The sequence below is a fragment of the Pseudooceanicola sp. NS-SX8 genome (assembly GCF_057380755.1).
Genome location: NZ_CM170819.1, coordinates 1,954,042 through 2,010,626 on the forward strand (window position 1 = coordinate 1,954,042; position 56,585 = coordinate 2,010,626).

The 56,585-nt window shown below is 66.9% G+C and carries 48 protein-coding genes (2 of these 48 only partly in view); 17 read left to right on the plus strand and 31 right to left on the minus strand.

Going from position 1 to position 56,585, the window contains the following annotated elements; all coding sequences use genetic code 11:
* Positions 1–1,123, plus strand: partial view of a tripartite tricarboxylate transporter permease gene (locus tag AC2IR1_RS08875; protein WP_486475920.1) — the 3' portion only. 392 nt of this gene lie to the left of the window's left edge; the window shows 1,123 of its 1,515 coding nt (coding positions 393–1,515); its start codon lies off the left edge, out of view; it ends in the stop codon at positions 1,121–1,123.
* A 41-nt stretch (positions 1,124–1,164) separates the two neighbouring features.
* Here AC2IR1_RS08875 and AC2IR1_RS08880 read toward each other — a convergent pair whose 3' ends face one another.
* The 4 genes from AC2IR1_RS08880 to AC2IR1_RS08895 form a co-directional block, all read right to left on the minus strand.
* A complete protein-coding gene (locus AC2IR1_RS08880; RefSeq protein ID WP_486475921.1) occupies positions 1,165–2,121 on the minus strand; it encodes a FecCD family ABC transporter permease in 957 nt (318 codons plus the stop codon).
* An 80-nt stretch (positions 2,122–2,201) separates the two neighbouring features.
* Complete coding sequence (locus tag AC2IR1_RS08885) at positions 2,202–3,230, minus strand: FecCD family ABC transporter permease (RefSeq protein ID WP_486475922.1); 1,029 nt, start codon at positions 3,228–3,230, stop codon at positions 2,202–2,204.
* A complete protein-coding gene (gene fepB / locus AC2IR1_RS08890; protein ID WP_486475923.1) occupies positions 3,227–4,168 on the minus strand; it encodes a Fe2+-enterobactin ABC transporter substrate-binding protein in 942 nt (313 codons plus the stop codon). Before fepB ends, AC2IR1_RS08885 begins: the two co-directional genes overlap by 4 nt.
* A 14-nt stretch (positions 4,169–4,182) precedes the next feature.
* Complete coding sequence (locus AC2IR1_RS08895) at positions 4,183–5,046, minus strand: siderophore-interacting protein (RefSeq protein ID WP_486475924.1); 864 nt, start codon at positions 5,044–5,046, stop codon at positions 4,183–4,185.
* A 187-nt stretch (positions 5,047–5,233) separates the two neighbouring features.
* On the opposite strand from AC2IR1_RS08895, the gene AC2IR1_RS08900 reads away from it, so the two are divergent.
* Positions 5,234–6,022, plus strand: a complete 789-nt coding sequence (locus AC2IR1_RS08900) for an ABC transporter ATP-binding protein (protein ID WP_486475925.1) — start codon at positions 5,234–5,236, stop codon at positions 6,020–6,022.
* On the opposite strand, the gene AC2IR1_RS08905 is transcribed toward AC2IR1_RS08900, so the two are convergent.
* Positions 6,007–6,828, minus strand: a complete 822-nt coding sequence (locus tag AC2IR1_RS08905; protein ID WP_486475926.1) for an IclR family transcriptional regulator — start codon at positions 6,826–6,828, stop codon at positions 6,007–6,009. The two genes, AC2IR1_RS08900 and AC2IR1_RS08905, sit on opposite strands and share 16 nt — an antisense overlap.
* A gap of 178 nt (positions 6,829–7,006) precedes the next feature.
* Here AC2IR1_RS08905 and AC2IR1_RS08910 point away from each other — a divergent pair, with 178 nt between their 5' ends.
* Positions 7,007–9,082 carry a TonB-dependent receptor gene (locus AC2IR1_RS08910; RefSeq protein ID WP_486475927.1) on the plus strand — a complete coding sequence of 692 codons (2,076 nt, stop codon included), beginning with the start codon at positions 7,007–7,009 and terminating at the stop codon, positions 9,080–9,082.
* Between the two features lie 75 nt (positions 9,083–9,157).
* The gene (locus tag AC2IR1_RS08915; RefSeq protein ID WP_486475928.1) at positions 9,158–10,459 is read left to right on the plus strand and encodes an NtaA/DmoA family FMN-dependent monooxygenase; all 1,302 of its coding nucleotides are present in this window, start codon (positions 9,158–9,160) and stop codon (positions 10,457–10,459) included.
* Between the two features lie 94 nt (positions 10,460–10,553).
* On the opposite strand, the gene AC2IR1_RS08920 is transcribed toward AC2IR1_RS08915, so the two are convergent.
* The 13 genes from AC2IR1_RS08920 to AC2IR1_RS08980 form a co-directional block, all read right to left on the minus strand.
* Positions 10,554–11,450, minus strand: a complete 897-nt coding sequence (locus AC2IR1_RS08920; RefSeq protein ID WP_486475929.1) for a metal ABC transporter solute-binding protein, Zn/Mn family — start codon at positions 11,448–11,450, stop codon at positions 10,554–10,556.
* 17 nt (positions 11,451–11,467) lie between these two features.
* A complete protein-coding gene (locus AC2IR1_RS08925) occupies positions 11,468–12,340 on the minus strand; it encodes a metal ABC transporter permease (protein ID WP_486475930.1) in 873 nt (290 codons plus the stop codon).
* Positions 12,337–13,092 (minus strand): metal ABC transporter ATP-binding protein, encoded by a 756-nt coding sequence (locus AC2IR1_RS08930; protein WP_486475931.1) that lies wholly within the window; start codon positions 13,090–13,092, stop codon positions 12,337–12,339. Before AC2IR1_RS08930 ends, AC2IR1_RS08925 begins: the two co-directional genes overlap by 4 nt.
* A gap of 242 nt (positions 13,093–13,334) precedes the next feature.
* Positions 13,335–15,656, minus strand: a complete 2,322-nt coding sequence (locus AC2IR1_RS08935; RefSeq protein ID WP_486475932.1) for an acetamidase/formamidase family protein — start codon at positions 15,654–15,656, stop codon at positions 13,335–13,337.
* Positions 15,657–15,723: 67 nt separating this feature from the next.
* On the minus strand, positions 15,724–16,989 hold the full coding sequence (locus AC2IR1_RS08940) for an acetamidase/formamidase family protein (protein WP_486475933.1): 1,266 nt from the start codon (positions 16,987–16,989) through the stop codon (positions 15,724–15,726).
* 71 nt (positions 16,990–17,060) lie between these two features.
* Positions 17,061–18,653, minus strand: a complete 1,593-nt coding sequence (locus tag AC2IR1_RS08945; RefSeq protein WP_486475934.1) for an amino acid ABC transporter permease/ATP-binding protein — start codon at positions 18,651–18,653, stop codon at positions 17,061–17,063.
* 66 nt (positions 18,654–18,719) lie between these two features.
* Positions 18,720–19,646 carry an ABC transporter substrate-binding protein gene (locus tag AC2IR1_RS08950; RefSeq protein WP_486475935.1) on the minus strand — a complete coding sequence of 309 codons (927 nt, stop codon included), beginning with the start codon at positions 19,644–19,646 and terminating at the stop codon, positions 18,720–18,722.
* A gap of 521 nt (positions 19,647–20,167) precedes the next feature.
* Positions 20,168–20,677: a hypothetical protein gene (locus tag AC2IR1_RS08955; protein ID WP_486475936.1), complete on the minus strand. Its 510-nt coding sequence runs from the start codon at positions 20,675–20,677 to the stop codon at positions 20,168–20,170.
* Entirely contained in the window at positions 20,670–21,275 is a 606-nt protein-coding gene (locus AC2IR1_RS08960; protein ID WP_486475937.1) for a hypothetical protein, read from the minus strand. The genes AC2IR1_RS08955 and AC2IR1_RS08960 overlap by 8 nt, the downstream gene beginning before the upstream one ends.
* On the minus strand, positions 21,266–21,868 hold the full coding sequence (locus tag AC2IR1_RS08965) for a hypothetical protein (protein ID WP_486475938.1): 603 nt from the start codon (positions 21,866–21,868) through the stop codon (positions 21,266–21,268). The genes AC2IR1_RS08960 and AC2IR1_RS08965 overlap by 10 nt, the downstream gene beginning before the upstream one ends.
* On the minus strand, positions 21,865–22,626 hold the full coding sequence (locus AC2IR1_RS08970; protein ID WP_486475939.1) for an ABC transporter ATP-binding protein: 762 nt from the start codon (positions 22,624–22,626) through the stop codon (positions 21,865–21,867). The genes AC2IR1_RS08965 and AC2IR1_RS08970 overlap by 4 nt, the downstream gene beginning before the upstream one ends.
* Positions 22,623–23,684 carry a FecCD family ABC transporter permease gene (locus tag AC2IR1_RS08975; protein ID WP_486475940.1) on the minus strand — a complete coding sequence of 354 codons (1,062 nt, stop codon included), beginning with the start codon at positions 23,682–23,684 and terminating at the stop codon, positions 22,623–22,625. Before AC2IR1_RS08975 ends, AC2IR1_RS08970 begins: the two co-directional genes overlap by 4 nt.
* Positions 23,681–24,751 carry an ABC transporter substrate-binding protein gene (locus AC2IR1_RS08980; protein WP_486475941.1) on the minus strand — a complete coding sequence of 357 codons (1,071 nt, stop codon included), beginning with the start codon at positions 24,749–24,751 and terminating at the stop codon, positions 23,681–23,683. The genes AC2IR1_RS08975 and AC2IR1_RS08980 overlap by 4 nt, the downstream gene beginning before the upstream one ends.
* 231 nt (positions 24,752–24,982) lie before the next feature.
* On the opposite strand from AC2IR1_RS08980, the gene AC2IR1_RS08985 reads away from it, so the two are divergent.
* On the plus strand, positions 24,983–26,431 hold the full coding sequence (locus AC2IR1_RS08985; protein ID WP_486475942.1) for a trehalase family glycosidase: 1,449 nt from the start codon (positions 24,983–24,985) through the stop codon (positions 26,429–26,431).
* A 319-nt stretch (positions 26,432–26,750) separates the two neighbouring features.
* Here AC2IR1_RS08985 and AC2IR1_RS08990 read toward each other — a convergent pair whose 3' ends face one another.
* A complete protein-coding gene (locus AC2IR1_RS08990) occupies positions 26,751–27,917 on the minus strand; it encodes a benzoate/H(+) symporter BenE family transporter (protein ID WP_486475943.1) in 1,167 nt (388 codons plus the stop codon).
* 200 nt (positions 27,918–28,117) lie between these two features.
* On the opposite strand from AC2IR1_RS08990, the gene AC2IR1_RS08995 reads away from it, so the two are divergent.
* Positions 28,118–28,654: a helix-turn-helix domain-containing protein gene (locus AC2IR1_RS08995; RefSeq protein ID WP_486475944.1), complete on the plus strand. Its 537-nt coding sequence runs from the start codon at positions 28,118–28,120 to the stop codon at positions 28,652–28,654.
* Positions 28,655–28,791: 137 nt separating this feature from the next.
* Here the strand turns inward: AC2IR1_RS08995 and AC2IR1_RS09000 are convergent, their stop codons facing one another.
* Both AC2IR1_RS09000 and AC2IR1_RS09005 read right to left on the minus strand, forming a co-directional pair.
* The gene (locus tag AC2IR1_RS09000; protein ID WP_486475945.1) at positions 28,792–30,810 is read right to left on the minus strand and encodes a DEAD/DEAH box helicase; all 2,019 of its coding nucleotides are present in this window, start codon (positions 30,808–30,810) and stop codon (positions 28,792–28,794) included.
* Between the two features lie 156 nt (positions 30,811–30,966).
* Positions 30,967–32,298: a citrate synthase gene (locus AC2IR1_RS09005; protein WP_486475946.1), complete on the minus strand. Its 1,332-nt coding sequence runs from the start codon at positions 32,296–32,298 to the stop codon at positions 30,967–30,969.
* 82 nt (positions 32,299–32,380) lie between these two features.
* Here AC2IR1_RS09005 and AC2IR1_RS09010 point away from each other — a divergent pair, with 82 nt between their 5' ends.
* Both AC2IR1_RS09010 and sthA read left to right on the plus strand, forming a co-directional pair.
* The gene (locus tag AC2IR1_RS09010) at positions 32,381–33,721 is read left to right on the plus strand and encodes a CoA transferase (RefSeq protein WP_486475947.1); all 1,341 of its coding nucleotides are present in this window, start codon (positions 32,381–32,383) and stop codon (positions 33,719–33,721) included.
* 185 nt (positions 33,722–33,906) lie between these two features.
* Complete coding sequence (gene sthA / locus AC2IR1_RS09015; protein WP_486475948.1) at positions 33,907–35,298, plus strand: Si-specific NAD(P)(+) transhydrogenase; 1,392 nt, start codon at positions 33,907–33,909, stop codon at positions 35,296–35,298.
* 328 nt (positions 35,299–35,626) lie between these two features.
* On the opposite strand, the gene AC2IR1_RS09020 is transcribed toward sthA, so the two are convergent.
* Complete coding sequence (locus AC2IR1_RS09020; RefSeq protein WP_486475949.1) at positions 35,627–35,959, minus strand: DUF6476 family protein; 333 nt, start codon at positions 35,957–35,959, stop codon at positions 35,627–35,629.
* On the opposite strand from AC2IR1_RS09020, the gene AC2IR1_RS09025 reads away from it, so the two are divergent.
* The 3 genes from AC2IR1_RS09025 to AC2IR1_RS09035 all read left to right on the plus strand — a co-directional run bounded on the left by AC2IR1_RS09025 (position 35,958) and on the right by AC2IR1_RS09035 (position 39,337).
* On the plus strand, positions 35,958–36,998 hold the full coding sequence (locus AC2IR1_RS09025) for an RluA family pseudouridine synthase (RefSeq protein ID WP_486475950.1): 1,041 nt from the start codon (positions 35,958–35,960) through the stop codon (positions 36,996–36,998). The genes AC2IR1_RS09020 and AC2IR1_RS09025 overlap by 2 nt on opposite strands.
* Positions 36,999–37,286: 288 nt before the next feature.
* Positions 37,287–38,183: an RNA polymerase sigma factor RpoH gene (gene rpoH, locus AC2IR1_RS09030; RefSeq protein ID WP_486475951.1), complete on the plus strand. Its 897-nt coding sequence runs from the start codon at positions 37,287–37,289 to the stop codon at positions 38,181–38,183.
* Positions 38,184–38,335: 152 nt separating this feature from the next.
* Positions 38,336–39,337 (plus strand): Gfo/Idh/MocA family protein, encoded by a 1,002-nt coding sequence (locus AC2IR1_RS09035; RefSeq protein WP_486475952.1) that lies wholly within the window; start codon positions 38,336–38,338, stop codon positions 39,335–39,337.
* Positions 39,338–39,433: 96 nt separating this feature from the next.
* Here AC2IR1_RS09035 and AC2IR1_RS09040 read toward each other — a convergent pair whose 3' ends face one another.
* The 5 genes from AC2IR1_RS09040 to AC2IR1_RS09060 form a co-directional block, all read right to left on the minus strand.
* Complete coding sequence (locus AC2IR1_RS09040) at positions 39,434–39,658, minus strand: hypothetical protein (RefSeq protein ID WP_486475953.1); 225 nt, start codon at positions 39,656–39,658, stop codon at positions 39,434–39,436.
* A complete protein-coding gene (locus tag AC2IR1_RS09045) occupies positions 39,636–40,031 on the minus strand; it encodes a hypothetical protein (RefSeq protein ID WP_486475954.1) in 396 nt (131 codons plus the stop codon). The genes AC2IR1_RS09040 and AC2IR1_RS09045 overlap by 23 nt, the downstream gene beginning before the upstream one ends.
* On the minus strand, positions 40,028–41,878 hold the full coding sequence (locus AC2IR1_RS09050; RefSeq protein WP_486475955.1) for a M3 family oligoendopeptidase: 1,851 nt from the start codon (positions 41,876–41,878) through the stop codon (positions 40,028–40,030). Before AC2IR1_RS09050 ends, AC2IR1_RS09045 begins: the two co-directional genes overlap by 4 nt.
* A 181-nt stretch (positions 41,879–42,059) precedes the next feature.
* Complete coding sequence (locus AC2IR1_RS09055) at positions 42,060–43,040, minus strand: alpha/beta fold hydrolase (RefSeq protein ID WP_486475956.1); 981 nt, start codon at positions 43,038–43,040, stop codon at positions 42,060–42,062.
* Positions 43,041–43,087: 47 nt separating this feature from the next.
* Complete coding sequence (locus AC2IR1_RS09060; RefSeq protein ID WP_486475957.1) at positions 43,088–43,384, minus strand: SCP2 sterol-binding domain-containing protein; 297 nt, start codon at positions 43,382–43,384, stop codon at positions 43,088–43,090.
* 204 nt (positions 43,385–43,588) lie between these two features.
* Here AC2IR1_RS09060 and AC2IR1_RS09065 point away from each other — a divergent pair, with 204 nt between their 5' ends.
* The 5 genes from AC2IR1_RS09065 (at position 43,589) to AC2IR1_RS09085 (ending at position 48,575) form a co-directional block, all read left to right on the plus strand.
* Positions 43,589–44,104, plus strand: a complete 516-nt coding sequence (locus AC2IR1_RS09065; RefSeq protein WP_486475958.1) for a tetratricopeptide repeat protein — start codon at positions 43,589–43,591, stop codon at positions 44,102–44,104.
* A gap of 30 nt (positions 44,105–44,134) precedes the next feature.
* Positions 44,135–47,044 (plus strand): helicase-related protein, encoded by a 2,910-nt coding sequence (locus AC2IR1_RS09070; RefSeq protein WP_486475959.1) that lies wholly within the window; start codon positions 44,135–44,137, stop codon positions 47,042–47,044.
* 24 nt (positions 47,045–47,068) lie between these two features.
* Complete coding sequence (locus AC2IR1_RS09075) at positions 47,069–47,434, plus strand: RNA-binding S4 domain-containing protein (RefSeq protein ID WP_486476389.1); 366 nt, start codon at positions 47,069–47,071, stop codon at positions 47,432–47,434.
* A 50-nt stretch (positions 47,435–47,484) separates the two neighbouring features.
* Positions 47,485–47,823 (plus strand): ferredoxin FdxA, encoded by a 339-nt coding sequence (gene fdxA, locus AC2IR1_RS09080; protein ID WP_486475960.1) that lies wholly within the window; start codon positions 47,485–47,487, stop codon positions 47,821–47,823.
* Between the two features lie 242 nt (positions 47,824–48,065).
* Positions 48,066–48,575: a CarD family transcriptional regulator gene (locus AC2IR1_RS09085; protein ID WP_486475961.1), complete on the plus strand. Its 510-nt coding sequence runs from the start codon at positions 48,066–48,068 to the stop codon at positions 48,573–48,575.
* A gap of 87 nt (positions 48,576–48,662) precedes the next feature.
* On the opposite strand, the gene cobS is transcribed toward AC2IR1_RS09085, so the two are convergent.
* Positions 48,663–49,400 (minus strand): adenosylcobinamide-GDP ribazoletransferase, encoded by a 738-nt coding sequence (gene cobS, locus AC2IR1_RS09090; RefSeq protein WP_486475962.1) that lies wholly within the window; start codon positions 49,398–49,400, stop codon positions 48,663–48,665.
* 67 nt (positions 49,401–49,467) lie between these two features.
* On the opposite strand from cobS, the gene cobT reads away from it, so the two are divergent.
* The gene (cobT, locus tag AC2IR1_RS09095) at positions 49,468–50,478 is read left to right on the plus strand and encodes a nicotinate-nucleotide--dimethylbenzimidazole phosphoribosyltransferase (RefSeq protein WP_486475963.1); all 1,011 of its coding nucleotides are present in this window, start codon (positions 49,468–49,470) and stop codon (positions 50,476–50,478) included.
* A gap of 60 nt (positions 50,479–50,538) precedes the next feature.
* Here cobT and AC2IR1_RS09100 read toward each other — a convergent pair whose 3' ends face one another.
* From AC2IR1_RS09100 to AC2IR1_RS09110, 3 genes are all read right to left on the minus strand, one after another.
* Positions 50,539–52,407 (minus strand): monovalent cation:proton antiporter-2 (CPA2) family protein, encoded by a 1,869-nt coding sequence (locus AC2IR1_RS09100; RefSeq protein WP_486475964.1) that lies wholly within the window; start codon positions 52,405–52,407, stop codon positions 50,539–50,541.
* Positions 52,408–52,643: 236 nt separating this feature from the next.
* Positions 52,644–55,649: a hypothetical protein gene (locus AC2IR1_RS09105; RefSeq protein WP_486475965.1), complete on the minus strand. Its 3,006-nt coding sequence runs from the start codon at positions 55,647–55,649 to the stop codon at positions 52,644–52,646.
* A 244-nt stretch (positions 55,650–55,893) separates the two neighbouring features.
* Positions 55,894–56,585, minus strand: the 3' portion of a protein-coding gene (locus tag AC2IR1_RS09110) for a hypothetical protein (RefSeq protein ID WP_486475966.1). 301 nt of this gene lie beyond the right edge of the window; 692 of the gene's 993 nt are visible here — the last part of the coding sequence; its start codon lies beyond the right edge, outside the window; the stop codon is at positions 55,894–55,896.

Here is a 56,585-nt window from a genome sequence, read left to right on the forward strand (position 1 = left end):
TGTCTCCGACTTCGCGCTGACCTTCCAGCCGCGGGATTACATGCTGCTGGCCGTCCTGGGGATCTTGCTGGTGGGGTCGCTGTCTTCCGGCTCCCTCGTGAAGGGGATCTTCGCCGGTTCTCTTGGTCTGGCCATCGGAGCGGTCGGACTTGATCCGCTGACCTTTTCCGATCGCCTGACCTTCGGCATTCCGCTGCTGCAGTCGGGGATCAACTTCATCGCGGTCATGATCGGCATGTTCGGCATCTCCGAAGCGCTGCTGCAGCTGCACCACGTCGATGCTCCGGTGATCAAGCAGAAGATCTCCCGCATCATTCCGAGCCTTGCGACGGTCAAGAAGCACCTGCCGCTGAGCCTTCAGACCTCGACGATCGGCGTGTTGATCGGGGCGTTGCCCGGCACCGGCGGCGATATCGCGGCGCTGATGGCCTATGATCATGCGAAACGGGTGACAAAGTCGCCGTCGCGCAAGTTCGGTGACGGGGCGATGGAAGGCCTGGTGGCCCCTGAAAGCGCCAACAATGCTGCGGTCGGCGGGGCCTTCATCCCGATGATGACGCTGGGTATCCCGGGTGATGCCGTCACGGCCATCATGATCGGCGCCCTTTTCATTCATGGCCTGAACCCGGGGCCCATGCTCATGGTCAACCAACCCGACATGTTCTGGTTCATCGTCGGCGCACTGGTCATGGCCAATGTCTTCATCCTGATCTTCGGGCTGACGGGCATTCGCATCTTCACCAAGATCGTCGAAATCCCGCGCGCCTACCTGATCCCGCTGATCATGCTTCTGTCGATCGTCGGGGCCTACGCGGTGAACAACTCCATCACCGATGTCTACTGGATGCTCGGGTTCGGTGTGCTGGGCTACTTCATGCGCCACTACGGCTACCCGCTGGGTCCCGTGATCCTGGGTGTCATCCTGTCGAGGCTTCTGGATGACAACTGGCGGCGCGCGATCATCTCGGAACGGGAAGACCTGGGCGCCTTCTTCATGGGGATATTCTCCAGCCCTCTTTCCCTGACCTTGCTGCTTGTCGTGATCGGGATCTTTTTGTCACAGACGCCGCTCTACAGGTTCGCGAAAACGCGCATCGCGCGGCAGCTTGCCGGTCAGACCTGACCGCAGGGCAGGGTGGGGCGGAGCGGGGAGAGAGGCCCTGATCAGCGCTTCCGGGCGGGCTGCATGAGAACGACGAGCAGGTAGCCCCCGCCCAGGCACCCGGTGACCAGGCCGATGGGCATGACAAGGCCGAATGTTGCCCTCTGACTGATCAGATCCGCGAGGAGCATCAGGGTCATGCCGGTCAGTGCGCTGGTGGTGATGGGCAGATCCGGCGTACGCGACAGCCGTCGGGCAATCTGAGGGGTGGCGAGCGCGATAAAGGCTATCGGGCCCGCTGCGGCGGTGGCGAGCGATGTCAGGCCGACGGCCGCCAGGACCGCTGCGTAGCGGGTCCTGCCGACGGGCAACCCCAGTTGCCGGGCCATCTCCTCACCCATCTCCAGCAATGCCAATCGACGGGCAAGCGCGATGAGGATGGGGGCAAACAGGATCAGCCCCGCGAGGGAAATCCAGACATGGGTCCAGTTGCGCGCGTTGAGCGATCCGGCCAGCCAAAGCTGGGCCGACATGACCTGATCCAGCGCGCCCTTTGCCATGAGCAGGGTGTTGAAGCCGGTGAGGATCGCACCGACGCCGATCCCGACCAGGACCAGGCGATAGCCGCCGCCCGCGCCGGACCGGCGCGCCAGCAACAGCACCGCGACTGCGGTCAGCATGCCAGAGGTCATCGCGGCGATGGCCGTGCCGAAGGCGGTACTGCTCCCCATGACCAGAAGCGTGATCGCGCCGGTGGCAGCGCCCGTAGTGAAACCGATGACATCGGGGGAGCCGAGCGGATTGCGTGAAATCGACTGGAAAGTTGCACCGGCCATCCCGAGAGCGGCCCCCACGGCCGCCGCTGTCAAGACACGGGGCAGCCGCACGTAGTGCAGGATGCGGGTCGCGACCGGATCATCGGACTGACCGAGCAGGGCTTGCCCCACCTGAAGTGGTGACAGTTGCATCGTGCCGGTACCCAGCAGAACCAGAGCCAGGAGCGATGCGACGGCAAGCATTGCCGCGCCGATCCAAACCGGGCGTGGCTGCCACAGCACGCTGACCCCGCCGGCACGGTAGAGCCTGCGTCTCCCCGGCCTCACAGATGCACCAGACGGTAGCGACGGACGACGTGGATGAAGAACGGCCCGCCGAGGAGAGCAGCGACGATGCCTGCTGCGATCTCTCCCGGAATGGCGATGATCCGTCCCAGGATATCTGCCGCCAGCAGCATGACCGCCCCCAACAGGGCCGAGAGCGGAAGGACGCTGCGGTTTCCGGGACCGGCGAGAGCGCGGGCGGCATGGGGGGCGATCAGTCCAACAAAGGCAATCGGGCCGGCTGTCGCCGTGGCCGCCCCGGCCAGCAACATGACGGAGAGGCAGGCCAGCGCCCAGATCCGCCGGGGTTCCAGGCCAAGCGTGCGACCAAGGTCCTGCCCCAGTGCCAGTGCATCAAGGGCGGGTGCCACGATCAGGCTGACAAGGCCACCGGCGAGAAGCGCGATGGTCATGACCAGGGTTGCCTCCATGCCGCGGCCTTCCAGCGTGCCGGTGTTCCAGTTGCGCAGCACGTCCAGGACGTCCAGGCCGGAATTCAGTATCAGCAGCGATGCGATGGTGCTCAGCACGATGGACAGCCCTGCGCCGGAAAGCACAAGGCGCACGGGGTCCGTTCCGCTTTCATGGGCCCGGCCCAGCAGGAAGACGGCAACGCCTGCAAGCCCCGCTCCCAGGAAGCCGAACCAGACATAGCCGGCAACCGAGGTGAGCCCGAACGCCATCGTGCCCAGAACGACGGCGAGCGCGGCGCCGGCATTTACCCCCAGAAGCCCAGGTTCCGCCAGGGGGTTGCGTGTCAGTGCCTGCATCATCGCCCCGGCAAGGCCAAGCGCCCCGCCCGCTGTCAGCGCGAGCAGCCCGCGGGGAACCCGCAGGGCGCGGACGATGACATGCAGATCGCTTGTCGGGTCATAGGCGGAAAAGGCCCGCAGGACTTCGGCAGGGGGAATGGGCCGGGATCCAACCCCCAGGCTGAGAACGGACAGCAGGACCAGGGCCGCCAGACCTCCGCAGAAGCCAAGGCGCCGTCTCGCGGCCTCGCGCGACCGTCGGCCCTGTCGGGTCATTCGGCGAATTCAGCGGCGACCGTATCGACGATGGCCAGGCCCGAGTAGTAATCGACACGGAACGAAGTCGGCCCAAGGGGGAAGACGCGACCAGCCTTCACCGCGGGCAGGTTTGCCAGAACCGGGTCGTCCAGGACGGCCTGCACGTCTTCCTGGTCGGCGGCGAGCAGGAAGATCGTCTCTCCCGTGATCGCGGCAGAGAGGTTTTCATGCGACACGAAATCGAATTCGCGGGAGGCCTGAACCAAACCGCGCATCTCTTCGGGGATACCGGTCACGTTGAACCCCATTTCGGTCAGAACGCGGGCCTGTGCACCCTCGGGTTTGCTGACGCCGTAAGTGCCGAAGAAATTGTAGGAAACGATGCTGACGCTTCCCTCGGGGGGGGGGATGGTTTGCCCCGCCGCCCGGGCCTTGGCGGTGAAGTCGCGGGTGACCTCGGCGGCATCAGCCTCGTGCCCGGTGGCTTGTCCCAGGGTCGTGGCGAGTTGCTCCCACGGGTTCACGCCGTAGTTCAGGACCAGAACGGGGAATCCCATGGCTTCCAGTTCCGGCACGAACTCGATGGCGCTGTCGCCGCCGGTTTGCGAAACGATCACCAGATCCGGATCTTGCAGGATCACGGCTTCAATGTCGAAGGTGAGGTCCGGGTAAAGAACCTGCACGCCCCGATCGTGGGCGACGTCGGCCCACTGGCGGAAGAAACCACTGTCGTCCGTCATGCTGCCCCGCGCGGCGGCGGCCGTGGCGATGACCGGCGCGTCGATGGCCAGAAGGGTTCCCGTCAGGCTGGGGGAGGTCGAGACGATCCTTTCAGGCGGGGCCGACAGGGTCAGCGTGCCCATGGCATGATCGATCTGACGAGGCCAGTCTTCCCCCGCGGTGGCGAGAGCAGGCAGGAAGCAGAGGGTCAGGGCAGCAAGGCAGGCTTTGAACATGGTAACTCCGGAGGTCAGATCGGCAGGTCGGCGTCGTTGAGGCTTTCGAGGCCCCTTCCGCTCTCGCGGAGCGCCTCGTAGGCGGCCAGCCGGTGGCGGTCCACTTCGGAGCTGCTCATGCCCAGCTTCCAGTACCCCATGATCTTCTGGTCATCGCGGCCCAGCTCCCGTGCCTTGCAAAGCGTGCGGATCTCTCTCATGTCCTGCCGTTCACCGGCGGCCCATATCGTCCACTCGCCGGTCGCAAGGGCAGTGCGGGCCGCCTCGGCCAGGCGTCCGGTCGTGCCGGCGGGCGCCTCCCGGTCGCGCTGCAGCAGGTGGCAGGTCACGCCCGGGACGTCGGGCAGTTCGGCGAAGGCAGCGGTATCCGAGGTTTCGATCCATGCCTCGCCCTCCTGTCCTTCGGGCCAGGCGCGCAGGATGGAAAGCACGGCGGGAATTGCGGTTTCATCGGCGAAAATCGCCACCTTCCGGCCGCTCGCGAAGTTGGGCGTCATGTGCGGGCGAGGTCCGATCATCCAGACGGTGTCGCCGGGCTGTGCCGCCTTGAGCCAAAGCATCGCAGGGCTGTCATCTTCGTGCAGGACGAAGTCAATCTCGGCCTCGCAGGTCGCCGGATCGAACTGGCGGATCGTGTAGATGCGGGAGATGGGCCGCTGCCCTTCCAGCGTGGCGACTTCCAGGCGGATCGCGACATTGGGAACGGTCCAGGCTGCCGGATCTTCCGTCAGGATGCGGCCGGTGACCCGCGCGACGGAGGCGACAGGCCGGGCTATCCGGAGAAGCTCCATCTGCACGTGATCCATGTCGCGCATGTGATCCTTGCTCTTCAGCAGGTTCTTCCGGTCTTCGACGACTTCGTGCTGGAGGTTGGTCATGACAGCCTTTCTTCCCGGAAGGCTTCCGGGCGGGTCGGATGGGACTGAGGATGGCATGGCTGACGATGACCGGCCCGGGCGCGGTCAAGCGTGGCTGTTGCCATATTGCAGAGCGCGTTCCGCAATGCAATACGAAGCGATACGTATGCGCCGGTCGAACGGGGCGATGCCAAGACAGGAGCACAAAATGCCTGATCGTCTGAGTGCCGAAGACCTGACCCTGCGCTACGAGACGCGGGTCATCTCTGACGGGCTGACGCTGAGCGTGCCCGACGGAGGGTTCTCCGTCATCGTGGGGCCGAATGCCTGTGGCAAATCTACCCTGCTTCGCGCCTTGTCACGGCTGTTGTCGCCGCAAAGGGGGCATGTGATCCTTGATGGAAAGGACATCGCCGAATTGCCGTCGCGGGAGGTCGCGCGCAGGCTTGGAATGTTGCCGCAATCGCCCCATGCGCCGGACGGGATCACGGTGTCGGATCTGGTGGCCCGGGGGCGGTTTCCGCATCAGAGCTTCCTCAGGCAATGGTCGCCCGAGGATGAGCGGGCCACCGAAGACGCGCTGCGGCGGACGGGTACGCTTGACCTTGCGAAGCGCCGCCTGTCGGAACTCTCTGGCGGGCAGCGGCAACGGGTCTGGATCGCGATGGCCCTGGCGCAGGAAACGCCGATCCTGCTGCTGGACGAGCCGACGACCTTCCTGGATGTGGTTCACCAGATCGAAGTGCTGGAATTGCTGTCGGAATTGCATGCCGAAGGGCGTACGGTGGTGGCGGTGTTGCACGAGTTGAACCTTGCGTTCCGCTACGCCAGCCACGTGATCGCGATGCGGGACGGCAGGGTCGTCGCACAGGGCGCGCCGGAAGAGATCGTGACAGAAGACCTGATCCGGCAGGTTTTCGACCTGAAGGCGATGGTCATGGCCGATCCGGTTTCCGACAGGCCGATGATCATTCCCTACCGTCAGTCCGCGACCTGAGGCAGGTTGCGAAGCCCGCCCGTGGATCGATTGACCAGCCGCGCCACGTCCTGAAGGGCGAGCCGGTCTTCGGGATTGCGCAGGCGTCCCAGGTCCGTCGTCGTGGTGAGGACGCAGGCAAGCTCCCCCTGAGCGTCGAGGATGGGGGCCGCCTGACCCGTGACGTGGGACAGTAGGTGGTTGGTCAGCTCTGCCCAGGCTTCGTGGCGAATCCGGTCTATCTCCGATCTCGCGGGGGGTGTCCCGCGAAAATGCTCGGGCTGCAGAAGGCGCGCCGCCTGGATCTGGCTGGCGGGCAGGAAGGACTGGAAGACCAGCCCGCAGGCTGTGTTGTCTACCGGCAAGACGTCGCCAAGCCCCAGTGGTGTAATGGAAAACTGGGCGCTTCGGTACCACCGTACCAATGTCGGCCCGCGCTCTGTCCAGATCGCCACGCCACCGCTCATGGCATGGGTTTCGGCCAGCAGCTTCATCTGGGCGCCCGCCATTTCGACCGCATCGACACGTCGAAGGGCAGCGATCCCTATTCTGAGCGCTTTCGAGCCGAGGTCATACTGGCTGGAGGCCGGATCCTGGGTGACCATGCCTTCCTTCACCAGCGACTGCATGTAGCGATGCGCGGTGGAGCGGCCCGTCTCCGCACGCCGGGCCAGTTCGCCCAGAGGCAGGGGGGTGTCGGCAGCCGACAGGATTTCAAGGAAACGCACCGCGATAGAGATCGACTGGATGGTGTTCGAGCGACGTGTACCGGACCGTTCTTCATCCGCCTCCTTGGGCCCGTCGGTGGCTCGGATTTCCTTGCGCATGTCGTGTCCCGTTCAGTTGGCCGGTGAGGTGTGACCATATTCCGACATTTGCTGCGACGTAAAGTCCGACTACGATCACGTATTTGACATGCGGAATGCGTTGTGCAATGCGAAACGTACGCACAGCCAGCAGGAGTCATCCGCGCCAGCCTTTTCATGCTCGGTCTCGGGGGACTCAATGGCTCACACACACCGCGCGCGACTCGCGCGCAGCGCAAGCATCCTGTCAATCTGCATCGGCCTGACCGCTGGTGGCGCACAGGCGCAGGACGATGAAACGATCATTCTGGCTCCGATCCTCGTCACCGGGGAAAAGGTCGACCGGGACGTGATGGACACGGCCTCTTCGGTCGAGGTGCTCTCGGAAGAGGACATCACCGAAAAGGCCGGCAAGTCGGACGTCGCCACGGTGATCGCCGGGACAGCCAACGTGCTCTACACGGAAAATGTCGGCACGCCGATCATCCGCGGTCAGAACTCCGAAGGGCCCCACAACGGCGCCAACGCGTTCTTCGCCGGCACCGCGCCGCGTGCCACGATCAATCTCGATGGTCACTACCTCGACTACAACGAGTTCTATTTCGGCGCGACCTCCGCCTGGGACGTCGCCTCGATCGAGGTCTTCCGTGGTCCTCAGACGACTTCGCAGGGGGCAAATGCGATCGGTGGGGCGATCATCGTCAATACCAACGATCCGACCTTCGTGCGCGAAGGCGCCTACCAGCTGGAGTTCGGCAACTACAACCATCGGCGCGCCTCGCTGATGTGGAACACGCCGCTTGGCAGCGACTTCGCGGCGCGCGTCGCCCTCGACTACAGCGCACGGGATACCTTCATCGACTACAACGGGTCGACCTTCGTCCAGAACGAGATCGGGCAGGACTTCGAGACCATCAACGGCCGCGCAAAGCTGCTCTGGCAACCTGCGGAAATCCCAGGGCTGGAGATGCTGCTGACCTACAGCCACACCGACACCACCCGGCCCAGCTCTGAAGGGGCAGAGGCCCCCTACGATGAACTGGAATCCAGCGCGACCTGGATGCCGGGCTGGCATCAGCTGACCGACACGGCGATCTGGGACACGACCTATGACCTCGACAACGGCATCGTTGTCAGCAACCAGATGCAGTATTCCACCCAGGACATCGCGCGCCGGGTCGGAACGCCGACCGTAGGCGATGCCGACATCAATCGCGATACCTGGAGCAACGAATCCAAGCTGACCTTCGGCCAGCCGGGTGATGTGCTGAGCGGTGTGACAGGCCTCTACTTCGCCAAGGTGACGCAGGATGACACGCTGAACCAAGGCGGTATCTCCACCTTCGATGACGAGAAGGAGAACCTTGGGGTCTATGGTGAGGTCAGCTGGCGTTTCACCGACAGCTGGACGGTGACCGGGGGGCTGCGCTACGAAAACGACTACATCCGCCGTACCGGGGATGTCGTGGCCAGCTTTGCCAACAGCGATCTGGACTACGAACATACCTTCGAAGAGATCCTGCCGAAACTGACCCTGTCCTACGAGGTCTCGCCCTCCCTGACCGTTGGCGGCCTGATTTCCAAGGGCTACAACCCGGGCGGAATTTCCCTCGACTTCGTGTCTTCGAAGGAGTGGGAAGAGTACGAGGCGGAAACCGTCTGGAACTACGAACTCTTCGCGCGGGCAAGCCTTCTCGACGATCGGCTGATGCTGACGGGCAACCTGTTCTACATGGATTACACCAACGCCCAGCACAGCATCACGCAGACCATTGGCGGGGTGACCTACATCCACACCATCAACGCCGACAAGGCCGAAGCCTACGGGTTGGAGCTGGGTCTCGACTATCGCCAGAGCGAGGCGCTGACCCTCAATGCGAGCCTCGGCCTGCTGCATACGGAGATCACCGAGTTTTCCAGCGCCAGCGACTACGAAGGCAACGAGTTCGCGCGGGCGCCGGGTCAGATGCTGAGCCTCGGTTTCAACTGGGATGTGTCCGACCGGCTCACCCTCGGCGGTCAGGCCCGCTACGTGGACGGCTACTACTCCGACACGTCGAACAGCACGACCTACGAGGTGGACGACTACACGCTGGTCAATCTCAACGCGAGCTACGAGCTGCGCAGCGGGCTGGAGCTTTATGGCTACGTCAACAACGTCTTCGACGAACGCTCGCCGGTCATGAAGCAGGCTGCACGCGGCACGGTGGTCTTCACCCAGGCCAGCATGACCAGCCCGCGCATGTTCGGCCTGGGGATCCGCGGCACGTTCTGAGCCCCGTTCCCTGTCACACCCGGTTCGACCCGGCCCGTTCCGCGGGCCGGGTCCCTGCATGAAAGAGGATCCGGCATGAAATTGCATGACAAGCTCTGTATCGGGATGTCCCTTGCTCCGACCTGGCTGAGCAACGAGGGCTGGCGGCAACCTGACAGCGGGATCGAGGGGCTTTTCAGTGCCGACTTCGCCGCCGATATCGCACGTCGTGCGGAGGCGGCGCATCTAGACTTCGTCTTTCGGCCGGATGCCAGCTGCCTGCCCGTGCCGGTGCTGGAGAAATCCTTTGGCTTCGCCAGTCTCGACCCGACGTTGATGGTGGCATCTCTGGTGCGGGAAACACGACGCATCGGTCTGGTGACAACCATTTCCACGACCTTCAGCCATCCCTACACGATTGCCCGGCAGATGATGTCGCTTCACTGGATGAGCCGGGGCAGGGCGGGCTGGAACGTCGTCACGGCCCTGCAGGGCAACGAGAACTTCGGCATGTCCGAAATGCCCTCGTCGGAGGAACGCTACGCCCGGGCGGAAGAGTTCGTGGAGGCCGCACGCGCGCTTTGGGCCAGTTTCCCCGCCGAAGCCCTGCTCATCGACCGGGACGCGGGACGGTTCGCGGATACCGGTGCGATCCGGCCCGCCGATCACCATGGCGCCTGTTTCGACATCGCGGGGCCGTTGAACATCCCGGCCTTCCCCGGGCCGCGCATCCCGCTGATGCAGGCGGGGGCATCTGCCGGCGGGGTGGCCCTTGCGGGCAAGATCGCCGATATGGTCTTCGCGCAAACCCTTGATATCGAAACGGCCCTGCAGACCCGTGCGCGCCTGTCGGAGGCCGCGGTTGCGGCTGGCCGTTCGCCGGGGTCTGTTCGGCTCCTGCCCGGGTTGAGCCTCTACCTCGGTGAAACGCGTGAAGACGCGATGGACCTTTTCCTTGCCAACCACAGGCGCGTGGATCGGGACACCAGGCTGGCGCGCGTCAAGGAGGCTGTGGGCCTGGACCTGGGCGCATGGCCGGGGGACCGGCATGTCGGGGTCGAGGATCTGCCCATTGGGTTCGTACCTGCCCGCAACCCGTCTCATGGCACCGTCCTGCGCGCCCTCATCGAGGCCGAAAGGCCAACCGTGGATGAGCTGCTCGCGCGTCCGGAAACCGTGGCTTCGGTTCATTGGCAGGTCATCGGCACCGTCGATGACGCCTTCGACGTCATCACGCGCTGGTTCGACGCGGGTGCGGTGGACGGTTTCGTCGCCGTGCCTGGCGGTGGCCCGGTGTCCCTGCGGCTCACCCTCGAACGGCTGGTGCCCAAGCTGGCGGAGGCGGGCTACTTCCGGACCGATTACGACGGTGAAAGCCTCGCAGATCACCTGGCCTGACGCAGGGGGCGCGTGCCAGCCCGCCTGATCCCGGACATGAAAAGGGGCGCGACATCATCTGTCGCGCCCCGATGCCTTTCTCGGTCCCGAAGGATCAGGAGTTAGGAGAGATCGCGTTGACGATCTGATCGGTGTTGTACTCCATCATCTGGATGTAGCTCGGTGCCGGGCCATCTTCGGAGGACAGGGATTCCGGGTAGAGCTCACCGCCGGGCTTTGCCCCGGTCGCATTGGCGATCTGTTCAACCAGGCGCGAGTCGTTGGAATTCTCGATGAAGTAGACGCTGACCCCTTCAGCCTTGATCTGGTCGATCATCTCGGCCACGTCGGCCGCCGATGCCTCTGTCTCGGTGGACAGGCCAAGGGGCGAAAGGAAGCTGACGCCGTATTCCGCCTGATAGTAGCCAAAGGCATCATGGCTGGTCAGGATCTTGCGCTTGTCGGCGGGCAGGGCGGCGATGTCTTCCTTGATGGAGGCATCGAGGTCTTCCAGCTCGGCCCGGTAGGCGGCGGCGCTTGCCTTGATGTCCTCTGCGTCCTCGGGATCAGCTGCGATCAGCGCGGCTTCGATGTTGTCCACCCAGATCAGGACATTCGCAGCGCTGTTCCATACGTGCGGGTCGGTCATGATCTCTCCGTCCTCGTCGAACTCGTGGGTCTCGATCCCGGTGGAGACGATCACGGGGGCCTCGGTCGTGCCCGCGGCCTTGGCCAGCCGTTCGAACCAGCTTTCCAGGCCTTCCCCGCTGAGGAAGGTGGCCGAGGCTTCCTTCAGCGCCTTGGCGTCTTCGGGGGAGGGTTCGTAGTCATGCGGATCGCCGTTTGCAGGCACCAGGCTGGTGACGTTGACGTGGTCGCCACCGACATTTGCCACGACATCGGCAAGCACGCTGAAGCTGGCCACGACGTCGATGGTCCGCGCGCTGACCGGCGCAGCCAGGCCGAGGCCAAGGATGGTGGAGCCGGCGAGGGCGATCAATGTCTTGTTCATTTCCGAAGTCCTTTCGTTCAGCCCGCCAGGTGCGGGCGCTGGAAGAGGTGACGCAGCCCGCCCGAGGGGCTGAGCAGGAGAGAGAGGCCGTAGATCACGCTGGCTGTCAGGATGATCGTCGGCCCCGAAGCGAAGCGGAGGTGGTAGGAAATCAGAAGGCCCACGAAGCCCGACACGGCTGCGCTGCCGGCAGCAACCGTGAACATCATGGGCAGGGTGCGCGCCCAGAGTTGCGCGATCGCGGCAGGCAGCATCATCAGCCCCACGGCCATCAACGTGCCGAGGGATTGGAAGCCCGCGACCAGGTTCAGCACCACCAGGAAGAGGAAGATGAAGTGGTAAAGAGGACCACGCCCGCCAACCGCACGCAGGAACCCCGGATCGAAGCATTCCACGACCAGCGGGCGGTAGATCAGTGCCAGCAGGACCAGGGTCAGCGAACTGATCGTCCCGATCAGGTAGAGCGCATCCGCATCAATCGCGAGGATCGTCCCGAAGAGGATGTGCAGCAGGTCGATGTTGGATCCCCGCAACGAAACGATGAGCACGCCGAGGGCAAGGGAGGTCAAGTAGAAGCTGGCGAAGCTGGCATCTTCCTTCAGGGTGGTTGCCCTGCTGACCAGGCCGGAGAGCAGCGCGACCGCAAGCCCCGCGACAAGACCTCCCAATCCCATGGCCAGCAAGGAGAGATTGCCCACGATCAGGAAGCCGATGGCCGCGCCCGGCAGGACGGCATGGCTCATCGCGTCGCCAACCAGGCTCATCCTGCGCAGCATCAGCAGGACGCCGACAGGGCCCGAACCAAGACCGAGGGCGAGCGAGGCGACAAGGGCGCGGCGCATGAAGCCGTAGTTGGCGAAGGGTTCGACAACAAGGGACCAGAGGCTCATGCGTTCGCCTCCGATCCAAGCGTGCATACCTGGGCATCCTCGTCCCATGCCTCCGAAAGGGCGCGGGCCCGCAGGAGGTTGGAGGCTGTCAGGGTCGTTTCCGTGGGGCCCCAGCCAATCAGTTCCCGCGCAAGCAGGACTGTCTGGGGGAAATGCGCGCGCACCTGGTCGAAGTCGTGCAGGACGGCGATCACCGTGCGTCCCTCGCCATGCCATCGTGTGATGACACCAAGCAGGTCGCGGGTCGTGCGGGCGTCAATCGCGGTGAAGGGCTCATCCAGCACGATCACCCGCGCATCCTGAAGCAGCAGCCGCGCAAAGAGCACCCGCTGAAACTGACCCGCCGACAGCGCGCTTAGGGGGCGGGGTCCGAACCCTTCCAGGCCGACGGCCTGCAGGGCGGTTTCGGCCTGGGCCATCAGCTTCTTCGTGACGCCGCCGAAGGCGCCCATCCTGTGCCATGCCCCCAGGATCACGGTATCCGCAACGGTGATCGGAAACTGGCGTTCGATTGCCGCCGCCTGCGGAAGGTATCCCAGCTCACGCGCGACAAGGCCGCTCTTGACGACCTTACCCTGGGCCAGCGGAAGCTCCCCCATCAGGGCCTTCAGCAGCGTGGACTTCCCGGCGCCGTTGGGCCCGGTCACCGCAGTCAGGCTGCCGGGCTCGAACCGGCCGGACACATGGTGCAGGGCAGGGTGACGATCGTAAGTGACCGTGACGTTTTCCAGTTTGATCGCTGGCTGGGTCATGGCAGCGAAACAGCCCAGAGGATGGCCAGCCAGAGGGCCATGATCACCACGGCCGCGCCTGCAAGCCTCTGCCAGGCTGGTCGTGAAATCAGGGAGTTGGTGGATGTTGTCTTCATGATGATGCGCCGCTGGGGAACTCGGAACGATTCAATACATGATACGTTATAACAGCGCAATCCTGCCGCCGACCGCGCGCGCGATCGTGATGGATCGGTCCCTATGTGTTTGCCCGGACGGGTGGTTTACCGGGCGTCGGCGCCGAACAGGGACTTCGGGATGATCGCGTGCACCCCCCAGTTTCCATCGACCACCTGGGTCACGCCGAAATCCACGGAGGCGGAGATCAGGGCGACCACGTGGTCTTCGGACAACTTCCAGCGCGCCATCATGAAGCGGCGCGTCTTTCGAAATGCGTCGCGCATCGCGAGGTCCAGAGAGGATTGCGCGTAGACCTCGCTCAGCCCCTTTGCACCGAATTCAGCCAGGTAATCCGGATAGCTGAGACCTGTCAGCACCCAGGCATCGGGGGTTTCGATAAGGGGATAGTTGATATCGGAAACCTCCGATCCTGCTTTGTGCAGGCGCACGGTGAAGGTGCCGGTCATCGAACATTCGATCGCCGTGCCGGAGAGCTCCCCGTCGCCCTGTGCGGCATGCGGATCCCCGATGGACAGAAGCCCACCCGCGACGGAGACAGGGAGGTAGATGGAGGATCCCTTGCCAAGTCGCCAATTGTCGATGTTCCCGCCGAAATAGGCGGGCGGGACGGAATCGATCAGGTCATCTTCGCGCGGTGCGAGCGCGATGACTCCGAAATGCGGCCGAAGCGGGACACGAACCGCGGGGGAGGGCGGTGGCTCCAGCTGGATGGTTTCCGGTGCGACGGGCACGCCGGGATAGTCGTAGGTCCGATGCAAGACGCCGAAGGGATCTCGCTGCGGCTCCCAACGGTAGTTGTAAAGCAGCTCCGCATGGCCGCCGTCCTCGTCCTGGTGGATTTCGAAGATCGACACGATTTCGCGGGGCTTCGGCTCATGCAGAAGTTCGGAGTAGTGGTAGCCCCACCAGGCAGAGACGTTGCTGCCGAAGCAGCGCCCTTCGTAGCCGGGGGCATGGCTGGGCCGCGGCGTGATGTCGTCGATCCGGACCTCGATCACATCGCCGGGTTCGGCACCTTCCACCAGGATCGGTCCGGTGCAGATATGCACGCCGAAGCCTTCGCCCGCCCCGCGCCCATAGACGGTCGCATCTATGGGGCCGGCGCCGCGCCGGTCGACGGCCTTGCGTTCTCCATCCCAGTAGAAAACGTCTTCGGCAGCCGGATCGCCGTCGATCATCAGGGCGGGGGCGTCGGTGGCGTGCTGCGTCAGGGTCTCGATCACCACCTGATCACCGGAGGCGATGGTCAGCACCGGCGGAAGGGAGCGGCTGAGGTATCCCCAGTGCACGGTTTGCGCGCTGGATTCCAGGTGGTGCCGCCCGCCAGTGGTCGGCGGGGCGATCAGATCCTTTCGGGTATGGCTTTCGAGCGCCGCAGAACGGTGCTTCCGACTGCGCGACCGGTCAAGCGCGCTGAGCGGCCAGCCCCGGTTTTCGACATCGGACGGCATTTCCTTGAGCTGTTGGGTCAGTGCGGACCGGAAGGCGCCGGGCGGCTGTCCGAAGCGCTTCTTGAACTGCCGGTTGAAGTTGGCCGGATCGTCAAAGCCGCAGCTGTAGGCGATGTTCGCGACCGATACCTGCAGGTCTTCCGCCCCGCCCAGCAGGGATCTTGCCCGCAGCAGGCGCCGTTCCCTGAGGTAGTGGGTAAAGGTCTCTCCCTCGTTTTCGAAAAGCCGGTGCAGGTAGCGGACCGAGATGTTCTCCATTCGCGCGATCATCACCGGGGTCAGGTCGCTGTCGGCCAGATGGGCTTCCAATGTCTGGGTGACCCGGCCGAAAAGACCCGAAGAGGCGAACTGATGCGATCCATCCGCGGTGGGAGTGCGCGGCAAGGCGAAGAACAGGTCGGTGACCGATTGTTCGAGGGCGCTCCAGTCGGGCGCTTGGAACCGTTCCAGTTCGAAGGCGGCGGTTTCCACCAGCCGGGCGAGAACGCCGGGCATCCCTTCGGGCCTGAAGGCGCGGGGGGCGGTCAGGCCGGTGTTGCCCGAGCGGCGCCCTTGAAGCAGGGCATCGGGGAGGGTCAGAAGGATGGACCGACGGTTGCGGCCGAACCGAAGGGTCCAGGCAGGGTCGGCAGGGATCAGGCCGACCTGTCCTTCACGCAGGGTGATGCCTTCGTTTTCCCGGTCGATTTCAAGCGCGTCATCGAGCGGAACCACCAGAAGCGGGGCAAGGCCGCCACGGGCTTTCAGCGCCAGGGTGCGGCCCGTTGCCTGCAGTCGGGTCAGGGTCATGCCCTGGCCGCCGCTGCGCGCCAGGCCGGAACTGCCATGCCCGATGCTGGGCAGCAGCACGGAGAAATCGCTGAAATCCGTCAGGCCGAGCTTGCCAAGAAAGTCGAGCCACGCGTCCTCGCGCAGCTCTCCCGGATAGGCATCGCCATCGAATTTCGTGAGCACGCTCGTCTCTCCCGTCTTCGACATCAAGCCAGGCTTCGACGTCGGAGAGACGAGCGTAGGCCCGCGATCAGGACGCATCTACCGACGGCTGTTCGCGACCGGCAAAAATTTCCTTCCGGATCGACCCGGTGACGCCCCAATTGGCATCCACGACCTGCGTGACCGAAAAATCAGCGGCAATGGACATCAGGGAAACGGCCTCATCCTCGCTAAGGTCATGCACCGTCATCAGAAAACGCCGCAGCTTGCGCATCGCGTCGCGCATCGCCTTGTCGAGGCTGGACCGTTTCAGGATCTCATGCTGGTGATCTTCCCCCAGTTCGGCGACGTAGTTGGTGACGCTGAAGCCATAGACGGACCAGACCTCGTCATTTTCCATCAGCGGATGGGTCAGCCCTTCCAGGATGGTGCCGGGCAGGTCGGCCTTCTTGTGCAGGATGAATTCGAACTCTCCGTTCATCGACATTTCAACGGCGGTGCCGGACAGTTCGCTGTCGCCCTGGGTCGCATGGGCGTCCCCGCAGGAGAAGAGCGCGCCATCCACGGCGACCGGGTAGTACATGGTCGCACCCTTGGTGATACGCCAGTCGTCCATGTTGCCCCCGGTATAGTTCGGGGGAATCGTGCTGACGAAGTCGGCCTCTGCCGGGGCCAGGCCCATGGTGCCGAAATGAAGCCGGGCAGGGACCTTGATGCCCTTCAGGATGTTCTCGTTCTTCGTCACCGTCGCATGGTCGACGGGAACGCCGGGGTAGTCGATCGTCGCATGCACGATGCCGTCCGGATCGGTCTGCGGGGTCCAGAGGTAGGAATAGAGGGCCGAGACCATCGGGCGCTCCCCCATCTCGAGCTCGTAGATCGTCACGACTTCGCGGTTCTTCGGCGTCTCGACCTCATCCCCGTACTGGAAACCCCAGTTGGCGGAGGGGTTGGAGCCGAAGAAGCGGCCCTCGAACGCCGGGTTGGCAGAGGGTCGGGGATGCAGGTCGCGCACGCGCACTTCCAGGACGTCGCCGGGTTCGGCGCCTTCAATGGCAATGGGGCCGGTGAGCAGATGCACGCCCAGCCCCTCGCCGGAGCCGATTTCGAAGGGGCCATCCTCGGGGCCCGCGCCACGGCGGGCCATGGTCTTTGCGTCCTTGGTCCAGAGGTAGATTTCCTCTGCTGCCGGATCGCCCGTGATCATGCGGGCGGCATCATCGTTGGCATGGTGGGTGATCGACTCGACGGTCACCGTGTCGCCGGACTTGATCGTCAGTTTCGGGGCTTCGGACTTGCTGAAATAGCCCCAGTGCACGGTGTCCTTGGTGGCGGGAAGGTGATGATGGGTCATGGTCTTTCTCGTATGGCTAACGGGTCATCTTGGGGCTGCGGCCGGAAACCGGATCTGGCCGCAGGTGTCGTTCAGGCCAGTGCGGCGGCATCTTCGGTCAGGATTTGCAGGAAGCGCCGGGTGCGGGGGTTCTGCGGCTGGGTCAGCATGCGGTCGGCGCGGCCGTCCTCGATCACGCGACCGCGGTCGAGGAAGATCGCCCGGTCGGCCACATCCCGGGCAAAGCCCAGCTGGTGGGTGGAAATCAGCATGGTCAGCCCGTCGTTCTCCGCCAGGCTGCGGATCACTTCCAGGACCTCTGCCACCAGCTCCGGATCCAGCGCGGAGGTCGGCTCATCCAGCAGCAGGACCTTCGGATTGGGGGCCAGGGCCCGGGCGATGGCGACCCGCTGCTGCTGTCCGCCGGACATGTGACGCGGCAGGGCATCTGCGCGATGGGAAAGGCCGACGCGATCCAGCAGTTCGATCGCGCGTTCGTTGGCCTCTTCCGGCGACAGGTTCTGCACCCATTGCAGGGGACCCGCGATGTTCTGGCGCGCTGTCAGATGTCCGAACAGGTTGAAGTTCTGGAACACCATCCCGATGCCGGCCCGGGCACGCGCATCGGCCACGTTGCGGGGCGACAGGGCGCGGCCGTTCTCGTCCAGGCCGATGTGCCGGCCCAGGACGCGGATCTCTCCGTCCTGCCAGCCTTCAAGGCGGTTGATGCAACGCAGCAGCGTGGATTTTCCCGAACCGCTCGGCCCGAGAAGGGCGACAACCTCGCCTTCCTTCACGTCCAGGTTCAGCCCGGACAGCACGGTGCGCGCTTCGTAGGATTTCACCAGGTCGCGGATTTGCACGATGGGTTTGGCATCCGCCAGGCGGGTCTCCCGCGCGGTCCGGTCCAGCGGTGCGACCTTCACCAGCGGCGGCAGGTCATCTTCATCCTCTTCCTCGGGTTCGTCTTCGACCGGCTGGGCCGCTTCGGCGCGTACCCAGGGAAGAAGCCGGGCAAGCCGCGCGCGGGGCGAGGGGCTGTCGAGGTCCAGGAAGATTTCAACGACGATCTGGATCACGGCGATGGTCGCGGCCAGGACAAGGTACATCAGGCCGGAGGCGAAGAAGATGGAGAAGAAGTCGAAGGTGGAGGATGCAAGCTGCGTACTGCGCAGCGTCAGCTCCTGAACCGAGACGACGGAAGCGAGGGAGGAGTTCTTCAGCGCGCTGACGGCTTCGTTGCCAAGCGCGGGGACCATCGTGCGGAAGGCCTGAGGGGAAACGATGCGGCGCATGATGACCCCGGGCCGCATGCCGAGCGCTTCGCCGGCGGAAACCTGGCCCCGGGGCACGCCCAGGATGTTGGCGCGGACGATCTCCGCGATGAAGGGGGCTTCGTTCAGGGTCAGGGCAAGGCTGGCGGCCTGCAGCGCGGTCAGCTTGATCCCGATCAGCGGAAGGGCGTTGTAGCAGAACACCATCTGCAGGATCAGCGGTGTTCCGCGGAAGATGATGGCATAGGTCCGAGCGAATACGGCGAGGCCACGGAAGCGGCTCAGCTGCATGCCGGCCAGGATGACACCCAGGATGCCGCCCCCGACAAGCCCCCACAGCGTGATGATTGCCGTGTAGATGATGCCGGTCAGCAGGTAGGGTTGGGAAAGGTAATGTAGAAACAGATCCATGGTCACATGTCGCGGAAGGTGTCGGAAAGGGGCCGGCCCGGGACCCGGGCCGGCCGTTCGGGCAGATCAGTCCGCGAGGACCAGTTTCGGCGTTTCCAGCTGATCGGCGGGCAGGTTCCACTTCGCCATCATCTCGTGCTGCAGACCGCTTTCCTGGATCAGGCTCAGCGCCGCCATCACGGCGTCGCGGAACTCGATGCCGCCGCGGGGCACGGCGATGCCGACCGAGTAGGGCAGGGTCACTGCGGTCGCCTTCTCCAGCTTCTCCGGATAGGCCTCGACCGCACCGTCGACGGTGTTGACGTCGTTGATGTAGACGTCGGCACGCCCGGCCAGGATGGCCTGGATGCAGTTCGCGTTGTTGTCGTAGAGCTGGATTTCAGGCGCGGGCAGGCCCTTTGCCTCGCACTCTTCCTTCAGCGCCTCGATCAGCGGCACTTCAACGTAGCCGGTGTTTTCCGCCGCGGTGGCACCGCAGAGGGAGGTGTTGATGCCATCGATGCTCTTGGGATTGCCCTTGGCCACCAGGACGCCATCATAGACCTTCAGGTAGGTGATGAAGTCGGCCGCCTTGGCGCGATCCTTGGTGGCGTAGATGTCGGAAATGACGATGTCGGCCTGACCGGCATCCAGGGTCGTCAGCAGGGCCGCGAAGGTGACCGACTTGTATTCGACCGAGAAGCCGAGGCAGTCCCCGATCGCTTCGCCCAGGTCGATGTCGAAGCCGATGTATTTGCTGGGGTCGTTCGGATCCAGCGCTTCATACCCCGGGGTGTGGGGGTTCACGGCGTTGGTCAGGGTCTTGCCGACCAGGTCGGGGTACTTGGCCTGCAGCGCGCTGCATTCTTCGGTCGGCAGGTCCGCGGCCTGGGCCGGGGCGCCGGTCACCAGGATGCCGGCGGTTGCGGCGACGGCCAGGTATCCGGCGGTCATTGCGCCTTTCCAGATCTGGCGCAGCGCATGAGCCAGAGGGATATTCTGATGTTTATTCATGGTCCTCTCCGTTGGATTGTGCGAATTTTCAACCTGTTGCGGTCTGTTCGGATCGTAGGGAGAGAGCGCGGCGCGCCCATGGTCGCGGGATGCACTGCGTATTGTCATTTTCCTGTCGCGGTTCAGAAGCTGCGCAGAAGCTGGGCTGAGGCCGGGGTTTTCGCTGTCTGCATGTGCAGTCCCGTGCACGGGCGGTGAGCAGGCGGATCGTTCTGGCATCTGTCCGACGCGCAGGGCGTGGACAGGTGCGGCAACGGTCCAGCCGGACGGGAGCTTTGGTCCGGGACGCTGCCACGCATTCCCGGCCGTGGGTCGGACGCGCGATCAGAGGCGGGCTTCCCTGGAAAACATTCTGATGAAGGGCGCAGGCGCACCGGATCCTGGCCTGCGGGCAAGGGGACGCCCCGGCAGTGGGCCAAATTCCCGCGCCTATGGGGCACTCGCGGGAGGGGGCGCTCCGGGAGACAGCAAAGGGGGCGCCGTGACAGGCGCCCCCCTTTTCGTTGGCGATGCAGGCAGGTTCAGAGAACGCGAACCTCGTAGATCTCCGTTGCCGGCTGTGGCAGCAGGCGATCCGCCATTTCGGTCTTCAGGGCCTCGTGTCGGGCGACCTCTGCTTCCGATTTGTCGGGCTTGGCGCCGAGGCGCACGAATTCTTCCAGCACGTGACCGGGGCGGATTGTCACCTCCACGGTGGTGCCACGGTAGGTGAAGCGCCACAGGTAGGGTCCCGGCGGGGTGTCGATCACATTGCCCGGGCTGAGGCTGCGATCCAGCGTGTACCGGTCGTCGCTGATGGCACGGGTCACGCATTCCACCGTGTCGCGGCCGCCGGGGCCGGGGAAGGCGGTCACGACGACGACCTCCCGCCGTTCGAGGGGCAACACGGCCAGCGCGGGGAACCCGGCCTGCATCGCCTTCAGCGCATGGGCCACGCCGCCGGGGAAGCCGCCGCCGTGGTAGCGCATGAGGTCTTCGAAGGTGAAGTCGAGCGTTCGCCCGGCCTCGGTCACGGTGATCGTGTCAGTCATTGAGCCAGTCTTTCAGATTGGGCAGGAAACGGTCCAGGAACCGCGTCGTGGCAGGCATGAAGTGGCTGCCATGGTGGAACATCGGGTCAAGAGAGGTCACGAGCATCCGCCCGGGGGTGCTGACCTCGTCCAGGTAGAGGATCGCCTGTCCGTCCCGGTCGGTGGCCAGGATCGTGGCCCCTGCGGGAGGGTCGAAATGGCCGTGGAGGTGCCAGGTGACCTCGGCCTTGCCGATGCCGCGCATCAGGGGATGATCGGGGGCGGTGACGACATTTCCAAGGTCTGCGCCGGGTTCCCGCCACCACCACCAGTTGGTCGGGCGGGGATGGAAGACAACGCCGGGCAGCCAGAGGTCGGACCGGCTTTCTCCCATGGCGATGACGGTGCCGCCCGACCGGAGGTGGGCTGCCACGGCCTGCGCCTGGGCGATCATGCGTTGTGGCGGGGTGCGACAGGGCACCAGCAGCGCATCCTGGGGGTGCAGATCGGTGACCAGCCCTTCGGGCGTGGTGACCATGTCGAACCAGCCGGCATAGCGCGGGGCCTGCAGGGTTTCGATGTGGTAGTAGGTGCCGGCGGAAGGGGCGATCAGGCGCATGTGCAGGGGCCTCCGTCCGCCCAGTCGATGATGCGGCGCTGCAGCAGGGGGGCAAGGCCCCACTCCAGGCCCATCTGGCCAAGGTCGTTACCCGCATGGCTGAAGATCCGCCCGCCCCCGGGACGGGGCCAGACCCAGTCGACCGGCACGGTGCCGTCCCGGAACGCGGTGATGGCAAGGGCGCCCTCGGGCAGTGGATTGGCGCCGCGTCCGTAGAAGCCCGCGACACCCTTGTTGGTTTCCAGCTGGGCGATCTCCAGCCCGTCGAAGATCGGGTGGGGGCGGAGCCGGGTCTGGGCGAAGTCGGGCCGGCGCGGGGCCTCCATCGGGCGGTAGATGGCAAGCCCGTCAACCAGCGGGCGCAGGATGTGACCGTTCAGGAACCAGCGCCCGCCGGCATCCAGGAAGCGTTCCAGCGCCGGGCGCAGTTGCAGAAAGGCGTTCTGATCCAGCTGGTTGCCAGTGACCAGGCCGCGTGCATCCTGCAGGGCGGCCGGTGTCAGATCCACCTGGGCCAGAACCCTGACACGGGGATCATCCCGGACCGTTTCGGGGGGCTCGGCAAAGCCGGAGTTCAGCCAGATGACGCTCATGCCACGGCCTTTCCGCTGAAGGCCGGCAGGATCGCCTGACGACCGCCGGGCATTTCGACCCAGACCATCTCCACCCCGTAGAGGCGGGACAGGGGCTCGGGCCGGATCATTCGGTCCAGCGGGCCAAGCTCCTCTCCGCCGCCGGGCATCATCGCCAGCACGTCGTCGGCGGCGGCAAGGGCGTGGTTCGGATCATGGGTGGTGAAGACGATGGCCCGGTCACGCCGGTCGCGCAGCCGCGCGATGAGGTCCAGCATCTTCGACTGGTTGCCAAGGTCCAGCGCCGAGGTCGGTTCATCCAGCACCAGCGCGGGCGACCCGGTGGCAAGGGCCCGGGCAATCAGGACCATCTGGCGCTGCCCGCCCGACATGCGGTCATAGCGCAGCGCGCCCAATTCCTCCGCGTTGATTTCGGCCAGGGCCGCACGGGCAATTTCGCGATCTGCGGCAGTGGGTTGCCCGAACAGCCCGATCTGCCGGGCGCGGGCCATGGTGACGACCTCCAGCCCGGAAAGCCGTGCCGCCCCTGCGCCGTGCTGGGGCACGTAGCCCACCACATCCGGGACGATACGCCGCCCGGCATCCAGCGGCTGAAACCCCATCAGGGCGCGCAGCAGGGTCGTCTTGCCGCGCCCGTTGGGGCCCAGGATGGCCAGGCTGCGCCCCACCGGAACCTCGAAGCTGACATCGTGGAAGAGTTGCCGCCCGCCTAGGGACAGCGTGGCACCGGACATGCCGATTTTCACGGGATCCGTCATGCGGCTTCGTTCCTTCTGAAATGCTGTCGCAGCAGCCAGCCGAAGACCGGCGCGCCGATCAGTGCGGTCAGGACGCCCAGGGGGATTTCCGCCGCCGTCAGGCTGCGGGCGAGCGTGTCGATGAAGGTCAGGTAGGCTGCGCCCAGCAGGGCCGAGGCGGGAATGAGCGCGCGGTGATCTTCGCCCACCAGCATGCGCGCGGCATGGGGCACGACCAGCCCGATCCAGCCGATGACACCCGCCACGGCGACCGATGTGCCGGTCATCAGGGCGATGGCGGCGAAGATGATCCAGCGTTCCCGTTCCGGCCGCACCCCGAGGGAGATCGCCTCTGCCTCCGGCAGGGCGAGCAGGTTCAGACGGTAGCGCAGCAGCAGCACGATCAGCAGGCCAGCTGCCATGCCCGGCACCGCCAGCCACAGGCGCGCCCAGGTCGCGGTGGAGAAGGAGCCCATCAGCCAGTAGACGATGGCCGGCAGCGAAGTGTTTGGATCTGCTACGAATTGCAGGATCGAGACCAGCGCGGAGAAGAGCGCGCCGATCACCATGCCGGAGAGGATCACGGTCAGGATCTGCGTCTGCCCGTCGATCCGGGCCAGCAGGCCCACCAGCACCAGCGCCAGGAGCCCGAAGACGAAGGACAGGCCCAGCAGGGTCATCCCGCCGAAGCCCAGAAGGATTGCCAGGGCACCGCCGAAAGCCGCGCCCTGGGAAATGCCCAGGACCTGCGGGCTGACCAGGGGATTGCGGAAGACACCCTGAAGGGCGGCCCCGCCCACGGCCAGGGCAGCGCCGGAAAGGGCTGCCAGAAGCACGCGGGGCAGGCGGACCAGCAGGACGATGCGCTGATCCATCTCGGTCAGCTCGGTCCCGGTGGCCCCCTGCCACAGAATGTCGAGGATGCGCGGCGCGGAGACGGGGAACCGCCCGGCGGAGATGGCGTAAAGCATCGCCGCCAGCAGCAGCGCCAGCATCAGGCCCAGGGCGCCGAAGCGGCGCAGGGAAAACCCCGCGCGCGCCCCGCGGCCGCCGGACGAACAGGCGGCGTCAGAGGTCATTGTGCCGCAAAGACCTCGTACCCGGCCTGGTCCGCCTGCATGTCCATGCGCAGGATCCCGTCGATCTCCGCGTCGGTCAGCTCATGATTGTAGAGCGTCTCGTAGGCTTTGCGCATCTCGGCGCGCAGGTCGTAGTGGTAGACCTCCGGGTGCAGCAGATTGGCCAGCCACATCCAGGTCAGCGGGCTTTCCTGGTTCGGCGGATCCCAGCGGTAGCCGCCAAGCGGCATCTTGTAGACCCGGCCCGATTGCGCCGCGTCCGTCAGCGACAGGATGGGGTCATCCGTGATGCGCGACAGGTCAAGATCGCCTTCGAAGCCATTGAGAAGAATGACATCCGGGTTCCACTGTGCGACCTGCTCGGCGCTGATGGAGTTGCGCCCCACCAGGTCGGCGGAGGCAGAGGTGCCGCCGGTCAGGTCGATGTACCAGGTGTTGTAGTTGCCCTTGGCGCCCGAGGCCACGAGATCCGTCTTGGCGCGCAGCAGGTAGAGAACCTTGGGCTTGTCCTCGGGGGCGATCCCGGCGGCCTTGGCGGCGATGTCTGTCGCGACCTCTTCCCGCCAGGCGGTGTTCTGTTCGGCGCGTTCGGGCTTGCCCATGGCGGTGGCGACCATCGACTGGTACTGCCGCGCCTTTTCCTCGGTCCCGTAGGAGATCAGCAGGGCGGTCAGGCCCGCGTTGGTGATCGGGTCGACGTAGTCGGCACCGCGGTCGGCCCATTGCACCACGAGGTCGGGGTGGGTGGCCGCCAGTTCCTCGACGTTGGGGATGAAGTTGGGCGCGGTGATGTCGGAGGGAATATCGGCCGCTTCGGGGAAGATCTGGCCCAGGATCCCTTCCATGACGGCGGTCTTGGCCGTCGGGTTCATGCCCACCAGCTTGGACGTGCCGCCGTCCATCGAGATGATGGTGGAGGCCATGGGAATCGGGATCGATGCGATCCGTTCGGCCGGGGCCGGCAGGGAAATTTCCCTGTTTTCATGGTCGGTTATCGTGATTGGGTCGGCGCTTGCCAAGACAGGCAGCCCGGCCAGCCCGATCAGGGCGGCGACGGTCATGCGCATGGTGTTTCCTCTTGTCGGTTACAGGCCTGGCAGTTGGCTAACACCTATTGGGGGCCGGATATCTGTACCTGATTGTAATTGTCAACATTCGGTGTGGGATGTGCCTGCAGGATTTTGTGTCAGTCCGTGCGGCGCGGCCCTGAGGGGGGCTGATGGGGGCCGGGGCGGTGCTGTTCAATCATGGCCCGAACGACTAGGGTCCGACCCGAAGCGCCAGCCGGGAGGGACGCCATGGAATACCTCGATCAGAGCCTGAGGGATCTCTTCGTCGATCTGCACAGTTCCGGCCTCTGGCCGGATGAGAAGGTGATCTCGGATTCCATCCTGTTGGCCCCGGCGGAGGAGGTGCGTGCGGCCTATGCGGCTGAAAAGGCACAGGGAAACGTGGATCTGCGGGCCTTCTATGCGCGCTGGTTCCGGCCGGTGCAGCCCGCGGGAGAAGGCTATCGCACCGATCCCGCCCACGGCCCGCTGGAGCATCTGGAGGCCGTCTGGCCGCATCTGACGCGCCCGGCAGATGACCCGGCAGAACGCTCCACCCGGTTCCCGCTGCCCCATCCCTACGTGATTGCCGGGGGCCGCTTCCAGGAGGCCTACTACTGGGACAGCTACTTCACCAACCTTGGCCTTCTGCGGTCGGGCCGTCGTGGGCTGGCGCGGGATATGCTGGACAACTTCGCCCATGCGATCACGGAAATAGGGTTTGTGCCCAATGGGTTCCGATCCTACTTCCTGACCCGGTCCCAGCCGCCGTTCTTCGCGCCCATGGTGGCCGATTACGGCCAGGCGACGGGGGATCGGGCCGCGGCGCTGGCCCGCTATCTGCCTGCGATGGAAGCGGAATACCGGTTTTTCACCGAGGGGCCGCGCAACCACGGGGGGCTGGCGCGCTACTGGGATGCGGGCAACGGGCCGCGGATCGAGATGTACGGCACCGACCTGGAATGGGTGGCGCATTGCGCCGAGCGGCCGGAGTTCTTCCGCGATCTGCGGGCGGCCTGCGAGAGCGGGTGGGACTTCTCCTCCCGCTGGCTGGAGGACCCGATGGACCTGGGCACGATCCGGACGACGCGGATCTGGCCGGTGGACCTGAACTGCCTGATGTTGCGGATGGAAGAGCTGCTGGCGGAGGCCACGGCGGGGGTCGCGCCGGACCGGTCCGCGACCTATGCCGCGGCCGCCGACGCACGGAGAAGGGCAATTTCGGAGCGGTTCTTCGATGCGGAGAAGGGGTATTTCTTCGATGTATATCAAGGGGATGGGAGCCTGATCCCGATCACGAGCGCGGCGGGTCTCTTCCCCTTGTGGGCGGGGGCTGCGAGCGCGGAGCAGGCGGCGCGGGCGGCGGGTTGGGCCGAGGCGCGGCTGCTGCGCGAGGGCGGGTTGCTGACCACCGACGTGGAAAGCGGCCAGCAGTGGGACAGCCCGAACGGCTGGGCCCCGCTGCAGTGGATCGCCGTGCAGGGGCTGCGGCGCTACGGCCACGACGCCCTGGCCGAGGAGCTGCGTCGGCGCTGGCTGGCAAGCTGCGATGCGGTTTTCCGTCAGTCGGGCAAGTTCGTCGAAAAGTACAACGTTATCAATCCGCTGTCCAAGAGCGGTGGTGGCGAATACGAGCTGCAGGATGGCTTTGGCTGGACCAACGGGGTCTACCTGGACCTGGCCGCGGAGCGCCCGTAGGGCGGGGTTCACCCCGCCTTTGGCGGCGGCAGGCGGGCCGGTAGGTGGTTCGTGGCGGTGCCTGCGGGGAGCTGTGTGCGGGTGGCCTGTGCGGGTGGGCTGTGCGGGTGGCGGGGTTAACCCCGCCCTACGAGGGCGTTAGGGCATCGTTTGGGACGTCGGTACTGCAGTGCGGCGAATCGGCGGGGGGGAGCCTTGGTTAACAGGGGGAAAGCGGCCAAATCGGCACGTCGGTACAACGTCGGTATTACGTCGGTATCGCGGCGGTGCCGCATCGCCGATCCGGCCCGGTTAACCCACCGCGCGCGACCAACGTGCGTTAACCCTTTTGCCGCCTCCGGGTCAGCGCCAGAGAGGTCGCCCCGCCGAAGAGCAGCGCCCAGAGCGGCGCGCCGACGCCTAAGAAGGTGATGCCCGAGACGGTGGCCATGAAGGTGACCAGCGCCGCCTCCCTCTGTTCCGTCTGCGCCAGCGCGGCGGAGAGGCTGGCGCCGATGGTGTTGAGCAGCGCAATGCCCGCCACCGTCACGATCAGCGCCTTGGGCGCCACCAGGAAGAGGCCGATGATCGCCCCGCCCATCAGCCCGACGAGGCAGTAGAAGACCCCCGCGACCACGACCGAGAGGTAGCGGGTGGCGGGATTTTCGTCCGCTTCGGGCCCGGCGCAGATCGCCGCCGTGATGGCCGCCAGGTTGAAGGCGAAGCCGCCGAAGGGTGCGGCCAGCAGCGAGACGAGGCCGGTGACGGTGATGCTGCCCGAGACGGGCGGCTGGTAGCCCGCCGCGCGCAGGGTGACGACGCCGGGGATGTTCTGCGAGGTCATGGTGACGATGTAGAGCGGCAGGCCCACGCCGATCAGCACCGGCAGGGAGAATTCGGGCAGGGTGAAGACCGGCGCGGCCAGCGACCAGTCGATGCGGTCCAGCCCCTGGAACTGCCCCGTGGCCGCGCACCAGGCGCAGCCCGCGACCAGCACCAGCGGGATGGCGTAGCGCGGCAGGAGCCGGCGCCCGGCCAGGTAGGTCAGGCACATCAGGGCCACCAGCGGCAGGTCGAGTTGCATGGAATTGAAGATCTCCAGCCCGAAGCGGAAGAGGATGCCCGCCAGCATGGCGCTGCCGAGGGCGTCGGGGATCAGGTGGGAGACCTTTTCGAACCAGCCGGTGAGGCCCGTCAGCGCCAGCAGCAGGGCGCAGAAGATGAAGGCGCCCGTCGCCTCGGGCAGGGAGGTGCCGGTGAGGCTGATCGCCAGCAGCGCAGCACCGGGGGTGGACCAGGCCGTCAGGATCGGCATGCGGTAGCGCAGCGACAGGATCAGCCCGGAAATCCCGGTGCCGAGGCCCAGGGCCAGCATCCAGGACGTCGCCTCTGCCGGGGAGGCGCCGACGGCGTCGATGGCCTGGAAGATGATCGCGGCGGAGCTGGTGTAGCCCAGAAGCACGGCGATCAGCGCGGCGGTGAGGTGGGAGATCTTCAGGTTCGACATCTGGGGTTCCGGCTGCGGCAGAGGTGGACCCGCGGGGGCGGGAATGCTACGTCAGGTCGTATGCGATAACGCACGACCGCTATAGCGCACGGGCGCTATGACGCACAACCCCCTGGAGTGGGGGCTGGGTGGGGCCGGCGTGGGGGCGGGATGACCCGGGCCCGAAGAGGTCAGGTGGCAGGCAGGATTGGAGAGGCAGCATGGCAGAGGCAAAGCTGGTGATCGGGCTGAAGGCGGTGCGCGCGCGCGCCGGGCTGAGCCTGTCGCAGGCGGCGGAGCTGACGGGCGTCAGCAAGGCGATGCTGGGCCAGATCGAGCGCGGCGAGAGCAGCCCGACAATCGCCACCCTGTGGAAGCTGGCCAAGGGGTTCCACCTGCCGCTGTCGGCCTTCCTGCAGGGCGAAACCGGCACGGCGGTGCCGTCGGAGCCGGTGCAGTTCCCGGGCTCCATCGCCATGCGGACGCTTTTCCCCTTCGATCCGCTGCTGGGGTCGGAGACCTTCATCGTGGCGCTGGAGCCGGGGCAGGAGCATGTCTCCCAGGCGCATGACGCGGGCGTGGTGGAGGACGTGGTGGTGACCGAGGGCCGGGTGGAGGTGCTGCGGGGCGGGACCTGGGTGCCGCTGGCCGGGGAAGAGGCGCTGCGCTTTGCCGCAGATCAGGTGCATGGCTACCGCAATCCGACCGGGGCGCCGGCGCGGTTCCTCAACGTGATGCATTACCCCCGGACGGCCTGATCGCCTGGGGGCGAAACTCCCGACTTACCGAAGCCGCAGCGGCGCGCGCCCCATGGCGAGCGGGCGCGGAAACGAAAACGCCCCGGCCAGGGCCGGGGCGTTTCGCTGTCATTGGGGCCCCCATCCGGGGCCGGGCATTACTTGCCGCGACGGGGCACGGCATCGCCGCCCTTGCGGGGCGCCTTGGCGCCGAAGCTCTTGCCCGCCGGTTTCGCGCCGGGCTTGCCGCCGGGTTTGCCGCCCGGTTTGCCGAAGCTCTTGCCGCCCTTTGGGCCGCCCTTGCCCTTGGGCTTGTCGAAGCTCTTGCCGTCGCCCTTGGGGCCCTTCTTGTAGGGTGCCTTGTAGTCGCCCTCGGGCTTTCGGAAGGAGGTCTTGCGCTTGGCATAGGGTTCGACGCTGCCGTCCTCCACCGGGTTGGGCCGGGGGAAGGGTTCGGGCGCGGGGCGATCGTCGCGGTCGCCCTTGGCGTATTTGCCACGGGGGCGCGGGCGGTCGTCGTCGCGGGCCGGGCGGTTGGCGCCGGCCTTGGGCGCGCCGGGCTTGCGGCTGTGCGGCCGGGCCACGCGTTCGGGGCGCGCGGGCGGGCCGTCGCGTTCTTCCACGGCGACATCGTCGGGCAGTTTCATGTCCGGGCCGATGGCGGCGAGGAACTGATCCGCCTGGGCCTCGGCGATCTCGATGTAGGTTTCATCGGGCTGGATGCGGATGGCGCCGATGGCGGTCTTTTCCAGGTCGGTGGCCCGCAGCAGCATGGGCAGCAGCCAGCGCGGTTCGGCCCGCTGGTTGCGGCCGACGGCGATGGTGAACCAGCGCGAGGGGCCGAAGTCGCGGTGTTCGCGCGGCTCTCGCGGGGAGGGGCCATCGACGGCCATCAGCTCTTCCGGGGCGGCGTGGCGCGACTGGCGCTCCCGCAGGAAGGCGGCGGCGACGGCCTCTGGCCCGAAGCGTTCCAGCAGGCGCGCGGCGAAGGCGGCGAGATCCTCTTCCACCGGTTCGGACCAGGCGGGATCGGCCATCAGCTTTTCCTCGTCATGGGTGAGGATCGCCTCGGCGGAGGGCGGGGCCTCCCACTCGGCGGTGATCTTGGCCCATTTCAGCAGGCGTTCGGCGCGCTTGGTGGCCTTGGACGGCACGATGAGCGCGGAGATGCCCTTGCGCCCGGCGCGGCCCGTCCGGCCGGAGCGGTGCAGCAGGCTTTCGGTGTTGGTGGGCAGGTCGGCGTGGATCACCAGGCTGAGGTTCGGCAGGTCGATGCCGCGGGCGGCCACGTCGGTGGCGACGCAGATCCGGGCGCGGCCGTCGCGCATGGCCTGCAGCGCGTGGGAGCGTTCGGACTGGCTGAGTTCGCCCGAGAGGGTCACCACGGACAGGCCGCGATTGCCCAGCCGCGCGGCCAGGTGGTTCACCGCGGCGCGGGTGTTGGCGAAGACGATGGCGCTTTCGTCATCGTGGAAGCGCAGCAGGTTGAAGATGGCGTTGTCGGAATCCGACTGGGCCACGTGGAAGGCCTTGTAGGTGATGTCGGAGTGCTGTTCGGCCTTGTTGATCGTGTTGATCCGGCGCGCGTCCTTCTGGAACTGCCCGGCCAGCTTGGCGATCATCGGCGAGACGGTGGCGGAGAAGAGCAGCGTGCGGCGCTCTTCCGGGGCCTCGCCCAGGATGAATTCCAGGTCTTCGCGGAAGCCGAGGTCGAGCATCTCGTCGGCTTCGTCCAGCACCACGGCGCGGATGTCGCCGAGTTCGAGCGAGCCACGGCGGATGTGGTCCGACAGGCGCCCGGGCGTGCCCACGACGATGTGCGAGCCATGTTCCAGCGCGCGGCGTTCCTGGCGCATGTCCATGCCGCCGACGCAGGAGCAGATGCGCGCCCCGGTCTTGGCATAGAGCCAGCGCAGTTCCTGCATGACCTGGAAGGCCAGTTCGCGGGTCGGCGCCACGACGAGCGCCAGCGGCGCGCCGGCGGCGTCGAAGCGGTCGCCTTCGGGCAGCAGGGTGGAGGCGATGGCCAGGCCGAAGCCCACGGTCTTGCCGGAGCCGGTCTGGGCCGAGACCAGCAGGTCTTCCTCTCCCACGTCGGGTTCGGTGACGGCTTGCTGCACGGCGGTGAGGGTTTCATAGCCGCGCTCTGCGAGAGCCTCGGACAGGGGGGTGATCATGCGCTCTGGCTCCAACCATGGCGTCGGGGGGCGCCCGATGGGGCACCCGGAGAAAAGGAGAATCCGATGGGACGGAAAAGGCGTCTCTACTCCCGGTGGAAGCAGAAGTATATCGCGTTTTCACATCCTGTGGCGGAAATCACGCGGCAAATTGGCTCAATCGGCGGGTTTGGGCGGGGTGCCGGGGTGCGTTTCGGGGGATTGGTGCGGGGCGCGGGCCCCCCGTGTGGGGGCCGTTCCGGGAAAGGCTGCATTGGGGGCGGCACCGGCGTAGATCGCCCGGGGGCGGATCAGGCGCCCGCTGGCGGCCTGTTCTGCGGCATGGGCGATCCAGCCCGCCGTGCGGGCGGTGGCGAAGATCAGGAAGGCGGCATCGGCGGGCAGGGCATGGGCCTGCCCGAGGGCCGCAAGCGCGCCGTCGATATTGGCCGGTTGCCCGACCCGGCGCGACAGCCGGTCGAGCGCGCGGCGGGCGGGCGCATCGGCGGGCAGCCGTGCCAGCAGCGCCGCGCCCCGGGGATCGCCGCCGGGGTAGAGCGGGTGGCTGAGGCCGAATTCATAGGGATCGAGGGCGGGGTGGGCTTCCAGGAAGGCGTCGAGCGCGCGGGGGCCTTCGAGGCTGGCGCAGAGGGCCTCGCGCGCCTTGATCGCCGCATTGCCGTGGCGCGGGCCCGAGAGCGTGGCCAGCCCCGAGAGCAGCGCCGCCGCCAGCCCCGCCCCGGTGGAGGCGCAGGTGCGCACGGCGAAGGTGGAGGGGTTCAGTTCGTGATCGGAGAGCAGCACCAGCGCGCGGCGCAGCAGGTCGGCGGTTTCGGGCCGGTCCCAGGCTGTGGCGAGGGCGAGATGCGCAGGGGCCGCTTCTGGGCCGGAGATGGCGCGGCCCAGCAGCGCGGCGCGGATCCCGGCCATCAGCGCCTGCCCCCGGGCGAAGTGCGCCCCGGGGTCGGTGGCGGTGAGGGGCGGTTCCTCTGCCGCCTCGCCCGCCAGGTAGCCCAGGGCGCGGCCGAGCGGCGTGGTGCCGGGGATGGTGTGCCGGGCGAGGATGGTGGCGTTTTCGGGGCTAATTTCGGGGGCAATTTCGGGGGCGATGGGGGGCAGCGGGGTGGCCTTGCAGTGGTGGGCTGCGACCTCCTCCAGCGTCATGGTTTCGGCGCAGTCGGTGGCGGGGCGGGGGCCGAAGAAGAGGGTTTCGCCCTGCAGGTGGGAGATGGCGGTTTCCAGTACCGGGTCGCCCCAGCGGATCGCCTGGGCCGCCACGCTGGCCCGCGCCCGGGGGCGGCGGTGGCGTTTGGCCAGCGCTTCGACATCCGGGCGGGCGTAGAGGCTGCGGCGGGCATCGCCACGATCGGAGCGGGCGCGCAGGAGCTTTCGGCTGACGTAGGCATAGAGCGTCTGGGGCCGCACCCCCAGCAGGGCGCAGGCGGTTTCCGCGTCGATCCAGTCAGGATGATCGGCGGGCTGATCCGGGGGTGGGGCGGCGTCATTCATGTTGATTATCTTTATCAAGATGGACCGTGGGTCAATCCGCGCCTAGGCCAAGGGAGAAACCGGGGGAGAAAGGAGACCCGTCATGGACATTTTCGAAAGAGAGATCGCGGCGGCGCTGGGCCCGGAGATGGAGGGGGCAACAGTTCTGCGGCAGGGGGCCGGGCGGTTGCCGTCCTGTTTCGACGTGACGGGGCTGGCGCTGGCCAGTGTCGGCGCGGCGGCGGGGGAGCTGGCGGCCCTGCAGGGCGGGCAGGCCGCGCTTTCGGTGCCCCGGGCGCTTTCGTGGTTCGACATGACGCTGCGGCCGGAGGGCTGGGCGCTGGCCTCGGCCTGGGATGCGGTGGCGGGGGTCTACCGGGCGGCGGACGGCTGGATCCGGCTGCACACCAATGCCCCGCACCACCGGGCGGCGGCGCTGCGGGTGCTGGGCTGTGTCGCCAGGCGGGACGCGGTGGCGGAGGCCGTGGGCGGCTGGCAGCGGGAGGCGCTGGAAGCGGCGGTGGTGGCGGCGGGCGGCGCGGCGGCGGCGATGCACGATCTGGCGGGCTGGGCCGCGCATCCGCAGGGGCGGGCGGTGGCGGCGGAGCCGTTGATCCACTGGGAGGAGGTGGGCGGGGCAGGAGCTGTCGGACTGGATGGGCTGAAGGTGCTGGACCTGACGCGGGTCCTGGCCGGGCCGGTGGCGACGCGGTTCCTGGCGGGCTTCGGCGCAGAGGTGCTGCGGATCGACCCGCCGGGCTGGAACGAGGAGGCGGTGGAGCAGGAGGTGACGCTGGGCAAGCGCTGTGCCGGGCTGGACCTGCGGGTGGCCGCCGATCGCGCGGTCTTCGAAGGGTTGCTTCGGCAGGCCGACGTGCTGGTGCATGGCTACCGCCCCGGCGCGCTGGAGGGGCTGGGCTATGGCGCGGGCGCGCGGCGGGCGCTGGCGCCGGGGCTGATCGAGGTGACGCTGGATGCCTATGGCTGGACCGGCCCCTGGGCCGGGCGGCGCGGTTTCGACAGCCTGGTGCAGATGAGCTGCGGCATCGCGGCGGAGGGCATGGCGCGCTATGGCAGGGAGGGGCCGGTTCCGCTGCCGGTGCAGGCGCTGGACCATGCCACGGGCTACCTGATGGCCGCCGCCGTCCTGCGCGCGCTGCGGGTGCGGGCGGCGGAGGGGCGGGTGCTGTCGGCGCGGCTCTCTCTGGCACGCACGGGGGCGCTGCTGACGGGGGCCGGCGCCGGGGCACCGGAAGGCGCGGTGCTGGAGGTCGGGGCGGAGGTCGCGGCGGGGGATCCTGGCCCGGTGGAGCAGACGGGCTGGGGCCCTGCGCGGCGGGTGGTCTTCCCGGTCACGCTGGCGGGCCGGGGGCCGGACTGGCGCGCGCCCGCGGGGCGGTTGCGCCGCGATCCGCCTGCCTGGGGCGCCCGACTGCCTGAATGACCGTACTGCCCGAATAACAAGCGCTTCGCGTAACGCTTTCCTAACAGGGGGCGCTGTTTGATGGGCCGCGCGGCCCGGGCCGCCGCAGGAGTTGCCTGCGGCGGTCAAACCCTTTTGGCTGGGACCGAGCTTGGCTGGGACCCCTTGGCAGGGGCCAGTTTGGAGGGGCCGTAGGAGGACGCGGGATGGACAGGATCGACATGCTGGTTGTGGGCTCCGGCCCGGCGGGGCGGCGCGCGGCGGTGCAGTCGGCCAAGCTGGGGCGCAGCGTTCTGGTGGTCGACAAGGGCCGGCGGCTGGGCGGCGTATCGGTGCACACCGGCACGATCCCGTCGAAAACCCTGCGAGAGACCGTGCTGAACCTGTCGGGCTGGCGCGAGCGGGGCTTCTACGGCCAGGGCTACCGGGTGAAACAGGATATCTCCGCCATCGATCTGATGAAGCGGCTGCACAAGACGCTGGACCACGAGGTGGAGGTGCTGCAGCACCAGTTCATGCGCAACATGGTTCGCTCCGCCGCGGGGGAGGTTCGCTTCCTCGACGCCAACACGGCGGAGATCCGGGGCGAGGCGGGCGAGTGCACCCTGGTGGAATTCGACAAGGCGCTGATCGCGACCGGCACCCATCCCTACCGGCCCGACCATATCCCCTTCGACCGGGAGCGGGTCTTCGACAGCGACGAGATCCTGGAACTGCAGCGCCTGCCGCGCACGATGACGGTGATCGGCGGCGGGGTGATCGGGGTGGAATACGCCACGATCTTTTCCGCACTCGATGTGCCGGTGACTCTGATCGAGGCGCGGGAGGACCTGCTGAACTTCGTCGACCGGGAGATCGTGGAGGATTTCATGCACCAGCTGCGCGACCGGGGCATGACGATCCGGCTGGGCGCCAAGGTGAAGTCGGTGACGAAGGGGCCAACGGGGGTCGACGTGGAACTGACCGACGGGCGCAGGGTCCGTTCCGACATCCTGCTGTTTGCCGCCGGGCGGGCGGGCAACGTGGAGCGGCTGAACCTGACTGCGCTGGGGATCGAACCGGACGGGCGCGGGCGGCTGGTGGTCGATCCGCATACCTTCCAGACCTCGGTTCCCAACATCTATGCCGCGGGCGACGTCATCGGCTTCCCGGCGCTGGCCTCCACCTCGATGGAGCAGGGGCGGGTCGCGGCCTGCCATGCCTTCGGTGTCACCCCGCCGCCGCCGCCCGAGACCTTTCCCTACGGCATCTACGCGGTGCCGGAGATTTCGACCGTGGGCCAGTCCGAGGAAGAGGTGCGCGCCAGCGGCGAGCCCTACGAATGCGGCATCGCGCGGTTCCGGGAGACCTCTCGCGGGCATATCATGGGGGTGAACGCGGGCATCCTGAAGCTGATCTTCTCGCTGAAGACGCGGCGGCTGCTGGGCGCGCATATCATCGGCGAGGGCGCGACGGAGCTGATCCATATCGGCCAGGCGGTGATCAACCTGCAGGGGACGGTGGATTTCTTCGTCGAGAACACCTTCAACTACCCGACGCTGGCGGAGGCCTACAAGATCGCCGGGCTGGATGCCTGGAACCGCATGGGCACCGGGTAGTTTCCGGGCGATCCGCCTTGCTGCGGGCCGCGCGCCCGTGGCGCGGATGGAATTCGAGTATTTCTGGCGGGTTGAATGAGGGAAGGCGCGCGCCGGGGCGAGGCCAGTGCCGGGGGCAGGTGTCGGATCCGTCCCTGGCAAAATGAGGCCGCGATATGCGGCCGTCGAGGCGGTTTGGCCTCCGTTTGCCAGGGGCGGGTTCGCCGCTGGCCCGGGGGAAGCGGCCCTGGGGCATGGTCGTGCCCTGCTGCTTCAACCCGCCGAAAATACTCAAATCCGCGGTTTCAGGTCCCGGGAGGTTTCAGGTGGGGCGCGATTTGGGGGTGTCTCAGTTGCCGGAGATCTGAACGGGCACGTCCTGCAGCAGCTTGCCGGTGGTGGTGTCGTAGATCAGGATATGCTGGTCGGCGGTGACCACGGCGTACCAGCCGCGACCGCGGGTCACGGCTTCGGCCATGGTGCCGTCGGGCAGGGTGATCTCTGCGGGCAGTGCCGGGGCGGGGGGGCGCGCAAAACGGATGACAATCAGGCTGACCAGCGCTATCAGCCCCAGGATCATGACCACCATCAGCAGCGTCACCAGGCGCCGCAGCAGCCGCAGGCCCGCCGGTTCGGTGAAATCCGGGCCCGCATCCGTTTCCGCAGGGAGTTCCTTGACCATGTCCGAGACCACCTCCGGCGCCCGTCTTGAAGTGCAGATCCAGGCGGATCCGCCCGGTCGCCTTGATAAGGCGCTTTCGCGCGATGTGCCAGAGGAGGCGTCGCTGTCGCGCACCCGGCTGGCGCGGCTGATCGGCGAGGGGCAGGTGACGCGCGGGGGCGAGGTCCTGTCCGATCCCAAGGCCAAGGTGGCGGAGGGCGACGTGCTGGTCATCCGGCTGCCGGAGGCCACCGAGGTGGAGACCGTGCCGGAGGTGATCCCGCTGGACATCGTCTACGAGGATGGTGAGCTGGTCATCGTGAACAAGCCCGTGGGCATGGTGGTGCATCCCGCGCCGGGTACGCCGGGGGGCACGCTGGTCAATGCGCTGCTGGCCCATTGCGGCGACAGCCTTTCGGGCATCGGCGGCGAGAAGCGGCCGGGCATCGTGCACCGGATCGACAAGGATACCTCGGGCCTGCTGGTGGTGGCCAAGACCGACCGGGCGCATCACGCCCTGGCCGCCCAGTTCGAGGCGCATACGGCGGAGCGCGCCTATCTGGCGCTGTGCCACGGCGTGCCTGATCCGGGCGATCCGCGTTTGCGCGGTGTGCGGGGCGCCAGTTTCGAGCCGGGGGGCGTGCTGAAGCTGACCACCCAGCTGGACCGGCACCGCAGCGACCGGCAGAAGCAGGCGGTCTATTTCGATCGGGGCCGCCATGCGATCACCCGCGCCCGGGTGCTGGAGAGCTTCGGCACCCCGCCCGCCGTGGCGCTGGTGGAATGCCGGCTGGAGACCGGGCGGACGCACCAGATCCGCGTTCACATGGCCCATGCGGGGCATGCGCTGGTGGGGGATCAGACCTATGGCGGGCGGCGGAAGGCCTCTGCCACGGCGCTGGGCCCGGAGAGGGCCGCTGCGGTGGACCGGTTCCCGCGCCAGGCGCTGCATGCCGCCGTGCTGGGGATCGAACATCCGGTGAGCGGGGAATTCCTGCGCTTCGAGGCGCCCCTGCCGGAGGACATGCGCAGCCTGGTGGAGTTGCTGGGGCGGGCCTGACCTAAGCTGGACCCGGGTTTGGCCGGTTCCCGGCGGGGCGGCGCATTGGGCCTGTGGTTTGTGCGCAAATGCACCAATTGCAGTATTGGTGCGTCTTGGGTGCGCTGATATGGTGGTCGAGAACAAAGTCGCGTGAGATCCTGAAACGCTGGCCGAAATGTACGGCGGAGTTTTCTTCACCAAGCGTTAGGGTTTTGACGAGACAGACTTGAACTGAGACCTCCGCGTCCCCAAGTAGATGTTAATCCCATTTACATGGGGCGGGGAAAACCTCGGAAGGACAGAGAGTTGAGCAATTACGCAAATCTGCCGGCACCGACTCCGGAAGGGGGTCTGAACCGGTACATGCAGGAAATCCGCAAGTTCCCGATGCTGGAACCGGAACAGGAATACATGCTGGCGAAACGCTGGGTCGAGGATCAGGACACGGCCTCGGCGCACAAGCTGGTGACGTCGCACCTGCGGCTGGCCGCCAAGATCGCCATGGGCTATCGCGGCTACGGCCTGCCCCAGGCCGAGGTGATCAGCGAGGCCAACGTGGGCCTGATGCAGGCCGTGAAGCGGTTTGATCCGGAGAAGGGCTTCCGCCTGGCGACCTATGCCATGTGGTGGATCCGCGCCTCGATCCAGGAATACATCCTGCGGTCCTGGAGCCTGGTGAAGCTGGGCACGACCTCGGCGCAGAAGAAGCTGTTTTTCAACCTGCGCAAGGCCAAGGCCCGCATCGGCGCGCTGGAGGAGGGCGACCTGCGCCCCGAGCACGTCAAGCAGATCGCCAACGACCTGGGCGTGACGGAGGACGAGGTGACCTCGATGAACCGGCGGATGGCCGGGTCGGATGCCTCTCTCAACGCCACGGTCGGATCCGACGCCGACAGCACGATGCAGTGGCAGGACTGGCTGGAAGACGAGGATGCCGACCAGGCCGGCGACTACGAGGCGCGCGACGAGCTGGATGCCCGCCGGGCCCTGCTGGCCGAGGCGATGGACGTGCTGAACGACCGCGAGAAGGACATCCTGACCCAGCGGCGCCTGACCGAGGAGACGGTGACCCTGGAAGACCTGTCGTCCAAGTATGACGTCAGCCGCGAAAGGATCCGCCAGATCGAGGTGCGCGCCTTCGAAAAGCTGCAGAACCGCATGCGGGAACTGGCCGGCGAGAAGGGCATGCTGACTTCTGCCTGAGGCGCAGCCCCGCCGGTGAAATGCTCCCGGTGAGATGATCCAGCTAAGGTGGGCCGGAAATCTGGCTGCCCCCCTGCAATAACGGAAACCCGGCCTCGTGCCGGGTTTTCCATTTCGTACCAGTTGGTATGGTCCTGCGGGAGGAGACCGACATGACCGATTTTACGCAAGTACATTTGAAACCTGTCCGCCTGAAGCCTGTTCGCTGGGGCATCCTGGGCGCGGCCCGCTTCGCGATCAACACCATGGGCCCGGCGATCAATGCCGCCCGGGGCGCGGAAATCGCGGCGGTGGCGACCTCTTCGCCGGAGAAGGCGGCGCAGATCCGGGCCTTTGCCACAGGCGCGCGCCACGTGGAAAGCTACGAGGCGCTGATCGCGGATCCGGAGATCGATGCGGTCTACGTGCCGCTGCCCAATCACCTGCATGTCGAATGGACGATCCGGGCGCTGAAGGCCGGCAAGGCGGTGCTGTGCGAAAAGCCGATCGCCATGCAGGAGGCCGATTTCGACGCCCTGATCGCGGCGCGGGACGAAAGCGGGCTGCTGGCCTCGGAAGCCTTCATGATCGCCCATCATCCGCAGTGGGCGCAGGTGCGGGCCTGGCTGGAGGCCGGGGCCATCGGGGACCTGCGGCAGGTCAATTCCATGTTCACCTACGACAACCCGGACATGGGCAATTTCCGCAATCACGCCGATTTCGGCGGCGGGGGCATTCGCGACATCGGGCTTTACACCTTCGGATCGACCCGGCTGGCGACGGGGCAGGAGCCTGTGGCGCTGGCCCATGCGCGCACGGTGCGGGAAAACGGGGTGGATACGTTTGCCGCCGATGTCTTCGATTTCGGCGACTTCGAGCTGCATTCGCTGGTGTCCACCCGGATGACACGGCGCCAGGAGGTGCAGTTCCTGGGCAGCCGGGGCACCATCGTGGTGGCCTGTCCGTTCAACCCGATCGACTTTGCCCAGGCAGAGCTGCGGCTGGTGACGGAAGGCCAGCCGATGCAGGTGGTGCATTATCCGAAGATCAACCAGTACGTGGCGCAGGTCGAACGGTTCTGTGCGGTGATGCGGGGCGAGGACAGCTGGCCCTGGCCGCTGGAGCGGTCGCGGGGCACCCAGGCGATGATCGACATGGCCCTGGCGGCGGGCTGAGCGGCGCTGAGCCCGAGGGGAAGAGCGCCGCGAGGTGAAGGATGCTGGCCCGGGCCGGATCAGGCAGGCCGGATCAAGCAGGCTGGGGGGCGGGCGTCATTTCCCGCGCAGCCAGCGCAGGAAGGGCCCCACGTCGAGCGCGGCCACGGCAAAGCCGAGGGGCAGCATCCAGAAACCGAGGATCGGCAGGAAGCCGAGCACCCCGCCCACCATCAGCAGCAGCCCGATGGGCAGCCGCGTGCCGGGGGGAAGAAAACGGCGGATCCTGACAAGGATCCGCCGGAAGCGAGTTCTAAGTTCAGCGTACTTCAGGCGAAGCATTTGGTAGGAACCAGAATGTTGGAGGTCGCCAATTTATATTTTTTTCTCTTTTTGACGGACTTGCTCCGAAACTTGCTAAACGAGCGATGTAGAGCGCATGAAGTGCGTCGTATGCATCATCATCGGGGCCAACTTCGCTGAACCCAATCGTTGCGAGCCTCGCCTCCGTTAGGGCAGGGAGATCGGAGGCGCTTTCCTTCATGGCTCCAAGAACGCCCGTGAAAGGTTCGACGAGAATGCGCTCAGCCGATGGAAGGTAAACGATCAGGAACTTTGGTCGGTTGGCGTATATCCGCTTTCTTTCGATCTCCGGCAGAGCATCACGTTCTGCCGCCCAAAGTTCAAAACCTTGCAGGAGCTGCTCTAATGTCACTCCTCCATCGCCTCCAGCTCGTCGATGAAGCCTTCGATCATCGACAGGCCCTTGTCCCAGAAGGCGGGATCGGAGGCGTCGAGGCCGAAGGGTTCCAGAAGCTCCTTGTGGTGCTTGGAGCCGCCGGCCTTCAGCATTTCGAAGTACTTCTCCTGGAAGCCGTCGGGGTTTTCCTCGTAGACGGCATAGAGCGCGTTCACCAGGCCGTCGCCGAAGGCATAGGCATAGACGTAGAAGGGCGAGTGGACGAAATGGGGGATATAGGCCCAGTAGGTCTCGTATCCCTCCATGAAATCGAAGGCCTCGCCCAGGCTTTCGGCCTGCACCGACATCCAGAGCGCGTTGATGTCCTCGGGCGTCAGTTCGCCGCCGCGACGGGCCTCGTGCAGCTTGCATTCGAAGTCGTAGAAGGCGATCTGGCGCACGACCGTGTTGATCATGTCCTCGACCTTGCCGGCAAGCATGGTCTTCTTCTGCTCCTTCGTTTCGGCCTTGGCGAGCATGGCGCGGAAGGTGAGCATTTCGCCGAAGACGGAGGCGGTTTCCGCCAGCGTGAGCGGCGTGGAGGACAGCATTTCGCCCTGGCCCGCCGCCAGCACCTGGTGGACGCCGTGGCCCAGCTCATGCGCGAGGGTCATCACGTCGCGCGGTTTGCCGAGGTAGTTCAGCATCACGTAGGGGTGCACGTCGGTGACGGTGGGATGGGCGAAGGCGCCGGGGGCCTTGCCGGGTTTGACGCCCGCGTCGATCCAGCCCTTTTCGAAGAAGGGCTGGGCGATTTCGGCCATGCGGGGGGAGAAGCCCGCGTAGGCCTCCATCACCGTGGTCTGCGCCTCGTCCCAGCCCACCAGCCGGGGTTCCTCTGTCGGCAGGGGGGCGTTGCGATCCCAGACCTGCATGCGTTCGAGGCCCAGCCATTTGCGCTTCAGCTCGTAATAGCGGTGCGACAGGCGGGGGTAGGCGGCGACGACGGCATTGCGCAGCGCCTCGACCACCTCGGGTTCGACGTGGTTGGACAGGTGGCGGCCGGTTTGGGCCGTGGGCATGCCGCGCCAGCGGTCGATGACTTCCTTTTCCTTCGCGGTGGTGTTGTGGACACGGGCGAAGGTGCGGATGTTTTCCCCCAGCACGCGGGCCAGCTCGCGCGAGGCGGCCTCCCGCTTGGCGCGGTCGTGGTCGGTCAGCAGCGTCAGGGTCGCCTCGATGTTGAGCTCTTCCCCGTCCACGGTGAAGGTGAGCCCGGCGATGGTTTCATCGAAGAGCTTTTCCCAGGCGTCGCCCACGACGCCGAGGTCGTGCAGGAACTTTTCCAGCTCATCCGAGAGCTGGTAGGGCTTCATCGCGCGGATGCGGTCGAAGACGGGCTTGTAGCGCGCCAGTTCCGCGTTCTGGCCGAAGAGCGTTTCGAGGTGGTCGTCGGGCAGGCGGTTGAGTTCCAGCGTGAAGAACACCAGCGGGGTGGTGAAGTTCGTCAGCTTGTCCTGCATGTCGGACATGAACTTGACCCGGTCACCGGCGGTGGTGAGCTGATAGTAGCGCAGGCCGGCGTAGGACATGATGCGGCCCGAAACGGCCTGGATCCGTTCGTTGCGCAGCACGCAGTCGAGGAAGCCTTCGGCATCGAGCGTGGCCAGCTTGCCCTCGAAATCGGCGGCGAAGCTGCGGCAGGCCTCTTCGAGCCAGTCGAGATCGCGCTTGAGCTCCGGCGCGTCGGGGGCGGCGTAGAGATCGGTCAGATCCCATTCCGGCAGCTTGCCGAAGGGTGCGTTGTCTCCTGCGGCGGGCGCATTGGCGTCACGCGGGGGCAGGTCGGTCTTGAACGGGGCGGCAAACGGCAGGTCGCGCATGGATCCTCCAAACTTGGCTTGGACAGAATACTTAGGCCCGGGGGGCGGGGCTAGCAAGGCCGGGGGGTGCGCGGGCGCCCGGACAGGCGCCTGTAGGGGGCGTCTGGGGGCGTGCGAGGGGGCTGGCACACGCGAACGTGTCGCGGGCGCAGGACCCTGGCGGGGTGCTTGCCGGCCGGGATCAGGCGCTGGCGCGGGAGCCGGTGCTGTCGGTCAGGTGGGCGGTGAAATGATCGGCGCAGAGGTCGAAGGTGCGTTCGCGGATCGCGGGGATTTCCATCATCACCTCGTGCCGGGCGCCTTCGACCAGCTGCAGCTGCCCATCGGGCCAGGCGGCCATGCGATCACGGATCCGCTGGGCAGAGACGATGGCCTCATCGGTGCCCAGGAAGGTCAGGCAGGGCGTGGCGGGCGAGGGCATGCGCGCCAGGCGCAGCATTTCGCGCAGCGCCTCGTTGAGCCATTTCATCGTCGGCCCGCCGATCATCAGGTCGGGATGGGCCTGGGCCTGGCGGCGCATGTAATCGTACATCTCCGGATCGGAGGTGAGCTTGTTGACGGCGAAGTCTTCGAACAGGACGTAGGTGTGCGGCCTGGTCCCGGGAGAGAGCGCCTCGGCCATGCCGAGGTAGTGGGAGGCGCTGGACAGCAGCCAGGCGATGGGACGCACGAGCGGGTTGAGCTCTATCCCCCACATCGGCGCGGTGAAGGCGGCCGCCTGCACCGGCAGGCCGTCGTGCAGGGCGCGCAGGCCGATGGCGCCGCCCATGGAATGCGCCAGGAGGAAGAGCGGGCCGGATATGCCCAGTTCCGGCAGGGCCGAAAGGGTCGCCTGCACATCCAGCTGGTAATCGGAAAACCGCGCGACGTGCCCCAGGGCCGGATCCCCCGCGACCCGGTCGGCCAGGCCCTGGCCACGCCAGTCGGGCACCAGGGTGGCAAAGCCGCGGGCGGCCAGGTCGGCCGCCGCACGGGCGTATTTCTCGGCATATTCGGTGCGACCGGCGAAGAGCAGAACCGTGCCCTTCGCCCCGTCGAGCGGCCAGTGGACGAGGCGGATGCGCACCCCGTCGGCCGTGGTGGCCCAGCGGGCGAGCCCGCCCGCCGGCCCTTCGGCAACGTCATCGTAGAGCGGGGCTTCGGTCAGCTGTGACGTGGTCATCGCAAAATCCTTCCTTGCGGTTTTCCTGTCGGCCCCGCCGCCCGGCATCAGGCCAGCAGCGAACCGAGCTTCATTGCCGTGCCCATGTCGCCGTCGATGCTGAGCTTGCCGGTCATGAAGGCAGAGGTCGGGTTAAGATCTCCCGAAAGCATGTCCTGAAACACCTCCGCATCGGCGGTCATGGTCACGTCGGCCTCATCCCCTGCTTCGGCGGGCTTGGCGCCGTCGGAGCCGACGAAGATCTCTCCTTCGCCTTCAAGCACGAACTTGGCGGTGAAATCGATCCCTTCGCCTGCCAGTTTCTCGTTCAGGGCGGCCACTGCTGCCGAAATTACGTCGCTCATGTCGCGCTTCCTTCAAATTTGAATGACTGGGGGCTATGAAACGCCCCGCCTCGCGCTACACTTATAAGCCTCATGGCCGTGTTCAATCGACATCTCAAATCGTTCTTCGCCGCCAGTGCCGCAGCGTTATTCCTGGGACTTCCGAGTCTAGGGCTGGCCGACGATTCGGTCACGCCGCAAGTCGGCAGCCCGGCGGAGCCCCGCGTGGAGACCCGCGTGCAGGGCAGCCGCGAAAGCGGCATGGACCCGCAGGTGCAGCGACTGGTGACGAGCCTGGCCAGCGCCGATGCCGCCGAGGCGGAGCAGATCGTGCGGGAGCTTGACCTGATCTGGTCGCGGTCCGGGTCGCCTTCCATGGACCTGCTGCTGCGCAAGGGGCGCGACGCGCTGAACCGCGGCGATTTCGAGGAGGCCGTGGGTCATCTGTCCGCGCTGATCGACCATGCGCCGGATTTCGCCGAAGCCTGGGCCACGCGGGCCATGGTGTTCTTCCAGCTGGATGAACCGGGGCTGGCGCAGGCCGACCTGGTGCAGGCGCTCGCGCTGAACCCGGTGAACTTCGAAGCCGCCTATGGCCTGGCCGTGATCATGGAGGATACCGGCCGTCCGGAGGCCGCTTTCGCGGGATACGAGGCCGTGTTGTCGCTTTATCCGACCCATGAAGGGGCGGTCGCGGGACGGGATCGGCTTGCACAGCTGGTCGCGGGCAGCGATATCTGACCGGAACGCAGGTTTCGGAGAGGACAGGGAATGTCCCAAAAGGGCAGGATCACCGCGGTCCTCGGGCCAACAAACACCGGCAAGACCCACTATGCCATCGAGCGGATGCTGGGGCACCGGACGGGTGTCATCGGCCTGCCGCTGCGCCTTCTGGCGCGCGAGGTCTATGACCGCATCGTCGCCGCGCGCGGCCCCTCCGTCGTGGCGCTGGTCACCGGCGAGGAGCGCATCGTGCCGCCGCGCACCCAGTACTGGGTCTGCACGGTGGAGGCCATGCCCGAGGGGATGGGCTGCGACTTCCTGGCCATCGACGAGATCCAGCTGTGCGCCGATCCCGAGCGCGGCCATGTCTTTACCGACCGGCTGCTGCGCGCGCGCGGCCAGCATGAGACGATGTTCCTGGGCTCTCATTCCATGCGGGGCGTCATCGCCGACCTGCTGCCCGAGGCGCAGTTCGTCCGGCGGGAGCGGATGTCGCAGCTGACCTATGCGGGCGGGCGGAAGATTTCGCGCCTGCCGACGCGGTCGGCGGTGGTGGGGTTCTCTGTCGATAATATCTATGCGGTGGCGGAACTTATCCGGCGCCAGAAGGGGGGTGCCGCGGTCGTCATGGGGGCGCTGTCGCCGCGGACGCGGAATGCCCAGGTGGATCTTTATCAGAACGGCGACGTGGATTACCTGGTGGCGACGGATGCCATCGGCATGGGCCTGAACCTGGATGTGCGGCACGTGGCGTTTTCCTCGCTGACGAAGTTCGACGGGCGGCGCATGCGGGAGCTGTTCCCGCATGAGCTGGGCCAGATCGCCGGGCGCGCGGGGCGTGGCATGTCGGATGGCACCTTTGGCGTCACGGGCGAGGCCGGGTCGCTGGACCCGGAACTGGCGGAGGCCATCGAGGAGCATCGCTTCGCCCCGGTGCGCAAGCTGAACTGGCGCAACCACGCGCTGAACTTCGGGTCGATCGACGCGCTGATCCATTCGCTGGAGGTCGCGCCGAAGGACGAACGGCTGCTGCGCGCCCGGGAGGCGGACGACCTGATCGCGCTGAAGAACATGTCGAGCGAGGCGGAGGTGCGGGCGCGGGCCTCTGACGCGGCCTCGGTCCGGTTGCTGTGGGACGTGTGCCGGATTCCCGATTTCAGGGGAATCAGTCAGAACGAACATGCGACGCTTCTGGCGCGGATTTACGGGTTCCTGCACGAAAGCGGGCGGGTGCCGGATGACTGGCTGGCCACGCAGATTCGCCGCATCGACCGTACGGAGGGGGATATCGACGCCCTTTCCAAGCGGTTGGCGTTCATCCGCACATGGACCTACGTGGCACAGCGGAATGGCTGGGTTGACGACGAAAGTCATTGGCGGGACGAGACAAGGGCGGTAGAAGACCGCTTGTCGGACGCGCTTCACGCACGTTTGACCCAGAGATTTGTGGACCGGCGTACCAGCGTGCTGATGCGGCGGCTCAAGCAGAAGGAGGCCCTCTTGGCCGATGTGAGTGAAACCGGCGAAGTGACCGTCGAAGGCGAATTCGTGGGCAAGCTGGAAGGTTTCCGTTTCCGGCAGGACAAGGAGGCCGAGGGGCAGGAGGCGAAGACCATTCGCCAGGCCAGCCTTCAGGCGCTTGTGCCCCATTTCAACCTGCGTGCGGATCGTTTCTACAACGCGCCGGATACCGAGATCGACTTCACCGAACAGGGTGGGCTGATGTGGGGCGACCAGGCGGTCGGCAAGCTGGCCGCCGGGGCGGAGCCGCTGAAGCCGCAGGTCGTGGCCTTCGTCGATGACGAGGCGGGCCCGGACGTGGCGCAGAAGGTGCAACGCCGCCTGCAGCATTTCATCGACCGCAAGGTCGCGGCGCTGTTCGAACCGCTGCTGAACCTGCAGCGCGACGAGACGCTGACCGGCCTGGCGCGGGGCTTCGGCTTCCGCATGGTGGAAAGCCTGGGCATCCTGCCGCGGGGCGAGGTCTCCGACGAGGTCAAGCAGCTGGATCAGGACGCCCGGGGCGCGCTGCGCAAGCATGGCATCCGGTTCGGCCAGTACACGATCTTCATGCCGCTTCTGCTGAAACCCGCGCCGACGCGTCTGCGCCTGGTGCTGTGGTCGCTGTCGAAGAACCTGCAGGAGTTCCCGGAGGCACCGCCGCCAGGTCTGGTGACCGTGCCGGCCGAAAAGGACCTGCCGCAGGGCTATTTCGCCATGGCGGGCTACCGCGCCGCCGGTGAACGCGCCATCCGCATCGACATGCTGGAACGCCTGGCCGACATGCTGCGCGGCGAGGACAGCCGTGGCGGGTTCGAGGCCAAGGCCGACATGCTGTCGATCACCGGCATGACGCTGGAGCAGTTTTCCGACCTGATGCAGGGCCTGGGCTACAAGGCCGAGAAGGGCGAACGCACGAAGGCCAAGCCGGTGGCGGAAGCGCCTGCGGCAGAGGCCCCGGCCGCGGAAGCCGCACCCGAAGCCGCAGGGGAGGCCCCCGCAGAGACGGCAGAGCCTGCCGCAGAAGCATCGGCCGAAACCCCGGCAGAAGCACCTGCCGTGGAAACGCCCGCAGCGGAAGCCGCAGCCGAGCCCGCAGCAGCAGAGCCTGCCGCGGAAGAGGCCGCAGCCTCCGCCGAGGCGGCAGAGGGCGAGCCGGAGATGGAGGTGTTCTTCACCTTCACCTGGGCCGGTCGTGCCGCGCGCCAGAACCGCGAAGGTGGCCGTGGTCGCCCCCGTGGCGATCGTCCGCAGGGCGAACGTTCCGGCGGTGGCAAGTTCACCAAGGGTGACCGTCCGAAGGGCGGTGGCAAGCCCAAGGGCCGCAAGGGCGATGGCCCGCGCGGCGGTGGCAACAAGGCCAAGACCTTCGAATCCGCGCCGCCCAAGAAGAAGGACCGGATCGATCCGGACAATCCCTTTGCCGCGGCGCTGATGGGCCTGAAGACCAAGGACTGATCCTTGGACGCACCGGTCCCCCGCATGCGCGTCGACAAATGGCTGTGGCAGGCGCGGTTCTTCAAGAGCCGCAGCCTTGCCGCCGCCTGCGTCACCGGCGGGCACCTGCGGGTGAACGGCAACCGGGCCGCCAAGGCCTCTGCCGCCGTGGGGCCGGGCGATGTGCTGACCTTTCCGCAGGGGCGCCTGATCCGGGTCGTGAAGATCGCGGCCCTTGGCACCCGGCGCGGGCCGGCCCCGGAAGCCCAGGCCCTTTACGAGGACCTCTCTCCGCCGGAGCAGCAGGAGAAGAAAGAGGTTCCCCCGATTGCCCGGATCGAGGGCAATTCTCGTCCCACCAAGCGTGACCGCAGGAAACTCGATCTTGATCGTCGCGGACCGCTTGAATGATCCCGCATGCTGGTCTAGCTAGGCCACTGTTCGACATTCGAGAGTAAGCCATGACCTACGTCGTCACCGATAACTGCATCGCCTGCAAATACACCGACTGTGTCGAAGTCTGCCCGGTGGATTGCTTCTACGAGGGCGAGAATACCCTGGTGATCCATCCCGACGAGTGCATCGACTGCGGCGTCTGCGAACCGGAATGCCCGGCCGACGCGATCCGCCCCGATACCGAGCCGGACATGGACAAGTGGGTCGAATTCAACCGCAAGTATTCCGAGCTCTGGCCGGTCATCATTTCCAAGAAGGATCCGATGCCCGATGCCGACAAGCACGACGGCGAGAGCGGCAAGCTGGAGAAATACTTCTCCGAGGCGCCGGGCGAAGGCGGCTGATCAGGGCGCGAAAAGGCACCGATTCACGAAGTGCTGCGCATTTGTGCGTGGTGCTTTGATTTGTGGGTGATTCTGTGGTATACATTGTCTCCACACATGACAAAGACTGCCCTTGCCCGGACCGCGGGCGCTGCTGACCGCGGGACCGATATCTTGAGAGTTGCAAAACCGCGTTTGGTATCGCTGTGCGATGCCGGACTTTTTTGTGCCCTCTGATGCTCGGGTATTGAGGAAGAAGCTCTATGACCAAAACGAAGAAATCCGAGTTCCGCCCGAACGACTACGTTGTTTATCCGGCCCATGGCGTGGGGCAGATCGTCTCCATCGAGAGCCAGGAAATCGCGGGGATCCCGCTGGAACTCTTCGTCATCTCCTTCGAGAAGGACAAGATGACGCTGCGCGTTCCCACCAACAAGGCCACCGAGATCGGCATGCGGTCCCTGTCCACCCCGGACGTGGTGAACCAGGCCATGAAGACCCTGAAGGGCAAGGCAAAGGTGAAGCGCGCCATGTGGTCCCGCCGGGCGCAGGAATACGAACAGAAGATCAACTCCGGCGACCTGATCGCCATCGCCGAAGTGGTGCGCGACCTGCACCGCAGCGACGACCAGCGCGAGCAGTCCTACTCCGAGCGTCAGCTGTACGAAGCCGCGCTGGAGCGTCTGACCCGCGAAGTTGCTGCCGTCTCCGGTGGGGATGAAGTGGCCGCCGCCAAGCAGGTGGACGAGGTCCTGGTGAGCCGCGCCGCCTGATCGGGCGCCGCAGGTTCGAAAGAACGGAAGAGCTGCCTTCGGGCGGCTCTTTTTGTTTTGGCCTGTTCGGGTCCCTGGCGGGGATGGTCAGGCGATGGCGGTGAAGAGCACGGCGGTTTCGACGAGCTGCTGGGTTGCGCCCAGGACGTCGCCGGTCTGGCCGCCGATCTTGCGGGCAGAGAGGCGGGCGATGCCGAGGGTGACCAGGGCTGTCACCAGGACCGCCACGCTGCCGCCCCAGCCGAGGCAGAGATAGGCGAGGCCCCCCGCGATCAGCGCGCCCGAAAGCGCCACCTGGGGCGAGGGCACGCCCACGGCGCGCGACAGCCCGCCCGCGCGGGCGGCGGGCAGGGCGGCCATCAGCACCGGCATGGCTGCGCGCGACAGCGCCATGGCGGCGATCATCGCCCAGAGCGCGCCGTGATCGCCGAAGAGGGCCGTCAGCGCCAGCCAGCGCGCGATCAGCGACAGGCCGAGCGCCAGCACGCCGTAGCTGCCGATGCGGCTGTCCTTCATGATCTCCAGCCGCCGGTCGCGGGTGGTGCCGCCCCAGAAACCGTCGGCCATGTCGGCGAGCCCGTCTTCGTGCAGCGCGCCCGTGGTGACGACCGAAACAGCCAACGCCAGCAGCGCCGCCGCTTCGGGGGGCAGCGAGAGGCAGAGGGCGAGGAAGCCTGCGAGGCCGGAGAGCAGGGCGATCACCACGCCCGCCAGCGGGTAGGCCCAGGCGGCGGGGGCGCCGCGGGCGTCATGGGCGGGCAGGGGCAGGCGGCTGAGCAGCCCGAGGGCGGAGAGAAGATCGTTCCAGGCACGTGTCGGGGTCATATTGCACCTTGCTCCGCGTTTGGCAGGGGTTAGACACGGGTCACTGTCGAAATGCAATGGAGCCGACATGACCGATCTCCTCAACTCCCCCGATGATCTGCGCGCCCGCCTGGGCGATGCCCCGCAGCCCGACCAGGTGGCCCTGGCGGCGGCGGCCGAACGCAACGGGATGCTGACCAAGCCGCCGGGCGCGCTTGGCCGGCTGGAGGATCTGGCGATCTGGTACGCGGGCTGGCGCGGGGACGGGCGGCCGGCGCTGGAGGCGCCGCAGGTGGTGATTTTCGCGGGCAACCACGGGGTCGTGTCGCGCGGCATCTCTGCCTTTCCGGCGGAGGTGACGGTGCAGATGGTCGCCAATTTCGAGGCCGGCGGCGCGGCGGTGAACCAGCTGGCCGGGGTGGCGGGGGCGGCCATGTCCATCGTTCCGCTGGAGCTGGACCGGCCGACCGCCGATTTCAGCAAGGGCCCGGCGATGACCGAGGCGGAGTTCATAGCGGCGCTGAACGCGGGCTGGGCGGCGGTGGATCCGCAGGCCGACCTGCTGGTGACGGGCGAGATGGGGATCGGCAACACGACCTCTGCCGCCGCGATTGCCCATGCGCTTTACGGGCGCGAGGCGGCCGACTGGGCCGGGCGCGGCACCGGGCTGGACCCGGCGGGCGTGCGCCGCAAGGCCGAGGTCGTGGCAGAGGCCGTGGCGGCGAACCCGGGGCGCGCCGGGCTCGAGGTGCTGCGCTGCCTCGGCGGACGCGAGGTGGTGGCCATGGCGGGGGCCATTGCCCGGGCGCGGGATCTGCGGATTCCGGTGATCCTGGACGGCTTCATCTGCTGCGCGGCCGCCGCCTGCCTGCAGGCAGAGGAGGCCGGGGCGCTGGATCACTGCGTGGCGGGCCATGTCAGCGCCGAGGGCGCCCATGGCCGCCTGTTGCGGGAGTTGGGCAAGGCGCCGCTTCTGGATTTCGGGCTGCGGCTGGGCGAGGGATCGGGCGCCGCGCTGGCGATCAACATCCTGAAGGCCGCCGTGGCCTGCCATTCCGGCATGGCGACCTTTGCCGAGGCAGGCGTGTCGGAAGAGTGAAAAAAGGGCCGTGACCGGGGTTCGGTCACGGCCCGTTTGTCCGGTGACGGCGGTCTGCGATCAGGCTGCCGTGTCCTCGTCGCTGAGCTGGGCCTGAAGGGCCGCTTCGAGGCCCTTTTCCAGCTCCCGCGAGCGGGCGATGTAGGCTTCGTTCTTGCCCGGGGGGATCGCCGGATCCCACAGCTCGGCCAGTTCGCGCACGGCGGTACGGTCGTGCTGGGAGAAGATCTTCTCTGCCTCGGCGGCTTCGAAATCGGTCAGGCCGATGTTTTCCAGCACGTAGCGTCCGGCGCGCAGTGAACTGTCGAAGGTTTCGCGCACGATGTCGTCGGCGCCCGCCTTGTAGAGCGCGTAGACATGGGTCCGGTCGTAGGCGCGGGCAATGATGTGCAGGTCGGGCCGCTGCGCGCGGGCATAGGTGACCAGCCGGGTGACGGCATCGTTGTCGTCCATGGCGGCGACCAGAACGCGCGCCTTGTCGAGGCCCGCCGCATGCAGGATGTCGGGCCGCGTCGGATCGCCGAAGTAGCCCTTGAACCCGAAGCGCCGCATCAGGGCGATGGTGTTCATGTTGTTGTCCAGCACGACGGTCTTGAAACCCGTGCTTTGCACCATGCGGTTCACGATCTGGCCGAAGCGGCCGATGCCGGCGATGATGACCGGGCCGTCGTCCTCGATCTCATCGGGCTCGTCCGGGGTCTCTCCGTCCTTGATGCGGTTCGACAGCCGGTCGTAGGCGATGAAGAACAGCGGGGTCAGCAGCATCGTCAGGGTGATGGCCAGCAGGAGTTCCGAGGCAAGCGCCCCTTCGAGGACGTTGACCTGTTCGGAGAAGGAGATCAGCACGAAGCCGAATTCACCGGCCTGGGCAAGGCCGAGGGTGAAGAGCATCAGGTTGCGGCTGCGCAGCTTGAACAGGCGGCCGAGGCCGAAGAGGATGATCCCCTTCAGCGCCATGACGCCGAGCGCGATGCCGAAGATGCGGAAGGGCGCATCCAGCAGCGTGCCGAAGTCGATGCCCGCACCGACAGTGATGAAGAAGAGCCCCAGCAGCAGCCCCTTGAAGGGTTCGATGTCGCTTTCCAGTTCGTGCCGGAATTCGCTGTTGGCCAGCACGACCCCGGCGAGGAAGGTGCCGAGCGCAGGAGAGAGGCCGACGAGGTTCATCAGGAAGGCGATGCCGATGACGATGGCCAGGGCCAGGGCGGTGTACATCTCCGGCAGGTGGGCGGAGTGGATGAAGCGGAAGACCGGGCCGATCAGGTAGATGCCGATGAGGATGACGGCGGCCACCGCGCCGAGCGTCACCAGGGTCACGCCCCAGCCGGGCAGGCCCTGCACCAGCGACATGGTTTCATGGGCGGTTTCCGCCGTGGGTACGGAGATCGAGCCGTCGGGAGAGAAGGTCAGCAGCCCGGGCAGGGCCAGCAGCGGCAGGGCGGCGATCATCGGGATCACCGCGATATCCTGGGTCAGCAGCACCGCGAAGGCCGAGCGTCCGCCCTGGGTCTGCATCAGCCCCTTTTCCGACAGCGTCTGCAGCACGATGGCGGTGGAGGAGAGCGCCAGGATCATGCCGACGGCCAGGGCCGATTGCCAGGGCAGGCCAAAGGCCATGCCCGCGCCCATCACGGCCAGCATGGTCAGCACCACCTGCAGCCCGCCCAGGCCCAGCAGCTTGTGCCGCATGTTCCACAGCGCCCGCGGTTCCAGCTCCAGCCCGATGAGGAAGAGCATCATGACCACGCCGAATTCCGCGAAGTGGCGCAGGTCGTGGCTTTCATGGCCGATCAGGTGCAGGGCCGGGCCGATGGCGATGCCGGCGGCCAGGTAACCCAGGACCGAACCCAGCCCCAGGCGTGCCGATATGGGCACCGCGATCACTGCCGCGCAGAGGTAAACCGTGGCCTGGTAGAGGAAGCCTTCCATCATGTCTCCTGGGGCTGGCGCTGAAACGGGACCGCGGGGGCGCCAGCGGCCGCCCGTCAGGTCAATGATAGTGACCGGCACGCCGCAGGTGCAACAGCGCAACTGTGGACAAGCGCCGCTAAATTGCCGGGTATCCGATCAAATTCTCGGGCAGGCGCTCTGCGCCGGGCCGGTCGCCCCGGCGGGCGGAGCGTGACCCCGTTCGGCACCCGGTTGAGGGACGTGGCGGGTGCTGCTTAGTCTGGCATGGAGAGGACGACGCTGCGGTTGCCCTTGACGTAGCGCAGCTGCGCTTCGCTGATCGCGGCGACGCGGCCGCCGTCCAGCCTGTCGCCGACCTTGACCTTCTTGATGCTGCCGCTGGCCAGGCGCACCAGGGCTGACCGGTCGGAGGGATCGCCCATGATCCCGATCAGGTTGATCTGGTTCAGTTTGATGGCGTTTTCCACCGTGGCCTGGCGCGCGACCGAAGGCTGGGTCGGCCCGGAGGGCGTGACCGTAGCCGGTGCGGGCGTGGGCGCGGGCGCGCGAATGGCCTGGGCCGCCGCGATCTGGGCCGCGAAATCGGCGGGCCGGGCGCGGGGGCGCACCGCTTCGGCGGTGGCAAGTTCGGTGCCCTGATCTTCTGGGGCCAGGTCATCAGGGGGCAGTTCCGTGTCCGGCTCCGGCTCTGCCTCCAGCTCTTCGGGGACGAGGTCGTCGGGCCGCAGGCGCGGGCGCATGTTGCCGTAGATCGTGGCGAGTTCATTGCCGGAGGGGCCGGTGGCCGGCGCGTCTTCCGGCACGTCTTCCGGTGTGGCCGTACCCGCCGCTGCACTGTCCGTGGTGGTCCCGGTGGTGGGAACCTGAGGGGCGGGATCCTGGGGCGCGGGCGCGGGGGGCGCCAGGCTGGCGGGCCGGGTGGGCGGCGTCACCTCCGGCCGGCCGAGGTAGACCATATGCCCTTCGGGAGTAAGGGCGCCGTCCGGCGTTCCGGCCACCAGCCCACGGTCATCCAGCACGAAGTCCTGGTCGGGCGTCGGCGGCAGCGGAGGCGACTGGAAGGCCGACAGGGGCGGCTGCACTTCGGTGTCGATCAGGCCCGTGACAGGCTGCGCACGGTCGACGGTGGAGATCGAGGCGACCTCGATCTCGCCCAGTTCGGTGGCCACGGGGGCCACCGGGGCGCCGGGCGCGCGTTGCCAGATCCCGGTCGCGGCATAGCGCGCGGCGGCTTCTGCCGGGGTGGCGGGGGCCGGGCGGATATCCATCTTGATACGCGGTTCCGGCACGGGGCGCTGCGGCTGGCTGGCCGTCGTGGTGGCGTCGGCAGGGCTGTCCTGCGCGGTGATCGCGGGCGTGGTATCCGCGTCGGTCTGCGGGGTGGCGGGGGCGTCAGGGGCCGCCGCCAGTTCCGGCATGCTGCCGGAGAGGGGGGCACTGCCGGTCGCCTGCGGCTCTGCCGGTTGGTCGCCGCCGAAGATCCCGCGCAGGGCGTCCGGGCCGGAGATCGCGGCCCAGCCTGCAACGCCCAGACCCAGCAGCAGCACCGCGGCAATCGCGGGGCGGGACAGCCGGGCCCGGGGTTTCGCGGCGGCCTGATCGGGGCGGGCGCCGAAGACGGTCAGCTGCTCTGCCTCGCTTTCCCGGGTGGGGGGTGCTGACTTGGCGGTTGAGGAGCCGGGTGCGGCGGGGTCGGGTTTGCCTGCGACGGATCCTTCGGGGGCCGGCTTTTCAGTGCCAGCCTTCCCGGTGTCCTTTTCGTGCGCAGTCTCTTTTCCGTCGGGGGTGCCCTTTTCGGAGCTGTCCGCGTTGCCTTCGGTGAGGAAGGCGGGGATGTCCGGCGTCTCTGCCTTTGCGGCCTTTGATACGGCGGGGGCGGTGTCCACCGGAGGGGTGGGCACGGGATCGGGCCGCGCCGCCGCCTGGCGAGCGCGGTTGCGCAGCAGCGCGCCGAACCGGGTGTCTTCGGTCGCCGGGGTGCCGGTGGGCGTCAGGCTTTCGATGGTGCTTTTCGGCGGCGTTGCCTCTGGCATTGCCGGGTCCGCGGTCGGTTCCGTAGAGGTGGGACCCGCAATGGCAGGGCCCGCCGAGGGCGGCGCGGCCACGGGCGCGCGGCTGGCAACGGGGGCCTTCGGCGGTGTGCCATCGCCGCCCCGGACCGAGCTGAAGCTGGCCGTTGCGGGGCCCGTCGGGTGATCCTTTGCGGGCGCTGCCGCCACGGGGGCAGGCTTCGCCGGGGTTTGCGGCGCCTCGGATTTGGGGGCAGTGGATTTGGATGCAGTGGACTTGGATGCAGTGGACTTGGGGGCGGGGGATTCCGCTTCGGGCGCTTCGGGCGTGGCGGATTGCTCTGCCGGGGGCTCAAGATCGAAGAGATCGCGGCGGCTCCGGAAATCCACCTTGGGCGCCGGAGGCTCCGCCCCGGCGGGGGCCGGGGGCATTTGCTCGCCCGAGGTGCCCGCGTCGGTCTTGTCCTTTTCGTCCGGGGCAGCCGCATGTGCCGGCGCGCCGGAAGGGGCGTCCTTTGCCGCGTCGGGCGCCGCGTCCGGTGTCGCAGGTTGCGCCGGTTCGGGGGCCTTTTCGGCAGTCTGTTCGGAGGCTCCCCCGGTGGGGGCAGCGGGTCCTTCGGCGGTCTTTTCAGATGCCTTTTCAGCTGACTCGGCGTTCCCTCCTTCATCGGGATTCGTCGGTGCTGCGGGCGCCGCCGGTTCGGGCAGGGTGGCGTTGCCAAGGATGTGGATCTGCACCGGATCGCGCTGCGCGGGGACGCCGTTCAGAAGGGTGTGCGACAGCTCGCTCGGCCCGAAATAGGGTTCGCCGATATAGCCGTTATCCCCGGGCATGGCGACGAAGGATACCGGGTTGAAGCCATGCGGGGCGAGGAAGGCCTCTGCCTCCTGCAGGGTTTCGCGGGCCACGGCGGCCACATGGGCGGTGCGCCCGGAGGTGGACCAGCAGAATTCGAGCTCTGTCAGCGGGTAGGGCGTGGCCTCCGCCAGGTGCTCGGCGATCATCGCCCGCCGGTCTTCGCCGGTGGCGGAGCCGGTGTAGAGCGTCAGGTAACGGATCTGCTCTTCGGGAATGACGACCTTGCAGCGCATCGGCGCCTCGTCGAGGCTTTCGCCCAGGCGGCGCAGATCGGTGAAGGCGGTGGCGGGGGCATCGAAGGGCACGTGACCCACACGTTCCCAGCCGGGCGACGCGCGGTGGAGGAGGTCCACCCCGTCGGCGAGGATGTTCAGCGCAAAATTCGGTCGCATGGGTCCTGCGGTGCGTCTCGTCGGGGTCGTGGCCGGGTGCGTGACCGAAGTCTCGACCGGGCACGACTTCAAGAAGGGGTGCTAACTGTCCGGGTTCGCGTGGAACACTACCCCAGCCCGGGGGCGGCGCAAAGGGGGGCGGCCGGGATCGGCGGGAAAACGATCATGCAATCGTGTCCGCAGCGGAAGGTGAGGAACCCTGACGGGAGGGGGTGTTGCATGACGCAACCAGGGATTGCGCCCGTCAGCGCATCCACAGGCCTTCGCGGCGGATCTTGTTGCGGATCGCCTGTTCCTTGCGGGGCAGGTCGTTCTGATCGAAGAGCGCGCGCACCTTGGCGCCGCGCCCCTGCAGCACCATCCGCTTGATCGGATCGTACTGTTTCAGCACCTTCTTGATCTTGTTGGGCGCCACCACGGTTTCGAGCGTTTCGACGACCCGGTCGGCTTCGCGGGCATAGAGCAGGGGCAGGACCCGGTAGTGGCAGGTGCTGCGCCCGTCCAGCCAGCCGTCGGGCAGGGTGTCGCGCCCGCCGCCCAGGGAATGGATCACCAGCGGCAGGGCGACCTGGTCCAGCCAGGGGTCCATCGTCTGGCAGATCAGCGGCGCGGGCGGGTTGTCCCGGATCTCCAGGGCGTAGTCGAGGAAGCGTTGCGCGAAGACCTGGGGATCCTTGTAGAAGAAGAAGCCCGCGTTGAAATAGAGGTATCGGCGCCAGAATTCATCGGGCCAGGCGGTGTCGAGCGAGCTTTCGAAATCCAGGCCGAAGCGGTCGTAAAGGCTCTTCCAGATCTCGGTGTAGCCCGGGCCGTAAAGCTCGATCGTGGGCCAGGTGTCTTCGCGTCGCATCGACGCCGTGGGGCGGTCGAAGTCGAAGGGCACATCGGTGAGTTCATCCAGCACCAGGGTGTCGCTGTCGAAGAAGACGAAGGGTT

Bases quoted from the DNA above. Each gene is read 5' to 3' on its own strand.
- AC2IR1_RS08880 (WP_486475921.1), bottom strand. From the start codon at position 2,121: ATGCTTGCCGTCGCATCGCTCCTGGCTCTGGTTCTGCTGGGTACCGGC.
- AC2IR1_RS08885 (WP_486475922.1), bottom strand. From the start codon at position 3,230: ATGACCCGACAGGGCCGACGGTCGCGCGAGGCCGCGAGACGGCGCCTT.
- fepB (WP_486475923.1), bottom strand. From the start codon at position 4,168: ATGTTCAAAGCCTGCCTTGCTGCCCTGACCCTCTGCTTCCTGCCTGCT.
- AC2IR1_RS08895 (WP_486475924.1), bottom strand. From the start codon at position 5,046: ATGACCAACCTCCAGCACGAAGTCGTCGAAGACCGGAAGAACCTGCTG.
- AC2IR1_RS08900 (WP_486475925.1), top strand. From the start codon at position 5,234: ATGCCTGATCGTCTGAGTGCCGAAGACCTGACCCTGCGCTACGAGACG.
- AC2IR1_RS08905 (WP_486475926.1), bottom strand. From the start codon at position 6,828: ATGCGCAAGGAAATCCGAGCCACCGACGGGCCCAAGGAGGCGGATGAA.
- AC2IR1_RS08910 (WP_486475927.1), top strand. From the start codon at position 7,007: ATGGCTCACACACACCGCGCGCGACTCGCGCGCAGCGCAAGCATCCTG.
- AC2IR1_RS08915 (WP_486475928.1), top strand. From the start codon at position 9,158: ATGAAATTGCATGACAAGCTCTGTATCGGGATGTCCCTTGCTCCGACC.
- AC2IR1_RS08920 (WP_486475929.1), bottom strand. From the start codon at position 11,450: ATGAACAAGACATTGATCGCCCTCGCCGGCTCCACCATCCTTGGCCTC.
- AC2IR1_RS08925 (WP_486475930.1), bottom strand. From the start codon at position 12,340: ATGAGCCTCTGGTCCCTTGTTGTCGAACCCTTCGCCAACTACGGCTTC.
- AC2IR1_RS08930 (WP_486475931.1), bottom strand. From the start codon at position 13,092: ATGACCCAGCCAGCGATCAAACTGGAAAACGTCACGGTCACTTACGAT.
- AC2IR1_RS08940 (WP_486475933.1), bottom strand. From the start codon at position 16,989: ATGACCCATCATCACCTTCCCGCCACCAAGGACACCGTGCACTGGGGC.
- AC2IR1_RS08945 (WP_486475934.1), bottom strand. From the start codon at position 18,653: ATGGATCTGTTTCTACATTACCTTTCCCAACCCTACCTGCTGACCGGC.
- AC2IR1_RS08950 (WP_486475935.1), bottom strand. From the start codon at position 19,646: ATGAATAAACATCAGAATATCCCTCTGGCTCATGCGCTGCGCCAGATC.
- AC2IR1_RS08955 (WP_486475936.1), bottom strand. From the start codon at position 20,677: ATGACTGACACGATCACCGTGACCGAGGCCGGGCGAACGCTCGACTTC.
- AC2IR1_RS08960 (WP_486475937.1), bottom strand. From the start codon at position 21,275: ATGCGCCTGATCGCCCCTTCCGCCGGCACCTACTACCACATCGAAACC.
- AC2IR1_RS08965 (WP_486475938.1), bottom strand. From the start codon at position 21,868: ATGAGCGTCATCTGGCTGAACTCCGGCTTTGCCGAGCCCCCCGAAACG.
- AC2IR1_RS08970 (WP_486475939.1), bottom strand. From the start codon at position 22,626: ATGACGGATCCCGTGAAAATCGGCATGTCCGGTGCCACGCTGTCCCTA.
- AC2IR1_RS08975 (WP_486475940.1), bottom strand. From the start codon at position 23,684: ATGACCTCTGACGCCGCCTGTTCGTCCGGCGGCCGCGGGGCGCGCGCG.
- AC2IR1_RS08980 (WP_486475941.1), bottom strand. From the start codon at position 24,751: ATGCGCATGACCGTCGCCGCCCTGATCGGGCTGGCCGGGCTGCCTGTC.
- AC2IR1_RS08985 (WP_486475942.1), top strand. From the start codon at position 24,983: ATGGAATACCTCGATCAGAGCCTGAGGGATCTCTTCGTCGATCTGCAC.
- AC2IR1_RS08990 (WP_486475943.1), bottom strand. From the start codon at position 27,917: ATGTCGAACCTGAAGATCTCCCACCTCACCGCCGCGCTGATCGCCGTG.
- AC2IR1_RS08995 (WP_486475944.1), top strand. From the start codon at position 28,118: ATGGCAGAGGCAAAGCTGGTGATCGGGCTGAAGGCGGTGCGCGCGCGC.
- AC2IR1_RS09000 (WP_486475945.1), bottom strand. From the start codon at position 30,810: ATGATCACCCCCCTGTCCGAGGCTCTCGCAGAGCGCGGCTATGAAACC.
- AC2IR1_RS09005 (WP_486475946.1), bottom strand. From the start codon at position 32,298: ATGAATGACGCCGCCCCACCCCCGGATCAGCCCGCCGATCATCCTGAC.
- AC2IR1_RS09010 (WP_486475947.1), top strand. From the start codon at position 32,381: ATGGACATTTTCGAAAGAGAGATCGCGGCGGCGCTGGGCCCGGAGATG.
- sthA (WP_486475948.1), top strand. From the start codon at position 33,907: ATGGACAGGATCGACATGCTGGTTGTGGGCTCCGGCCCGGCGGGGCGG.
- AC2IR1_RS09025 (WP_486475950.1), top strand. From the start codon at position 35,958: ATGTCCGAGACCACCTCCGGCGCCCGTCTTGAAGTGCAGATCCAGGCG.
- AC2IR1_RS09020 (WP_486475949.1), bottom strand. From the start codon at position 35,959: ATGGTCAAGGAACTCCCTGCGGAAACGGATGCGGGCCCGGATTTCACC.
- AC2IR1_RS09035 (WP_486475952.1), top strand. From the start codon at position 38,336: ATGACCGATTTTACGCAAGTACATTTGAAACCTGTCCGCCTGAAGCCT.
- AC2IR1_RS09040 (WP_486475953.1), bottom strand. From the start codon at position 39,658: ATGCTTCGCCTGAAGTACGCTGAACTTAGAACTCGCTTCCGGCGGATC.
- AC2IR1_RS09050 (WP_486475955.1), bottom strand. From the start codon at position 41,878: ATGCGCGACCTGCCGTTTGCCGCCCCGTTCAAGACCGACCTGCCCCCG.
- AC2IR1_RS09055 (WP_486475956.1), bottom strand. From the start codon at position 43,040: ATGACCACGTCACAGCTGACCGAAGCCCCGCTCTACGATGACGTTGCC.
- AC2IR1_RS09060 (WP_486475957.1), bottom strand. From the start codon at position 43,384: ATGAGCGACGTAATTTCGGCAGCAGTGGCCGCCCTGAACGAGAAACTG.
- AC2IR1_RS09070 (WP_486475959.1), top strand. From the start codon at position 44,135: ATGTCCCAAAAGGGCAGGATCACCGCGGTCCTCGGGCCAACAAACACC.
- AC2IR1_RS09075 (WP_486476389.1), top strand. From the start codon at position 47,069: ATGCGCGTCGACAAATGGCTGTGGCAGGCGCGGTTCTTCAAGAGCCGC.
- fdxA (WP_486475960.1), top strand. From the start codon at position 47,485: ATGACCTACGTCGTCACCGATAACTGCATCGCCTGCAAATACACCGAC.
- AC2IR1_RS09085 (WP_486475961.1), top strand. From the start codon at position 48,066: ATGACCAAAACGAAGAAATCCGAGTTCCGCCCGAACGACTACGTTGTT.
- cobS (WP_486475962.1), bottom strand. From the start codon at position 49,400: ATGACCCCGACACGTGCCTGGAACGATCTTCTCTCCGCCCTCGGGCTG.
- cobT (WP_486475963.1), top strand. From the start codon at position 49,468: ATGACCGATCTCCTCAACTCCCCCGATGATCTGCGCGCCCGCCTGGGC.
- AC2IR1_RS09100 (WP_486475964.1), bottom strand. From the start codon at position 52,407: ATGGAAGGCTTCCTCTACCAGGCCACGGTTTACCTCTGCGCGGCAGTG.
- AC2IR1_RS09105 (WP_486475965.1), bottom strand. From the start codon at position 55,649: ATGCGACCGAATTTTGCGCTGAACATCCTCGCCGACGGGGTGGACCTC.